We start from the raw sequence: 55,890 nt of genomic DNA on the forward strand, positions 1-55,890 counted from the left end.
AGAGAGGATCCCTGATGAACCGTCTCGCGCGCGCCGGTCTGTTGCTGACCGCCATCGCTGTTCCCGCCCTGCCGCTCGCCGCGCAGCATGCCGGTCATGCAAGCCACAAGCCTGCCCAGGCGGCCGATCCGATCGCCGCCGCAGTCGCTGCGCCAAGCCGCAGCGCCGCCAACACGGCCCGCGATAAATATCGGCACCCCGCGCAAACGCTCGCCTTCTTCGGCGTCGCGCCCGGCCAGACCGTGGTGGAATATAGTCCCAGCGGCGGCTGGTACACGGAGATCCTCGCTCCGCTGCTGCGCGAGAAGGGTACTCTCTATGCGCTCCAGCCTTCGGGCCGTTATCTGGACGGTTACCGCAAATTTCTCGCCGCGAAGCCCGATGTCTATGACAGGGTGAAGCTGGTTGCCTTTCCGGAGCAAGCCGCAATGATCCCGGTGGGCAGCGTCGATACGCTGCTCACTTTCCGCAACGTCCATAATATGGTGATGGCTGGAACGGAAACGGCAACCTTCAAGGCGTTCTACGATCTTCTGAAGCCCGGCGGGACGCTGGGCATCGTCGATCACCGCTTGCCGGAGGACCGGGACGCCGCGCTGGAAAAGAGCAGCGGCTATCTCAAGGTATCGACTATCCGCCGCCTGGCCGAGGCGGCGGGCTTCGAATATGTCGGCGCTTCGGAAATCAACGCCAATCCCAAGGACACGGCCGACTGGCCAAAGGGTGTCTGGACCCTGCCCCCCACCCTAACCAATGGCGATGTGGACAAAGCCAAATATGTAGCGGTCGGCGAAAGCGATCGAATGACGCTGAAATTCCGCAAACCCGGGCGATAGCATATCGGCGGTTGCCTCCTCGCGGCGCATGTCTAAAGCGGGCGCGTGCAACCGCCTGCCCCCACGAGCCCCCCGGAGGAGCTTCCGCCGCCTCCCCCTCTGCGGGAGGAACGACCGCTCACCGGCATCGGACTGCGCCTTGTCGCCATGGCCTTCCTGGCAGCGATGTTCGCGCTGGGCAAAGTCGTCGGCACGCGCGGGGTGCATCTCGGCGAGTTGCTCTTCTACCGTCAGGCGCTGGCCCTGCCGATCATCGTCGCATGGGTCGCGCTGACCGACGGATTGCCCTCAGTACGGACCAACCGGCTTGGCATTCATGTCAGCCGGACAGCACTCGGCCTCACCGGCATGGCGCTCAACTTCGGCTCCTACATGCTGTTGCCATTGACGGAGGCGACCACGATCGGCTTCACCATGCCGATCTTCGCCACGCTGCTGTCCGCGCTGCTGCTAAGGGAGGCGACCGGCCCGCACCGCTGGGCGGCCATCCTGTCGGGCTTTGTAGGCATATTGATCATGATCCGCCCGGATAGCGCCCATTTCCCGCCGCTGGGGCTCGCAGTGGCTCTGTCCGCCGCCGTCATGACCGCCTGCATCAGCCTTTTGCTCCGCGATTTGGGGCGAACGGAAAAGGCGGGCGTCATCGTCTTCTGGTTTACGGCCCTATCCATCCCGCCGCTCGGCCTGCTGATGCTGTTCGTCGGACAGGCGCATGATCCGCTGACCTGGGCGCTGCTCGCCGGCGTCGGCATCACCGGCGGCTGCGCACAGCTTTGCATGACCGGATCGCTACGCTGCGCGCCTGTCTCCGTCGTCCTGCCGATGGACTACAGCACCATCATCTGGTCAACGATGCTGGGCCTCATCATCTGGGGCGAATGGCCGATCGGCACCACCTGGATCGGCGCCATGCTTATCATCGCCAGCGGCCTTTATATCGCTTGGCGGGAGCATGCGCGCGCCCGCCGCTTCGCTTCAGCCTAGCAGTTCCGCGTCCAGGCTGATCTCCGCATTCAACAGCTTGGATACGGGGCAATTGGCCTTCGCCTTCCCGGCCAGTTCCTGGAACTGCGCGTCCGACGCTCCCGGAATTTTCGCCTTCAGCGTCAGCTTGCTCGCGGTAATCGCAAAGCCGCCCTCCTGCTGCTCCAACGTGACCACGGCATTGGTCTCCATCTTCTCCGCCGTCAGCCCGGCCTCGCCCAGAATCAGCGACAGCGCCATGGTGAAGCAAGACGCATGGGCAGCCGCGATCAATTCTTCGGGATTTGTGCCCGGCACGCCTTCGAACCGCATCGCAAAGCCATAGGGATGCGCGTCCAGCGCCCCGCTTTGGGTGGTTATCGCGCCCTTTCCGTCCTTAAGGCCACCGCTCCAAACCGCTGATCCGCTACGATTGATCTTCATATGATCCTCCTGCCTGAAGAAACGGGAACCCCGCCGATCCTGCCCGGTTTCCTCTCTATAGCGCATAACGGTACAGGAGCGTGACAATGAGCGGCCCAGAAGCAGAAAATCCCGGCGACCTGATCGCATCGGATCGGGTGGAAGGCACGGCCGTCTATAATCGCGCAGGCGACAGGCTCGGCCACATTTCCAACTTCATGGGGACAAGCGCAGCGGCCAGGTGCGCTACGCCGTCCTGTCCTTTGGCGGCTTCCTTGGCCTCGGCAACGATCGTTACCCGCTGCCCTGGTCCATACTGAACTATAATAAGGACAAGGGCGGCTACGTGGTGGATTTGGACAGGGAAAAGCTGGACGAAGCTCCCCGCCATCTGTCGGGCGTTCAGCCCGACTATGACGAAGCCTATGGCCGCAGCGTCTTCTCCTATTACGGGCTCATCTATCCTTGGTGAGAGGCGCTGCCCTACCATCTGGCAAGGTCCGCCAGAAGCTGAACCCCTGATGAATCCAATCGCCTAAATTTGAACACATTTGGTCGCTGAACCATTGTCTATTCAAGAACTAGAGTTATGTCTGTTCGAGTAAATTGGACGAGGATCAGGCCATGGATCGATTCGGACATCTGGGTGACGCACGCCTTCCGACCGTGCTGACCATCCCGGGTCTCAATAATAGCGGGCCAGGTCATTGGCAGACCCTATGGGAAGGATCGCGCGGCGATTGCCAGCGGGTCGATCTTGGCAGTTGGGCCAGCCCCAATCGCAATGCCTGGGTCACGCGCCTGGACGCCGCCATCCGGGAAGCGAACGGCCCCATCATCCTTGCCGCCCACAGCCTTGGGTGCCTGGCGGTCGCATGGTGGGGCGCGTTGCAGAGCCAGGCTTATGGCTGGCCGGTGACAGGAGCGCTTCTGGTCGCCCCGCCCGACTGCGACAGGATGGAAACGCCCGAGACGATCGGCGGATTCGGCCCGACGCCGCGCGCGCAACTGCCCTTCCCCTCCTATGTCGTCGCCAGCCGCAACGATCCCTATATCTTCTTCGAACGGGCTCACAGCGTCGCGAAAAATTGGGGAAGCACTTTCGTCGATGCGGGCTTCAGCGGCCATATCAATGCCGAATCGGGCTTGGGCGAATGGGACTTCGGCCAAGCGCTGCTCGACCAGCTGATCGACAATGCCCATGAACAGGCGTCGGTCATGCGCCAGATGCGGCCAGCCATCCCTCTCCAACATAATGAAAGAAGAATGAGCGCAATGCGGTTGATCAGTTGAACTGATGGGGCGCTGCAAGACAAACTTGGGCGCCCTATATATTTGCTTTTTTGTCTATTGAATTAGTTGAGATAAAAGCGGGCACAGAGGTGTTTATGAGTGACCATCGACCGATTGAATTTGCCCGCAATGGCCGCGCAGACGGCCAGCGGCACGATATTTCCGTAAGCATCGACAAGGTTCGCGGGGTGCTTGAAGCGCTGCGTTTCGGGTCGATCACCTTGACCGTGCATGATGCGCGCGTCGTCCAGATCGATGTAACGGAAAAGACTCGCCTCACCGCCTGAACAAAGCGGGGGCAACAAAGGGTCGTGAAATAAGCCGCCGGACAGGCGGTGAATAACAGGCGGCAAGGGGTGGGCCGCTCACTGTCCGTACCATTCCCAGACCATCGGCTTTGACCGGGCGAACCGGAAAAGTCGCGATCAACATTCACCGGACATCCGGAAGGGGAATTCTATGATTGCGCGTTCTCTGTTGCTCGCCACCGTGGCGAGCGCATCCTTTATTGCGTCCAATGCTTATGCAGAGGACGTGCCTCAGCCCGCCACAGATGCTGCCGAACAAGCCAGCAGCCCGCGCGCCGAGGTGATCATCGTCACCGCACGCCGTCGCCAGGAAACCGCGCAGGAAGTGCCCCTGGCGATCTCCGTGATCCGTGGCGACAGCATCGAAGCCACCGGCAACTTCAACGTCGTGAAGCTCCAGCAGCTGGCGCCGACGTTGCAGGTCTATACCACCAATCCGCGCAACACCTCGGTCAACATTCGTGGCCTGGGCGTTCCGTTCGGTTTGACCAGCGACGGATTTGAACAGGGCGTCGGCATCTATGTCGATGACGTTTATAATTCGCGCGTCGCCGCCGCGACCTTCGACTTCCTCGACGTTTCGCAGGTTGAAGTGCTGCGTGGGCCGCAGGGCTCGCTCTACGGCAAGAACACCACGGCCGGCGCGATCAACATCACCACCAACCAGCCGACCTTCGATTTCGAAGGCCGCGCCGAACTGACCGTGGGCAACCTCAACTACAGGCAGGCAAAGGCCGCCATATCCGGGCCGCTGTCGGACACCATCGCTGCCCGCCTCGCAATCGCTTCGACCAGCCGCCGTGGCACGATCTACAATGTGACGACGAACCGCTGGATCAACGAACAGGACAATCTGGGCCTCCGTGGCCAGCTGCTGTTCAAGCCGAACGACGACTTCAGCATCACCTTGTCGGGCGACTATAGCAAGCAGGACCCGGAATGCTGCGGCACCGTGTTCGTTCGTGTCGGCCGCACCCAGCGCCCGCTCAACCGTCAGTATGACGCGCTCGCCGCTGCCCAGAATTATGTCGTTCCCAGCCGCAATCCTTATGACCGGCTGACCGATCTCGACAGCAACCTCAATGCTGGTAACAAGATCGGCGGCGTGTCCGCGCGCATCAAGTGGGACATCGGTCCCGGCACGCTGACTTCCGTCACCGCCTGGCGCTTCTGGGACTGGAAGCCGGAAAATGACCGCGACTTCACCGGTCTGCCGATCGTGTCCAAGTCGCAGAACCCCTCGCAGCAGGACCAGTATAGCCAGGAATTCCGCTACAATTACGAAGGAGACAAGATAGACTTCGTCGTCGGCTTGTTCGGCTTCAAGCAGCGGATCGACACGCAGGGTACGGAGCAGCAGGGCGCAGCGGCGAGCAAGTGGAGCCTGACCCCGTCCACCTCACCCACCAATATCGCCAACAACCCTGCGACGCTGGCCGGTTTGACCGCGAGCAACACGCAGTGGCTCAAGAGCACCAGCGCCGCTCTTTTCGGCCAGGTGAGCTGGCATGTGAACGACGCCCTGACCATCCAGCCGGGCGCGCGGCTCAACTATGACAAGAAGTCCGGCTTCTATCAGCGCGTGGTGACCAACGGACAGGGTCAAGTCATCAGTTGCACCCCGGCTCCGGCCGCAGGCACTGTGCTGGCGGCACAGTGCGGCGTATATCAGCCGCAGGTCAGCGCGCCGTCCGACAGCGCCTGGAACTTCACCTATGACCTGAACGTCAACTACAAGATCGCGCGCGACATCCTCGCCTATGCGACCTATGCCAAGAGCTTCAAGACGCTGGGCATCAACCAGAACGGCTTGCCGCTCAACGCCGACAATACGGTCAACTTCGATGCGGGCACGGTGAAGCCGGAATCGGTCAACCATTATGAAATCGGCCTGAAGACCCAGTTCTGGGATCGCCGGGCGACCTTCAACCTCACCGCTTACCGCACCGACATCAAGAATTTCCAGGCGACGGTGAACGGCGGCCAGTTCGGCACCGTGCGCGGTTATTTGGCAAACGCTGGAAAGGTCCGGTCGCAGGGTATCGAGGCCGACTTCAAGGTCGTCGCCAGCGATCGCTTCACCGCCTATGCCAACGGCGCCTACACCGACGCGAAGTACAAGAAGTTCGTCGATGCGCCCTGCCCGCCTGAACTGTCCGGCGGCACGTTCCAATCGGCTACGGCGACGCCTGACTATTCACAGCCCGGTGTTCCTGGCGCCCTCAGCCCGCGTCAGTGCGACATCTCCGGTCAACGCCTGCCCGGCGTATCGCACTGGGCCTTCTCCTACGGCGCGGAATATAACATTCCGGTCACGCTGCTGGACAAGGAAGGTCAGGCGTATCTGGGCGTCGATGGCAATTATCGTTCGCACTGGAATTCGAACGCCTCGCCGTCGATCTATACGGAGGTGAAGGGCTATGCCCTCACCAACTTCCGCGCCGGCTTCCGTGGCGAAGGCTTTGATGTCTTCGGCTGGGTCCGCAACGCCTTCGACGTCAACTATATCGAAAATCTGCAGGTCGCACCCGGCAACACCGGCTTGATCGCTGGTCAGCCCGGCGACCCACGGACCTGGGGCGGGACGATTAAATTCTCGTTCTGATCCCGTAACGATGTTCACCCCTGCGGGAGCGGCACAGGCCCGCCGCTCCCGTTCTTTTTCAACTCGCTATTTTCTTCATTGAATACCGCTTCGACAAAACTGGACCGGCCCCTGATTTGCGCCCGCGACCCCGCTGGGCTACAGCCAACCCATGTCCACCACCTTCACGCTCGACACTTCCACCAGCCGCGCCAATCCCACCCCCGCGCCGATGAAGCGGCTGACCGTTCCCGCCATTCAGCGCCGCAAGGCGGAAGGCAAAACGGCCGAACCGCTGGTGATGTTGACCGCCTACACCGCCCGGCAGGCGCAGCTTCTCGATCCGCATTGCGACATGCTACTGGTCGGCGATTCGCTCGGTCAGGTCATTTACGGCCTGCCTTCGACGCTCCCCGTCACGCTCGACATGATGATCGCCCATGGCGCGGCCGTGGTGCGCGGCAGCTATCATAGCCTCGTCCTCGTCGATATGCCCTTCGGCAGTTACGAAGCATCCCCTGCCCATGCCTTCGCCAGCGCCAGCCGCGTCATGGCCGAAACCGGCTGCGCCGCCGTCAAACTGGAAGGCGGTCAGGCGATGTCCGAAACCATTGCCTTCCTCACCCAGCGCGGCATCCCGGTGATGGCCCATGTCGGCCTCACGCCCCAGGCCGTAAATGCGCTCGGCGGCTATGGCGCGCGCGGCAAAAGCCAGGAAGAACATGCCAAGATCATGGATGACGCCCGCGCCGTCGCCCAGGCTGGAGCCTTCGCTATAGTGCTGGAAGGCGTCATGGAAGACCTCGCCGTCGCCATCACCGACAGCCTGGACATACCCGTCATCGGCATCGGGGCGTCTGCCCATTGCGATGGCCAGGTGCTGGTCGCCGAAGACATGCTCGGCATGTTCGAACGCACCCCCCGCTTCGTCAAACGCTATGAAAATATCGCCGACACCATCAGCGGCGCGGCCGAGCGTTACGCCACTGAAGTGCGCAATCGCAGCTTTCCCACCGCAGATCAGGTCTATCGGCCCAAAAAGTGATTTGCGCTAAGCTCCGCCGCCGCTATTGATCGCGCCTTCCGCGAGCTTTTTCTGACGCCTATCTGGAGACCCAAGTGGCCCTGACGCCGCAAAACAGCGAAGCCTTCATGCGCGAGGTCGATGAGGCCGTCCGCCAGGATCAGCTGCTGACCTTCTGGCAGCGCTTCGGCCGCTGGATCGTCGCGGCCGTCGTCATTGGCCTCGTGGCGTTCGCCGGCTGGCTCTACTGGCAGCATCATAGCGCCACCCGATCGCAAGCCGTTTCGGAAGAGATGGACAAGGTGATCGCCACGGCAGTGGGCGGCGGAACGCCCGACGCCAAGCAGCTCGACGCCCTTGCCGACGCCAGCCAGCCCGGCTTCCGCGCCTCGGCCCTTTTGGTGAAGGCTGGGACCGCGGCACGCAAGGGCGACAGCAAGGCTGCCATCGCCGCCTACAAGGCGATGGCGCAGGACAGCTCCCTGGATCAGCCCTATCGCGACCTCGCCCTGATCCGCCAGACGACGCTGGAATTTGAAGCGCTACAGCCCCAGCAGGTGGTCGATCGCTTGAAGCCCCTTGCGGTGGAAGGCGCGCCATGGTTCGGCAGCGCGGGCGAAATGGTCGCGATCGCCTATATGAAAATGCGCAAGCCCGATCTCGCCGGCCCGCTGTTCGCGGCTATGGCGAAGGATGCGAGCGTGCCTCAGTCGATCCGTTCACGCGCGCGACAGATGGCGGGACTATTGGGGATTGATGCGGTCGAAACGCCGGCTGAGCCTGGACAGGGATGAAGATAAGCGCATGGGGATGCACAGCATGACGAAATTTGCGGGCACGCGCCGCGCCCTGACCGTGGCTGCGATGGTCGCCCTCTTGGCGGGCTGCGGCATCATCGGCGGCAAGAAGGGCGGGCCCAAGACACCCGTGGTCGGCAACCGCATGTCAATCCTGACCAACGAACAGGGCGTGGAGGTTGATCCAACCTTGGCTGATGTGCCTGTGTCGCTGCCGGAAGCCTACGCCAATGATCAATGGTCGCAGCCGGGCGGCTCCCCGGCGAAGGCTATGGGCCATCTTGCCCTTGGCGCATCGCCCGCAACCAGCTGGACCACGTCGATCGAGGGCAGCACGCCCAGGGCGCGCCTCGCCTCGTCGCCGGTCGTGGCCAACGGCAAGCTCTATGTCATCGATGCCGGCGCTCATGTCTTGGCATTCGACGCCGCCAGCGGCGCCAAGCTGTGGCAGACCTCGCTCCCGGCCGAGGGTAGCGGCCGCTCCCTGTTCGGCGGCGGTGTCAGCATTGTCGATGACAAACTTTATGCGAGCACAGGCGTCGGCGACGTAGCCGCTCTTAACGCCGCGAACGGCTCGATCCTGTGGAAGAAGCGTCCCGGCGGCCCGCTCCGCGGCGCGCCGACGCTCGCCAACGGTCATGTCTATGTCATGGGCCAGGACAATCAGATTTTCGCTCTGAACCAAACCGATGGCGAAGTGCAATGGACCGATAGCGGAACGCTGCAGGTGACCGGCGTGTTCGGCGTCGCGGCTCCCGCCGCCGCGCAGGGCACTGTGATCGCGGGCTACAGCTCGGGCGAACTGACTGCCTATCGCTATGAAAATGGCCGTACCCTGTGGGGCGACGCCCTTTCCCGCACCAGCATTTCGACGGCAGTCGCCAGCCTCACCGACATCGACGCCAATCCGGTGATCGACCGCGGCCGCGTATTCGCCATAGGTCAGGGCGGCCGCATGGCCTCCTATGAATTGGTAAGTGGCCAGCGCCTGTGGGAAATCAACGTCGCAGGCATTTCGACCCCATGGGTCGCGGGCGAATGGGTGTTTGTCGTCACCAGCGACGCCAAGCTGCTCTGCGTCGCCCGCGCGACCGGCAAGATCCGCTGGATCAGCCAACTGCGCCGCTGGGAAAAGGAAAAGAAGAAGGCCAATGCGATCCGCTGGACCGGCCCTGTGCTGGCGGGGGGACGGCTGATCCTTGTATCCACGCATGGCGATCTGAACTATGTCGATCCGGCGACCGGGGCGGTCCAGAGCACGGTCGATATGGATCGGTCCATGTCGCTGTCGCCCGTCGTCGCCAACAACATGCTCTATATTCTGGCTGATGACGGCCGCCTGACGGCGCTTCGTTAACGCCCATAATGATGTTAGATAAGCGTGCTCCCGCGAAGGCAGGAGCCCAGCTCCGCTGTCTGGACTGGGCTTCTGCCGTCGCGGGAGCAGCGGTATTTTAAAGGAAACGGGCCATAATGCTGCCCACTGTTGCCATTGTCGGACGGCCCAATGTGGGCAAGTCCACCCTTTTCAACCGGCTCGTCGGCAAGAAGCTGGCGCTGGTCGATGACCAGCCCGGCGTCACGCGCGACCGGCGCGAGGGGCAGGCGAACCTGCTCGGCGTCGATTTCACGATCATCGACACTGCGGGCTATGAGGATGAGGATCCTCAGACCCTCCCCGGCCGTATGCGCCTTCAGACGCAGGCGGCGGTTGAAAGCGCTGACGTAGCCCTTTTCCTGATGGACGCCCGCGCGGGCGTCACCCCGCTCGACGAGGAGATCGCCCGCTGGCTGCGCGAAGGCGATCTACCGGTGGTGCTGGTCGCCAACAAGGCGGAAGGCAGGCAGGGCAATGATGGCGTCATGGAGGCATTCAGCCTCGGCCTCGGCGAACCTGTTCCCCTTTCGGCGGAACATGGCCAGGGCATGGCCGATCTGTTCCAGGCTCTCCTTCCCTATGTCGATCGCGAGGAAGAGGAAGTAGAGGAAGCGGAGCCGAGCGAGGCCGACCTGGAGGCCGCGCCGCTCAAGCTCGCCATCGTTGGCCGCCCAAACGCGGGCAAATCGACGCTCATCAACCGCCTGCTTGGCGAGAACCGCCTGCTCACCGGCCCCGAAGCCGGGATCACGCGTGACAGCATCGCGGTCGATTGGAAATGGACGAGTCCGGACGGCGAAGAACGGCCGGTCAGGCTGATCGATACGGCCGGCATGCGCAAGCGCGCCAAGGTGCAGGACAAGCTGGAAAAGCTCGCCGTTTCGGACGGTCTGAACGCTGTGAACTTCGCTGAAGTCGTCGTTCTTCTGCTCGACTCCACACGCGGCCTGGAGGCGCAGGACCTGCGCATCGCGGATAAGGTGATCGAGGAAGGGCGCGCACTCGTCGTCGCGCTCAACAAATGGGACACGGTGGAAAACGGATCGGCCCTTTATCAGGGCATCAAGCAGGCGCTCTCGGACGGACTAGCGCAGATACGCGGCGTTCCCATCATGACCGTCTCGGGCGCCACGGGTAAGGGGCTGGACGACCTGATCCGCGTCGCCTTCGAAACCCGCACCTCCTGGTCGCAGCGCGTGTCCACCGGCATCCTCAATCGCTGGTTCGAACGCGCGCTGGAAGCCAATCCACCCCCTGCTCCCGGCGGCAAGCGGATCAAGCTGCGCTACATTACGCAGAACAAGACACGGCCGCCCACCTTCGTGCTGTTTGGCACTCGCCTCGATGAACTGCCGGAAAGCTATCGCCGCTATCTCGTCAACGGCATTCGCAAGGAACTGGGCTTCGGGGCTGTGCCAGTGCGGCTGACCCTGCGCAGCGCGCGCAATCCTTATGCCACCAAGTGAGCCCCTTCATGTCGATGCCAGAGGCATGAAATGTCCCTGGCCCGCCCTGCGCGCCGCCCGCGCAATGCGCGCGGCCGATGCGGTGACGATCGAAGCCGACGATCCCAACGCCGCTTACGAGCTGGAGGCGCTGACCCAGCGACAAGGCTGGAAGTTCCTAGCGATCGCAACACATCGCTTTGAACTGACGCGATAATCTTGAAGCCCGGTCGTTCCTGACCTGGCGGCTTAACCTGCTGTTTACGCTCGGCTTCTATGGTAAGGCCATAACAAGGAGTGTCGCGGCGTGTCATATCAAGAGGCAGAACTGGTCAATCAGGCCGATCTCGCCAAGTCGAGGTCGGAGCTCGGCAGCGCATTTCTGCGAATTCTCGGCTATTTCCGGGAAGATGGCGACAAGGCTATCAGCGCGATCGAAAAGGCGATCCGCGAACGCAGCGCCGTCGCGCTTGTAACGCCTGCTCATACACTGAAGGGTGAATCGGCGCAGTTCGGCGCTCACCGGCTCAGCAGCATGGCCGAACGGATCGAGATGGTCGCGCGGCGCTGCGTGGAAACACGAGAAGGGCCGGATGAACTGATCGAAATCGTCGTCGGCCTGCGCCCCTGCTTTACCGAGACGATGTCCCTGCTTGATCGGGACTCCAATCCGCTGGTCGCGCGCCGCCCTGCCACTTTCGGCCGCCGTGGTGATGCGCCGCAGGGTTTCGGCCGGGCAATCTAACCCTTTCCGATCATCAAGTATTGAAATAAAACGGATCATCGCCCCATATGCAGGCGATGATCCGTTTTTCCGTTCTGGACCTCGTCCCCGTTGTCGAAGGAGGCAGCGTTAGCGACGCACTGGCCAAAGCAGCGAGCTTCGCCGCGCATGCCGAAAGCCTGGGTTTCCATCGCTATTGGGTGGCGGAGCATCACGGCATGCCTGGCATTGCGTCGGCCGCCACGTCTGTCGTGCTGGCGCATATTGGGCACGCGACATCCACCATTCGGATCGGAGCGGGAGGCATCATGCTGCCCAATCACGCGCCGCTGCTGATTGCCGAGCAGTTTGGCACGCTCGCAGCGCTGTTTCCGGGCCGCGTGGACCTGGGGCTGGGACGGGCACCGGGGTCCGACCAGCGTGTGGCTCAGGCGATGCGGCGGACGCTGTCCGGCGCGCCGGACGAGTTTCCGCGCGATGTTATGGAGCTTCAAGCCTATTTCGCCGGTGACCAGCGCCTCGGCTTTCAAGCGACGCCCGGGGCTGGCGAAACGGTGCCGCTTTGGATTCTGGGATCCAGCCTCTACGGCGCGCAACTCGCGGCGGCGCTGGGGCTGCCCTACGCCTTCGCTTCGCATTTCGCGCCCGGCGCCCTCAACGAAGCGATCGCCATCTACCGCCGCGACTTTCGCCCATCGGCGCAGCTTGAGCGCCCCTATGTCATGGCCGGTTTCAATATATTCGCTGCGGATACGATGGACGAAGCTCGGCTTCTGGCCACATCGATGCAGCAGGCATTCGTGCGTCTGCGGACTGGCCAACCGGGCAAGCTGCAACCGCCGGTCCCAGGCTATCTCGAAAGCCTGCCTCCCGGCGCGCAAGCCATGTTGTCCGATGTTCTGAGCGCCACCAGCATCGGCGATCAGGCCAAGGTGGGGCGCGATATAGCCCGCTTCATCGAACACACCGGCGTGGATGAATTGATCATCGGCGGGCAGATATATGATTTTGAAGCCCGCAAACGCAGCCTTGAAATCGCCATGGCCGCAGCCAAAGCGATAGCTGGTTAGACTTCAGGTTCGCTGTAATCGTCCACCGCTCAGCACCTTGGCCATGCCCGGCCATGCGCGGCTCAGCATCGACCCCAGCAGCAGAACCGCAACCAGTACCAGCAGCGGCTGGATCAACAGATAAGCAGGATAAAGCGGCGAACCTAGCTTGCCGAACAACGCCCCAAGCACTGGACCACCCAGCCAGATCAAGATGAGGTGCGAACAGAAGAGCAGAAAGGCGAAGGGCTCGATCCGCAGCAGCATGCCGCGGACAGGACTACCGGCGAGCGCCCATGATAGACGCCAAAAGCAGGCGGCGGCCGCGACTCGAACCGCCAAGTCCAGTACACCGATCTCGATCGCTGCCCCACGGGTTGCCTGCAGCGAGAAGTGCAGTTGTACCGCCATGAGCAGCAGGAATGGCAGCGCCGCAATGGGCAAGCCCAGCGCCGCCACCCGTTCGGCCAGTCCGATGCGCCGCGCCATCATGCCGATCACGAAGAAGAACAGGATCGCAGGCCGCATCAACACCGGCGGCCCCCAACCCATCAACTGCGCCAGCGCCGCAGCGCCCGCAACGCTCACCAGCAGCCAGGCGGGCGAACGGACGAGCAGCGGCGCTGCGCACATGCATAGGAACAGATCGCGCAGGAACGGCATCTGCACGTTGATGTCAGGATTACGGCTGACGATGAACAGTTCCTGGAACAACCAGTCGAACGACACGGGGACCGGAGCGGAAAGGTCGAGCAGCCACGCCGCGCCGGAAACGAGCAGGATCCCCAGCCCATTCCACAGCACCATCGGCAACAGGATCGTCCGCGCCTTGCGCAGGACATGCGCAAACCAGTTCTGCGTCCGCGATGACCCGCCGACCAGCCATCCCGAAATGACGCCGAGCAGCGGTACGGCGCTGCGCCCGAAAATCTCCATCAAAAGCCAGCGCAAATTTTCTTGTGGCGTGCCGCGGGCGACTTCCAAATCATGGCCATTGAGGCCCGTCCACGCATGAACATACACGACGCCCAAAATGCAGATCACGCGGGCGATAGAGATTGCATCCGATCTGCGCGCTGCATTGGCCGTCATGATATGAGACAAGCGAAAATCCTGATGATGCCGCCATCAACGGGCCGATACGGATGGCAAATGATTCGCGCCAGAGCCGGTGCCACTGCGCGCGGCGGATAGTGGCTGCGCCGGGGCAAGCAGGTCAAATTGAAAAGAGACCCGCAGTTGGACGCCCTTCCGATAGCCAATTCTTTACCTCTCACAAGCTAAACCCAGGCGAGGCTCCGGCAATATGTGCCGGCGGCAGGGGATTTAAGAGGGGCGTATGAGCCACATGCCAGGAGCAGCTGAATTCACTCAGGCCCATGCTTATGCGCAGCCCGCTCCAGCGGCCGCCATGGGTGCCGTGTTCCAAATCGCCGGTTCCAGCTCAAAGATACTTATCGACGCCGGCTGCATAGCCGCTCTGGCGCACGAAGCCGATCCGTGCATCGCCATGGCGGGGCAAGTGGGCAGCCAAGTCAAGATGCGCGTCGGCAACAGTTGGCTGATCGCCAGCGTACGGTCCATGGCGCTCGATCGACAGGACAGCGGCATGATCGTCGCCGATGTCGATTTCCTCGGCGAAGGCGATGAGGAAAAGCTCACCGGTCGCATCTATCACTTCCGCCGCGGCGTCACCCGCTATCCGGCGCCTGGCACGGAGATATTCCCCGTCTCCAGCGCCGATATGCAGCAAATCTACGCCGCCGACGACAGACCACACGTGCAGATCGGCACGGTGTACCCCACCGCAGACACGCGCGCAGCGCTTTATGTGGACTCCATGTTGGGCAAGCATTTCGCCCTGCTGGGTTCGACGGGTACTGGTAAATCGACCAGCGCCGCACTCATCCTTCACCGCATCTGCGACCTGTCGCCCGAAGGTCACATCGTGATGATCGACCCCCACGGCGAATATGGCGCAGCTTTCGCCCAAAATGGCGCGGTGTTCGACGTCGGCAATCTCGCCCTGCCCTATTGGCTGATGAATTTCGAAGAGCATTGCGAGGTGTTCGTCACCTCCGAAGGGTCCGACCGGACGGTGGATTGCGACATCCTCGCCAAGTGCCTGCTGGCCGCCCGGCAGAAGAATCGGCTGGCGGAGAGCATCGGTCGCCTGACGGTCGATTCGCCTGTCCCCTATCTTCTGTCGGACCTGACCAACATCCTGCAGAATGAGATGGGCAAGCTCGACAAGGGCACCGGCGCACTCCCCTATATGCGGCTCAAGACCAAGATCGACGAGATCAAGACTGACCCGCGCTACAGCTTCATGTTCTCTGGCATGCTCGTCGCGGACACGATGCAGGAGTTTCTGGCGAAGATCTTTCGCCTGCCCTCCGGTGGGAAGCCGATCTCCATTATCGATGTGTCCGCCATGCCCTCGGACATCACTTCAGTCGTGGTATCGGTGCTGTCGCGGCTGGTGTTCGACTATGCCATCTGGGCTCGCGACGAGGCACAACGGCCCATCCTGCTCGTCTGCGAGGAAGCGCATCGCTACATTCCCAGCACCACCACAGGCGGCGGCCAGGCCGTGCGCCGCATCCTGGAGCGGATCGCCAAGGAAGGCCGTAAATATGGCGTGTCGCTTGGCCTCATCACCCAGCGCCCGTCCGACCTTGCCGAAGGCGTGCTGTCGCAGTGCGGCACGATCATCTCGATGCGCCTCAACAATGATCGCGACCAAGCCTTCGTAAAGGCGGCAATGCCCGAAGGCGCGCGTGGTTTCCTTGATTCCATCCCTGCGCTGCGAAACCGAGAGGCGATCATCTGCGGCGAAGGTGTCGCGGTGCCGATCCGTGTTGCCCTCGACAATCTCGAAGAAGAACGGCGTCCCGCATCGAGCGACCCCAGCTTCACAGAATTATGGCGTCAATCCGGCGGCGAAGCCGACATTCTCGATCGCACCATCACGCGCTGGCGCAGCCAGGGCCGTTAAGGAGTCATCCCGTGGGCGCCAAACGTCCCGCGGGCTCGCTTTCCGCATTGATGCTTTCGCGACACTCTTCCTCATGGACGGGCACCAGCAGCTTCGCTTTGCGCCAGCCACCCTGCCGATAGACCAGCGCAGCGAGCAGCAAAGATGAGCCGGAGCTGATTGGGAAGCTCAGCCATAGCGCGTCCGCACCAAGATGCGGGTAGGCCCAATGGTAGAAGGCGAGCCGAACGCCAAAAAGCGTCGTTATCAAGATCAAAAGCGGCTTAACGACCACGCCGTTCGCGCGCATCACGCCGAACAGAATCATAGTGCAGCCAAACAGCATGAAACTCCAGCTAGCCAGCAGTTGCATATGCCAGGCGGCCTGTATCGCCATTTCATTATCGCCGAGAAAAAGCGATAAAATCGGCGCGTGAAACAACAGGATAACGCCGACCATGGTGCCGGTAATCAGCAACAGGTAACCCATGCCGAAGCCGGTGATCCGCCCGATCCGGTCCCAGCGTTCCGCCCCGACATTCTGTGCGACCATGGCGCTTACCGCGCCGCCCATGGCCATCGAAGGCATTTGCAAATAAGTCCAGATCTGTTGCGCCGCGCCATATGCGGCAGTGACTAAGAAGCCTTCCCGGTTGACCAGCCCAATCATCACCAATCCGGTGGCAGACATGACGATCATCTGCAGGCCCATGGGCAACCCCTTTCCCAATAAGAGACGGATCTGGGTGGGATCTGGCCACAAATAGGCCAACTCCGGCCCGCGCAGGCGCAGAGGCAGGTCCTTGGCGTAGATGTAGAGAATGACTCCGATCATGCTGATGAAGCCTGCCGCCGCCGTGGCCGCCGCGGATCCGCCGATGCCCATTGCCGGTATGGGTCCAAGGCCGAGGATCAGCACTGGATTGAGGACAAGATCAACGCCGACGCTTACGAACATGAAGATCAGGGGCGTGCGCGCATCACCAGTGCCCCGCAGGCCCATCATGATCATGACGCCGATCAGCGTGGCCGGCATCGCGATGAAGATCACGCGCAAATAGGTGAGCGCCAGCCCGAATGCCTCGGGCGGGGTCGCCAACATGCGCAGCATAGCAGGCGCACCGATCCAGCCTCCCCCCGCCACCACTAGGCCCAGCAGCGTACAAAACCCGACAGCCGAACCAAAAGCTCGCCGCGCCGCGTCCATGTCGCCTCGCCCCGCCGCCTGCGCGATCATGACTGTCGATGCCATGCCGAAGCCGAAGACGATGGAGAACATCAGGAACATGGTGATGTTCGCGTTGGCGGTGGCGGCAAGCGCCTGCGCGCCCAGAAAACGGCCGATCCAAATCGCGTTGATCGATCCGTTTAGCGATTGAAGGATGTTGGACGCCAAAGTCGGGATAGCAAAGAGCAGCAGTGTCGATGCGATAGGCCCCTGCGTAAGATCCTTAGCACCGCGCTTTTCAGCCGCCATCATTTCACCCTCCCCTTACGGGGTCACAGTAGCCGATCAGGCGAGCCGGTCCAGCGCCGCCCTCAGCCTTTCCGCCTCAGCGGCTTTTTCCGCATGATCCTCACGCGCCTTCGCCACCGCCTCGGGTTTCGCCCTTTCAACGAAACTCGGATTGGACAGCCGGCCGGACAAGGAGTCGCGCTCCTTCTCCGCACTGGCGAGCGCCTTGGCGAGACGAGCTTGCTCCGCACCGATGTCGATGACGCCCTCCAGCGGCAGGATGAACGTCGCCTCATCGACAACGACCTGCGCCGCTCCACCCTCGACGGCGGCGCCAAAGGACAGGCTTTCAACCCGGCCAAGGCGGGCTAGCGCCGCGCCCTGTCGGTCGATACGGCGGCGGGTCTCCTCCGAAGCATCACGCGCAATGACGCGCAGCTTGGCCCCCGGTGGCACGTTCAGCTCGGTGCGCGCAGTGCGCATCGCGCTGATCAGACGGATGAGCCAATCGATCTCCGCCTGCGCTTGCGCATCGACGGCGTAGAGCGCCTGGGGCCAGCGCGCGACAATCAGCGCGCTCTCCCGCTCGCCGGTGAGATTCCATAACTCCTCGGTAATGAAGGGCATGAAGGGATGCAGCATGACCAATATCTGGTCGAACGCCCAACCCGCGGCAGCACGGGTTTCTTCGTCCATCGAGCCCTTGGTCAACTCGATATACCAGTCGCAGAATTGGTCCCAGACGAAGTGGTAGATGGCGTTGGCCGCCGCGTCGAAGCGCAGTTCGGCCATGGCGGTGTCTATCGCCTGCACGGTCGCAACCGTCTCGGCAATGATCCAGCGATTGACCGGCGCTTCGGCATGAGGCGCTTCGTGCGTTGTCGAAGCCGTGACGCCGTTGGATTGCAGGAAGCGCGCCGCGTTCCACAGCTTGGTCGCGAAGTTGCGATAGCCCTCGACCCGCTTCTCATCCATCTTAACGTCGCGGCCCTGGCTTTCCATGGCGCTCATGAAGAACCGCAGCGCGTCGGCGCCGAACTTGTCGATCAGGCCGAGCGGATCGACGACATTGCCCTTGGACTTGGACATTTTCTGCCCGTCCGCCGCGCGTACCAGCCCATGCAGGTAAAGCTTGCGCCACGGCACATCGCCCATGAACTCCAGCCCCTGCATCGCCATGCGCGCGTCCCAGAAGAACAGGATGTCAAAGCCGGAGATCAGCAGATCGTTTGGATAATGACGCTTGAGCGTTTCGGTCTGCTCAGGCCAGCCAAGCGTACCGAAGGGCCAGAGCGCCGAGGAGAACCAAGTGTCGAGCACATCCGGGTCGCGGGTCAGCTTCTTGTTACCGGCGAGGGCTTGCGCCTCCTCCTCGCTTTCAGCGACGTAGGGATTGCCGTCTTCGTCATACCAAGCGGGAATCTGATGCCCCCACCACAGTTGGCGCGACACGCACCAGGGTTGGATATTCTCCATCCAGTTGAAGAAGGTCTTTTCCCACGTCTTGGGCACGATCTCGATCCGCCCGTCGCGCACGGCCTGCATCGGCGCGATGCTCAGCTTTTCGGCATCGACATACCATTGATCGGTCAGCCATGGTTCAATCACCACCCCCGAACGGTCGCCAAAGGGCGTCTGGATGGTCCGCGGCTCGGCATCGGCCTCGATTTCCTCACCTTCCTTGTTCTTCGTGACATATGGAACAAGCAGGCCCAGCGCCTTCATCTCAGCGACGACCAACTCACGCGCGCCATCGACGCCATCGCGGCGGAAGCGGTGCAGACCCAGGAAACGGTCGGGGATAAGTCCGTCAGCGCTCTGGATAACATTGGCGTCGGCATCGAACATGTTGAGCATGTCGGCCGCCTTGAAGCCCGCCCGTTTGCCCACTTCAAAGTCGTTGAAGTCGTGCCCCGGCGTAATCTTGACCGCGCCCGATCCGAGTTCAGGATCAGCATAATCATCCGCGACCACCTTGAACCGGCGGCCAGTAATCGGCTGAAGGATATCCTTGCCGATGACATCCTTGTAGCGAGGATCTTCGGGATGCACGGCGACCGCCATGTCCGCCAGCATCGTCTCCGGCCGAGTGGTCGCAACGACGATATGATCTGCTCCGTTCGCCAGCTTGACGCCATCGGCCAGCGGATAACGGAAATGCCAGAAGCCGCCTTTTACTTCCTTTGTCTCCACCTCCAGATCCGAGATGGCAGACCGGAAATGCGGGTCCCAATTCACCAAGCGCTTGTCGCGATAGAGCAGCCCCCGTTTGTGCAACTCTACGAAGACCTTCAACACAGCCTTCGAAAAGCCCTCATCCATGGTGAAGCGCTCATTGGCCCAATCCATCGAACAGCCAAGACGCCGCAGCTGGCGTGTGATCGCGCCGCCGCTTTCCGCCTTCCATTTCCAGACCTTGGCGACGAAGTCATCGCGCGAGAAATCGGTGCGCTTCTGTCCGACAGCGTTCAACTGCCGCTCCACCACCATCTGGGTCGCGATGCCCGCATGGTCGGTGCCAACCACCCACAGCGCATCCTTGCCGCGCAACCGCTCGTAACGGATCACGATGTCCTGCAGCGTATTGTCGAGGGCATGCCCAATATGCAGGCTGCCCGTCACGTTCGGCGGCGGGTTGACGATCGTGAAGGGCTCAGCGCCGGGCCGCTCCGGCCGGAACAGGCCCTTGCTTTCCCAATGGGCGTACCAGCGGGATTCGATTTCGGCGGGGTCGAAGGTTTTAGGCAATTCGGTCATGGAAAGGCGCCTTAATGCCCCTTCCCTGACCATTCCAGCGCTTTTACCGCTTCATCCAGCGGTCGAACCAAGCGTCAAAGCAAGTCATGACGATCGGTTTCGGCCCGCGCCCGATCAGCGGGCAGTGATCCGGGCGATTTCCTTGGCGACCATATCTTCGACCAGCGCGGGCAGGCGCGCGTCGAGCCACTCCTTGAGCATCGGCTTCAACATCGCGCGGACTAGCCCGTCCAATGTGTTATCCTCGCCATCTTTGGGTGTCACCAGCATGGAAGACAAGGTGGACAGGGAATGACGCGCCGCGACCTCGCTTTCGACCGAAAGAATGGAGTTATCCTCCACCGCCGCTTCGATCCGGGGTGCACGAGACGTCTTATGGGCAGGCATCGGCTCCTCCGCTCCAACCTCGTCAGTCAGTTCCAGCACTTCTTCCACCGCCGGATCGGTGGTTTCTGCTGCCTGCTTGGGCGCAGCGTCGGACTTGCCGCGGCGCGACACAGGCTGCACGGCCTCCTCGCCTTCCTCCGCAATGATGCGCTTGATGGACGAGAGAATGTCCTCCATCGAGGGTTCCTTGCTCATGTCGCCCATGAATGTCCCTGTTAACCTAAGGTTGTTGCCCCAACCCAGCAGGCACATTGGCATTTTGTACAGGCGTGTCAACGGTTCGCGTTGCTTGGGGCTTGGGCGCGGGGTCGAAATCCCAATCGAACCACTTGCCTTTGACCCGGTCGTAATTAACCATGGGGTTATAAAGCGCGCCCGTTTCCAGGCTTAGGTCGTCCGCTTCCGCGTGCCCCATGGCGGCGAGCAGGCTGAAGCCCGCGACATAGGCATTGCGGCGCGCCGAAACCAACTGAACCTTGGCGTTCAGCGCTTCCTGCTCGGCATTCAATATGTCGATGATGGTGCGGCTGCCGACCGAATTTTCGGCGCGCACGCCTTCCAACGATAAATTGGCGGCTTCCACCGCTTTCTGGTTGGATTCGATGCTTTGCAGAGATGCCTGCCAGCTTGCATAGGCGGAGCGGGTCTGAGCGATGATGCCGCGTTCGACCTCGATTTCCTGTTCGATCGCTTGCGATTCCAGCGCCTGGTTCTGGCGCACCTGCGCGCCGGGACGGCCACCCTGATAGAGCGGCAGACGCAGCGTTGCGCCCGCTACCACCTGCTTGTTGGTCTGCGACGGATCGGGATTGCCCGCCTCATGCAGCGATCCCAGATAATGGGTATAGCTGCCCTGCGCGAAACCGGACAGCGTCGGCAGGACGCCTGCCTTCGCGACCCTCACGTCATACCGCGCCGCCTCCCGCAGCTTGCGCGCGGCGATAATGTCGGGATTGTCGGCAAGCGCCACCTGCACAGCCGTTTCTGGGGACGCAGGCAGGCCGGGCAATGGCGGGGGCGGCTGCAGGTCATCGGGCGCAGCGCCAACCAGAGCGATGTAATTTTCCCGGCTGGTGATGAGGTTGGCCCGGGCCGTCTGCAGGTCCGATCGGGCAAGCGCCAGCCGCGACTCGGACTGGGCAACGTCAGTGCGGGTCAGATCGCCCACCTCGAACCGGTCGCTGGACGCCTGAAGGTTGACCTCCAGCGCATTCACATTGCCCATATTGAAGGAGACGATGGCGCTGTCCCGGATAACGTCCATATAGGCCGCGACGATCTGGGAGAAGATCGACGCTTCTGTCCCGCGCAGATTGGCCTGCCCCGCTTCGACGCGGACCTTTGCCGCCTTGACCCCGTTGCGCACCGCGCCGCCCTGATAGATGGGCACGCTGACGTTGGCGGTCCCCGCCAGCGACCGGTCGGGCGCCAGGAAGGAGCGTGCCGGTTTGACGATCAGTTCCTGAAACTCTGCGGTAGTGCCTACGGCGGGACGGCCATCGGCCTTGCGAAGCGGCACATTTTCATCCGTTGCGCGCTGCTGCGCACGCGTACCGGTGAGGGTGGGATTGGATCGATAGGCTTTGGCGAGCGCACCCTGGAGGGTCTCCGCGCTTGCCATGCCAGCGTTAAGGAGCAGCAAAACCGTGGCGGCGGAGTACCGAAGAAACACCTGCTTCGCTGTCATGACCCCCCCGGCCTGTTAAAAAACAAAACGCTCCGGCGCAGAAAAACCGGGCAGCACCACCATCTCCAGATCGGCAAGGCTTGCAAGGCCCAGCACTCCCGAAATTACGCGCCCGCTGCACAGGCGTGTGACGCCGCGCTCCACCAGACCCGTCACGACCCGCGCGCCATCGGCAAGTTGCTGAACGAGCGCGGCGGGCACTTCCTCCACGGCCCCGTCGATGAACAGCAGGTCATATGGCGCGCCTTCAGGAGCGCCCGCGGCGAGCGCACCGCGCACGACTTCGGCAGCGCCGTCCAGAAGCTGCGGCCCGTCTTCGGCCTCCACCGCCGTCACCTTCGCGCCCAGCGCTGTCAGGAGCGCCGCGCTATATCCTGTCGCAGCCCCGATGAGCAGGACGCGATCGCCCTCCTCAACCCGGCCTTCCTTGAGCAAGCGCCCAGTCGCCAAGGGAGGATTAAGCGCGCGGCCGTTCGAAAGCGGAACCGCGCGGTCGATATAGGCCATCGCCCGGCGCTCGGCGGGTACAAAATCTTCCCGCGGCACCTTTGCCATCGCCGCGATTACGCGCTGGTCATCGACATCGCTGGTACGAAGCTGGCTTTCGACCATGGCGGCCCGCATCGATGAAAAATTCTGCTCGGTCACGACACTTCCTCGATTGGCACAACTGTATTGGGAAGGCAACACAGTGCTGACGTTAACGGACCTCTAAATCACGGGGCTTGCAACGCCAAGCGGCTTTCCGCGCCCATGAGCGAGAATCTTGAAGGGGAGCGCCACCCGCGTGCTTGACTTTGAAACAAAAGCCTCACATTTGCGGCGTCCCACATGCGCAAGGCCCGATGGCGGAGTGGTGACGCAGCGGACTGCAAATCCGTATACGCCGGTTCGATTCCGGCTCGGGCCTCCAAGCGCGCCTTTGATCAGCATTCATGCGATCAGGCGCCAGCCGACCACCGCCAGAATAACCGCCAGCAGCGGCTGAAGCACGCGGTCCGATGCGCGCGTCGCAAGCAGTGAGCCGATGATGATGCCCGGAATTGACCCGAGCAGCAGGTTGAGTAGCAGTCCGGAATTGACGTTCCCGATCCACAAATGCCCCAATCCCGCCACCAGAGTTAGCGGGACGGCATGAACGATATCCGTCGCTACCAGCCTCTGCATGCGCATGCGTATGGGATAGAGCGCCAACAGCAATGTCGCGCCGATCGCCCCAGCACCAACGGAAGTCAGCGTCACCATGCCCCCCAGCAGCGCCCCTGCCGCCACCGTCAGCGCAGGCTGCCAGCGCGTGAAGCTGTCGGCTGTCCCTACGCGCCGCGCCAGCGCCCAGCGGTGGAAACGACCACGGAGCAGCATCGCAACCGCCGTGGCGATCAACACGAACCCAAGGCCCATGGTCACGATGCCGCCCTTGATCTGCTCAACATGCGTCTGCGAAAGAATCAGCAGCATGATCAGGGCGGCAGGCAGGCTACCAAGGCAAAGCCGCTTCACCACCTCATAGTCAGGCCCGCCGTCCGGGCCGCCATGGCGATGATGGATCGTGCCACCCACGGACTTGGTGATGGCCGCAAACCACAAGTCGGTGCCAACCGCCGTCGCGGGCGCGACGCCGAACAACAGGATGAGGATAGGCGCCATCAGTGACCCGCCGCCTACGCCCGTCAGGCCGACCATCAACCCGACGAACAGGCCCGCGATCCCATGCAGCCAATCCATATCATGCCCCCGGCTTCTCGATGCAGGCGACGGCTTACGACCCTGCGCACGGTGCATCCAGCCCTGCCGGAGAGAAATTTTCACCTGCAAAAGAGGCGTATGACCAGATTCGCCGCGCGCGCCGGTCTCGACTTCCCTTCCCGCCCCCGTCTAAAGAGGAGCGATGATGAAGCTGTTCATAGGCAATAAGGCTTATTCGAGTTGGTCGCTGCGCGGTTGGCTCGCTTGCAAGCTGAGCGGTTTGCCGTTCGAGGAAGTCGTGGTTCCGCTCTATGATGAGGTTTGGGAGAAGCGGCGCGAAGGCGATGAGTTCGCGCCGTCCTCGGGTAAGGTGCCGATCCTGTGGGACGGGGACGACACGGTGGTCTGGGACAGCCTGGCGATCATCGAATATCTCAATGAAAAAACGGGTGGCGACAAATTCTGGCCCGCCGACACTGCCGCCCGCGCGATGGCGCGTTCAATGGCGGCGGAAATGCATTCAAGCTTCGCCGCGCTGCGCCGAGAGCACAGCATGAACATCCGTCAGATCTACGCTGCCGTGCCACCCTCCGAAGCGGTTGCCCAGGATATTGCGCGGATTATGCAGCTCTGGGCGCAGGCGCGCGCCCGTTATGGCGGAATCGGCGACTTTCTGTTCGGCGAGTTCAGCGCAGCCGACGTCATGTTCGCGCCGGTCGTGACGCGCTTCATTACCTACCAACTCCCCGTCGCCCGCTTTGCTGACGCCTATATGCAGGCGATCATCGCCCACCCGTGGATGCAGGAATGGATCGGCGGGGCTCAGGCCGAGGAATGGGTCATCGACCGCTTCGAGGCTCCACCGCAAGCGGGGTGAGTTGCTTTACCTCACTCCCCGTCATTCCAGCGAAAGCTGGAATCTGAGAAGACGCCCGACACAGCCTGAGACCTCAGCTTCCGCTGGAGTGATGAATTGTTGGGAGCGGCGTCTTCTCACCTACAACCGACACAAAAATGGGCCGGAGGGACAATGTCCCGCCGGCCCATTTTATTTTTCTGTCGTTCGATCAGCCGACGATTTCGTCCGACTTGAAGAAATAAGCGATTTCGATCGCCGCATTTTCCTCGCTGTCCGAACCATGGACCGAATTGGCTTCGATCGACTCGGCATATTCCTTGCGGATCGTGCCTTCGTCGGCATTGGCGGGGTTGGTAGCGCCCATGATGTCGCGGTTGCGCTTCACGGCGTCTTCGCCTTCCAGAACCTGGACGACGACAGGGCCCGAAATCATGAAGGCGACCAGGTCAGCGAAGAACGGGCGTTCCTTGTGAACGGCGTAGAAGCCTTCGGCCTGCTCGCGGCTCATGCGGATGCGCTTGGATGCGACGACGCGCAGGCCCGCTTCTTCCAGCTTCTTGGTCACGGCGCCGGTCAGATTGCGGCGCGTGGCGTCGGGCTTGATGATCGAAAAGGTGCGGGTCACAGCCATGAGGCTCAAAAGCTCCGGATTGTTGGAATTGGCGCGCCCTTTAGACCGCGCTGTCCCGCACTGCAAGGGGGGGGCGGACAGGTGGAGGCACTTACGGCCCCTGCACCCATTTGCCCTGCTCTTGCCGCCAGAAGCGGGAAGTGACGCCGTCGCGCTTCGAAAGTGAGCGCCAGCTTTCGCGCGCGCCGTCAATGGTGACCGCGTCGAAGAAATAGAAGGCTCGGTCGAAATCCAGCGCTTCCTCACGCCAGAGGCCATCGGCCAGCGCTATATGTCGGGCGCCATTTGCAGGCACGCAATCCTGCGCCAGCAGCACGGGTTGGAGGGATTCCTTCCCCTCCCCCGCACGACCATGGGCGATGAAACTCTCCGGCGGCCCGGCCCATAGTCCCGTGGAAATACGCCCCAGCTGCGCCTCATCCTGCGCCACCACCAATAGCCGCTCCCCTAGCCCCAGGATGCGCGCGGCAATGGCGGGCAGCACCTGATCGACGGAATCGCGGCTCAGCTGGTAGAAATCGACTTGCATCAGCGCTCGAACTTGTCGCTCACGAGCCGGTCGATGAGGCGGACGCCATAGCCGGTCGCGCCCTTGTCCCAGGTCGCGCCGGGCTTGTCGGCCCAGACCATTCCGGCAATGTCGAGATGCGCCCATTTGACGCCTTCATCGACGAAGCGCTTGATGAACTGCGCCGCGGTGATCGATCCGGCGTAGCGCGCGCCCATATTCTTCATGTCGGCGATCGGGCTGTCGATCAGCTTGTTATAGGCGTCGGACAGCGGGAAGCGCCACAATTGGTCCCCGCTCGCCTTGCCTGCGGCGATCAGATCCTCGGCCAGCCCATCGTCATTGGCGAAGATGCCCGCATATTGATCGCCCAACGCGACAATCATAGCGCCGGTCAGCGTTGCAAGATCAATGATAACCTCCGGCGCATAGGTCTTCTGCGCCCAGGTGATGACATCGCACAGCACCAGGCGGCCTTCGGCATCAGTATTGATGACCTCGATCGTCTGACCCGACATGGATGTGACGATGTCGCCCGGCCGCTGCGCGTTGCCGTCGGGCATATTTTCCACCAAGCCGCAGATGCCCACGACGCGCGCCTTCGCCTTGCGGCCCGCAAACGCCTTCACTGCGCCCGCGACCGCACCCGCGCCGCCCATGTCCCACTTCATGTCTTCCATGCCCGCGCCAGGCTTCAGGGAAATGCCGCCCGTATCGAAGGTCACACCCTTCCCGACGAAGACGATGGGCTTGCTTTCCGCTCCGCCGGTGCCGTCCCATTCCATCGCCAGCAGGCGCGGCTCGCGCACCGATCCCTGCGCCACGCCGAGCAGCGCGCCCATACCGAGTTCGGCCATCGCCGCCTTGTCGAGAACGGTGATCTTGACGCCCATCTGTTCAAGATGGCGGCAGCGTTCGACGAAGCTCTCCGGATACAAGATGTTCGCGGGCTCTGACACCAGCTCGCGCGTAAAGGCGACGCCTTCGGCCACGGCGGCCAGCCGCTGCCATTCCGCTTCTGCGCCGTTGGCGACCAGGCTGATCTTGGTGAGCGTCGGCTTCGCCTTTTCCGGCTGCCGGGTACGGTAGGTATCGATCCGCCAAGCGCGCAGCAGAGCACCGAAAGCGAAATGCGCCGCCTTCTCGCCGCTTGCCCCGCCAAAAAATTCTACTGCCGCATGGGTAGCGCCGCTCGTCAGCAGGCGGGCCGTCAGCGCAGCGCCCGCGCGCTCCATATCCGTGTCGGCGCCTGCGCCCGTGCCGACCAGCACCACGCGCAGCACCTTGCCGCCCTCCTCCGCGAAGCTCTCGAAGCTCGCCCCTGCCTCGCCCGTGAATCGCGCCGCCACCGCGCCCGCCGCCAAAGTCGCCGCCGCCGCGACCGGCAGGGCGTCGAAACCGCCCTTGGGCACGGCAAAGACCAGGGTGTCGGCGTCTGGACGCACCGGGCTGAACGCGATTTCCATCGAGGGTCCTTCTTCTTTTCTGATCGTCGAGCGCAAGGAACGCGCCAAGTCAGATAATGTCGCTTGCTCCATCTGGCAAAGCCGTTCGACCGATTTCCGGCAAAAGAAGCGTGACGAAAGATTGCGGCGCAGGCAAAGCAATGCGATAGGCGGGCAACGAAGCGCCCCCGAAGAGGCACGATCCCCTTGCAGATTTTCACCCGTTCCGCGCATCTGAAACATATGCTTGCCGCTGGCGTGGCGCTCGTCTGTATGGGCGCAATGCCCTATGCGGCGGCGCAGGATCTGCAGCAGCCACCGGCCCCTGTCAGCACGCCCGACGCCCCCGTTCCCGCCAGCGACGAGCAGATCGGCTTTGCCGCCGACAGCTTGGAATATGACAGCAACACGGAAATCGTAACGGCCAGCGGCAACGTCCAGTTGCTGCGGCAGGGCAACCGCCTGCGCGCGGACAAGGTGGTCTGGAACCGCACGACCGGACAGGTCGAAGCGCGCGGCAATGTCTCTGCGACCGATCCCGAAGGCAATATCGCCTATGGCGACCGTTTCCAGGTTACCGACACGCTGAAGGACGGCACTGTCGAGAATATGCTGCTGGTGCTGCAGTCCGGCGGTCGGCTGGCGGCGGCCCAGGGCGTGCGCGTGAACGGCGTGTATACGCTCCACAAGGCGGCCTATACCGGCTGCAAGGTGGAGGACAGCCACGGCTGTCCCAAGGAGCCGACCTGGCAGATCAAAGCGGTGAAGGTCGTCTATGATCCGGTCGCCGCTCGGGTCAAATATCGCAACGCCAATATCGAACTGTTCGGCCTGCCGCTGATCCCGCTGCCGGGCTTTTCCCATCCGGTGGGCGATACCGGGGGCTCCGGTTTGCTGGTACCCAATCTCCGGTACGACCGCACCAACGGGCTGGAAGTAGCGCTTCCCTATTATCTGAAGCTCGCCCCCAACCGCGATCTGACGATTACCCCGCACATCTATTCCGAAACGCTGCCGATGCTGGAGGCGAACTTCCGCCATCGTTGGGATCGCGGCGCCTACCAGATCACCGGCTACGCAACCCATGCCAGCCGGTCGGCGGCCAGCAGCACCTTGCCCGGATCGACCACGCCTGCGGGAACGGAAAAAGACTTTCGCGGCTATATCGACGCCAGCGGCGGCATGCAGCTGACGCCGGAATGGAGCATCAACGGATCGATCCGCGTCGCCAGCGACCGCACCTTCCTGCGCCGCTACGACATTAGCCGCGATGACCGGCTGCGGTCGACCCTGGGGGCGCAGCGGATCGGCGAGAACAGCTACTTCTCCATCGCCGGCTGGGCGGTGCAGACGTTGCGCAGCGGCGACCCGCAAGGCCAGACCCCGATCGCCCTTCCCGTCATCGATTATCGTCTCCGTCTGCTCGACCCTTTGCTGGGCGGCCGTATCCAACTGCAAGCCAATAGCCTAGCCATCACCCGCACCGATGGGCAGGATACGCAGCGCGCCTTTGCCGCGTTCGAATGGAACCTGCGCAAGCTGACAGGCATGGGCCAGGAGGTGAACTTCACCACTTATCTGCGCGGCGACGTTTATCACAGCAGCGACAATCTGCTGAACAACATCCCCCGCTATGCTGGTGATCCGGGCTGGAAGGCGCGCGGCATCGCGGCGGCGGCGATGGATGTCCGCTGGCCCTTCATCGGCGAGGCGTTCGGTGGCGTGCAGCGTATCGCCCCGCGCGTTCAGATCGTCGCAGCGCCTCGGCTCGCCAACCTGTCCGTCCCCAATGAGGACGCCCGCGCGATCGATCTGGAGGACAGCAACCTCTTCGCACTCAATCGTTTCGCGGGCTATGACCGGTTCGAGGATTCAAGTCGCATCACCTACGGCCTGGAATATAACCTCTCACTGCCCGGCTTCTCGCTCGACACGGTGGTGGGGCAAAGCTATCGGCTCGACAATCGCGAAAGCATCCTGCCCGACGGCACCGGATTGTCGGACCGCATGTCCGATATCGTCGGCCGTACAACCGTGCGCTACAAGGATTTCGTCAGCCTCATTCACCGCTTCCGTCTCGACAAGGATGGCCTGTCCGTGCGGCGCAATGAGGTTGATGCCACCATCGGCAGTCGCAAAACCTATGCAATGGTGGGCTATCTGCGTCTGAACCGCAACGCCGCGACCGGCTTGGAGGATCTTCAGGACCGCGAGGAACTGCGGCTGGGCGGCCGCGTCCAGTTTGCCCGCTTCTGGTCCGTCTTCGGCTCGACTGTTGTCGATTTGACCGATGGGAAGGAAGATCCGCTGAGCGTTGCCGACGGCTATGAACCCGTCCGTCACCGGCTTGGCGTCGCCTATGAGGATGACTGCCTGACGCTGGGCCTCACCTGGCGGCGCGACTATCTGGCGGCCGGCGACGCGCGAAAGGGCAACAGCTTCCAACTACGGCTGGCTTTTCGGAATATCGGCATATAAGGATCAGCCTTCCCGCCCTTCCGCTCAGGACCGGTTAAGGCGGATCGGCGCATCAGCGCCGGACCGTATTGGAGAGTTTTGCCGACGATGCAGCCTGTCGTTTCCCCGTCTTACCGCCTTGGCCAGTCCTTCCGGACCAGCGTGCGCGCCCTGCTTCTGTCCTCGATCCTGCTCGGGTCCAGCGTCAATCATGTCGCGGCCCAGACCGTCGGCGATGATGACAAGGTCGCGACGCAGCAGCTCAATCTGCCCAAGGACGTGACCATCTTTGGCAAGAGTGATCCTAATGTTCGCAAGGCGACAGCGATCGTCAACGGCCGCATCATCACCGGCACCGATGTCGATCAGCGCCTCGCGCTTATCATCACCGCCAATGGCGGCAAGGTGTCGGCGGAGGAAAAGGAGCGGCTACGCGTCCAGGTGCTGCGCAACCTAATCGACGAAACGCTGCAGATTCAGGAGGCCGCCGCCCACGACATCAAAGTCGACAAGGCGGAGATCGACCAGAGCTATGAGCGCGTCGCGGCGAATTTCCGCCAATCCCCCGCGCAATTCGACCAATATCTGCGTACGCAGGGCAGCGCGCCCGCCAGCATCCGGCGGCAGATCGAAGGCGAACTGGCCTGGAGCCGCCTGCTCCGCCGCAACATCCAACCCTTCGTCAATGTGTCCGCCGACGAAGTGAAGTCGGTCGTCGATCGCATGAACGCTGCCAAGGGTAGCGACGAATATCGCATCGGCGAAATCTACCTGTCGGCCACCCCTGAAAATCAGGCGCAGATTGTCGCCAACGCCCGCAATATCATCGAGCAGATCAAGCAGGGCGGCAGCTTCGCGGCCTACGCACGGCAATTCTCCGAAGCATCGACCGCAGCGGTGGGCGGTGACCTTGGCTGGGTTCGCCCAGGCCAGTTGCCCGATGAGCTGGCCAAGGCGGCGACCGAGATGCAGGTCGGCCAGATTGCTGGCCCCATACCGGTTCCGGGCGGCGTCTCGCTCATCTATGTCATGGACAAGCGCAAAGTGCTGACGGCCGATCCGCGTGACGCGCTGCTCAGCCTCAAGCAGCTGTCGATCAGCTTCCCTGCCGGCACTACGAAGGAACAGGCAAGCAGCCGGGCGGCGGCCTTCGCTGCGCAGACCAAGTCGATTAAGGGATGCGGCCAGGCCAATGAACTGGGCGGCAAGGTCGGCGCTGATGTAGTCGATAATGACAATGTGAAGGTGCGCGACCTTCCCCCTCAGTTGCAGGACATCCTGTTGGGCCTGCAGGTCGGGCAGGCCACGCCGCCATTCGGGTCGATCAATGATGGCGTGCGCGTACTGGTCGTTTGCGGCCGTGACGAGGCGAGCGGAGCAGCCGCGCCCAATGCCGAGCAGATCATGGCGCAGTTGGAGGAAGAGCGGGTCAACAAACGTGCGCGCATCTACCTGCGCGATCTTCGTCGCGATGCCGTCATCGACTATAACTGATCCCGCCTCGGCTCGTCCGGAGCTGGCACCTTTCGCGGTGCCGCTCGGCGACCCGGCGGGAATCGGACCTGAAATCGTCGCGAAAAGTTGGGTTATGCGCGAAGCGCGCGGACTGCCCGTTTTCTTCGCCGTTGGGGATGCGGCATCGCTGCGCCGCGTCTGGCAAGGGCCCGTCGCGCCCATCGCTACGCCTGAAGAAGCGGCAGAGCTTTTCGACACCGCCCTGCCCTGCCTTCAAGTCGCCGATGCTGGCGAGATCGTGCCGGGAACGCCAAGCATCGATGGCGCGCGCACCGCCTTCCAGGCACTGGAAGCTGCCGTGGGCCTGGCGCGGACAGGATCGGCGGCAGGGATCGTGACAGCCCCTGTCGGCAAGGAACAGCTATATGGCGTCGGCTTCACCCACCCCGGCCAGACGGAGTTCGTGGCGGAACGCTGCGGCGTAGCGCCGCATAATGCCGTGATGATGCTCGCCGGCCCGACACTGAAAGTCGTGCCGGTCACCATTCACATTCCGCTTGCCGAGGTGCCGTCCGTTTTGACGATCGACCTCATCCGGGCGCGAGCAATCACCACGGTGAAGGGGCTGCAACGCAATTTCGGCCTGCCCCGCCCGCGCATCGTCGTCGCCGGGCTCAACCCCCACGCAGGAGAAGGCGGGGCGCTGGGCCGCGAGGAAATAGAGATTATCGGGCCCGCGATCGAATCGCTGCGCGAGGAAGGCATGGACATTGTCGGCCCCCTGTCCGCCGATGGACTGTTCCATACCCGCGCGCGCGAAACCTACGATGCGGTGCTGTGCATGTATCATGATCAAGCGCTGATCCCCTTGAAGACGCTGCATTTCGATGAGGGCGTCAACATCACGCTCGGCCTGCCGATCGTCCGCACCTCACCCGATCATGGCACGGCCTTCGGCATTGCCGGGACCGACAGCGCCAATCCCGGCGCGATGATGGCGGCCCTTAAGATGGCGGCGGAAGCAGCCCGGTCGCGGCTTACCTATGGGAACTGAAGCACGGCCGATCTTGCCACCGCTGCGTGAAGTCATCGCCGCGCACGGTCTGCAGGCGAGCAAGGCGTTGGGGCAGAACTTCCTGTTGGACGAGCAACTGCTCGACCGCATCGCCGCCATTCCCGGATCGCTCAAGGATCAGCCCGCCTTCGAAGTCGGTCCCGGCCCCGGCGGCCTGACTCGCGCGATCCTGCGAGCGGGCGCGCGGCTGGTCGCCGTTGAACGGGACAATCGCTGCCTTCCCGCGCTCGCCGAGTTGTCCGATGCCTTTCCAGGGCAGCTGCGCGTCATATCCGGCGACGCCATGCAGGTGGATGCGCGTGCGGAGGCAGGCGAGAAGGCCCATATCATCGCCAATCTGCCCTATAATGTTGGGACGGCGCTGCTGATCGGCTGGCTTTCGGCGGATTGGGAACCGCTAACCTGGTGGTCGTCCCTCACCCTCATGTTCCAGATGGAGGTAGCCGAGCGTATCGTCGCAAAGCCTAACGGCGACCATTATGGCCGCCTGGCCGTCCTGTCCCAATGGCGCAGCGACGCCCGCATCGCGATGAAGGTTCACCGCAGCGCCTTCACCCCGCCGCCCAAGGTCATGTCGGCCGTAGTCCACATAACCCCCAAGCCAGCACCCGAAGCTGTGCAGCTCAAGCATCTCGAACGCCTCACCGCAGCCGCCTTCGGTCAACGCCGTAAGATGCTGCGGCAAAGCCTGAAGGGTCTGCCGGGCGCTCTTGAGGCGCTTGAGACCGTCGGCATCGATCCGCAACGACGCGCGGAAACGGTCAGTGTGGAAGAGTTCGTCGAACTCGCGCGGGTGATCGGGCGGTAGCAGCCCGAATCCTTCCTTTATGCGCACGGATTGGAAACAAGTTCTCCAGCCCTTTCCGCTCCATGGCCTACCCAAAAACAGGCCGGATAATGCAGAAGAACTTAGGGCGTCTCAGTCACCGGAACCTTCGGCACCGCCACGCCTTCCTTCGCGCTCAGCACCGTCGCAGGCGGGCCCTTCTCGATCGCTGCAGCCAGCTTGCCCACGGCAGCGCAGTCCGACTTGCAGGCATTCCGAGCCTGGACAAGATTCTCCTTCGCCTTCGCGATAGCGCCCTTTTCCACCATCGCTTCACCCTGGCCGACCAATGCGCCCACATCGGACGGATCGAGCAGCAGCGCCTCGCGATAGAGGCGTATCGCCTTGCCCTGCAGCCCCTGTGCGCGCGCGACTTCGGCGAGTTCGACATAGGCTGTGCGGTTGCGCGGATCGACCGCCAGAGCCGTCTCCAGCGCATCATTTGCCCCTTCGAAATTGCCGGCCTTGCGCGCGGCCACGCCGGCATGCTGCCATTCGATCGACAGGGGTGAAATCTGCGTGTCGGGCCGCTGTGTCAGCCCGACGCTGGACACGGTGGTCAAAAGGGCGGCCAGGGCGATCGAAGCAGGGGTAAAGCGCATGCACAACTCCAGCCATGTTTCAGGCGTTGATTCTGCCCAACTGTCGTCATTTTGGCTGGGCTTGTCCATCGCCTCTTTCATGCCATGCGCCGCAGCCGCGCGAAATAGAAACCATCCGTCGCATCATGACCCGGCGTCAGCAGCCGTCCACCGCTATGATCGCGGCCCTGCTCGATCCGGATCTGCTCGGCTTCCCATCCATGATGCCGATCAAGGAAGCCGCGCACCTGCCCCGCCCCCTCCCGGTCCGTCAGCGCACAGGTCGCGTAGATCAGCGCACCACCCGGCGCGAGGAGCGGCGCGGCAAAATCCAAAATCCGCGCCTGTTCGTGCACCAGCCGATCAAGCCGGGCAGGCGTCAACCGCCAACGCGCCTCGGGATTGCGCCGCCATGTGCCAGTGCCCGAGCAAGGCGCATCGACCAACACGACATCCGCCCGCCCGTTGAGGCTTTCCAGCGCACCCGCCTCATGCCCCTGATCAAGCAGCAGCGTTTCGATGAACGTCGCCCCCGCCCGCTCTGCACGCGGCGCAAGGCGGGCGAGCCGCGATCGGATCGTGTCAGCCGCAATCAGCGTCCCCTCACCCGCCATCGCCGCGGCGAGCGCCAGCGTCTTGCCGCCTGCACCAGCGCACAGGTCGATGACGGTCATGCCGGGTTCTACTGCGCAAGCGGCGGAGATCAGCTGACTCCCGGCATCCTGCACCTCAATCAACCCCTGCTTCCACGCATCGCTCTGCTCGACAGGCCAGCCTTCAGACAGGCGCAGTCCATCCGGCAGTCCATCGATCGCGACAGCGTCGGGGAACAAGGGCGCAACCTTGTCCGGCGTGGCCTTCAGCCGGTTTACACGCAGATCGACGGGCGCCCGGCCCAGCAGTTCCTGTTGTTCGACCGGATTGGCGAGGAGCGGCGCAAGCCATGCAGGCACGGCTCCGCCAGCAGCCCCCGGCTCCTCCGGCGCAATGGGCGCAGGCCCATGGGGCGATCCATCGAACAAAACAGCGATCTCAGCCCGCTCACGCGCAAGGCCGATCATCGCCGCGCGACCGCTCTCCGGACGCTCCGCCGTGCGGCGCACCGCATCATAGACATGATCGCGCACCGCTCGCCGGTCGCGCGATCCGGCGTAGCGTCGTTCCTTGAAGTAGCGCGCTATCAGCGTGTCTGCCGCCGGCCCGCCATCCCGTGCCGAAGCGATGATGGCGTCCAGCAGCTCGACCGCAGCCTGGACGCGAGCGGATGGCGTCATAGCGCGAAAAGCCCCTCCCCTTCAGAGGAGGGGTTGGGGGTGGGGACGCGCCTCAAGCGCGGCGCCCAGCCTTGATCCCCCGGCCCAACCCGGCCGCTGAAAGGAAGGGGCTTAAGGAAGAGATTAACGCGTCGGATAATTGGGAGCCTCTCGCGTAATCGTCACGTCATGCACATGGCTCTCCGAAAGGCCCGCATTGGTGATCTGGACGAAGCGGGCGCGCTCCTGAAGATCCTTGATCGTGCGGCTGCCGGTATAACCCATCGCCGCCTTCACGCCGCCGACCAGTTGATGAATGACATCCTTCGCCGGTCCCTTAAACGGCACCTGGCCCTCAATGCCTTCGGGCACCAGCTTCATCTGGTCCTTGATATCCGCCTGAAAATAGCGGTCCGCCGAGCCACGCGCCATCGCGCCGACGCTGCCCATGCCGCGATAGCTCTTATAGGCGCGGCCCTGGTAGAGGAAGGTTTCGCCCGGCGCTTCGGCCGTGCCCGCCAGCAGCGATCCGACCATGACGCAGCCAGCACCGGCCGCCAGCGCCTTCGCCACGTCGCCCGAGGTGCGCAGGCCACCGTCCGCGATGACTGGAACGCCCTGCTTCGCGGCTTCATTGGCAGCATCCATGACGGCGGTAAGCTGCGGCACGCCCACGCCTGCCACCACGCGGGTGGTGCAGATAGACCCAGGTCCGATGCCGACCTTTACGCAATCCGCCCCCGCGTCGATCAACGCCTTGGTGGCCTCTGCAGTGGCGACATTGCCCGCCACCACTTGGACATGGTTGGACAGGCGCTTCACCGCCTCGACAGCGACGGCGACCTGCTTGCTGTGACCATGCGCCGTGTCGATGACGATCAGGTCGCATTCGGCGTCGATCAGCGCTTCGCTCCGCTCCAGCCCCTTGTCGCCCACGGTCGTCGCCGCCGCGACGCGCAGGCGGCCGGAGCCGTCCTTCGTCGCCTGCGGATAAGTGACCGCCTTCTCGATATCCTTGACGGTGATCAGGCCGACGCAATGATAATCATCGTCCACCACCAACAGCTTCTCGATACGGCGCTGGTGCAGGAGCCGCCTCGCCTCCTCCTGACCCACGCCCGCCTTGACGGTGGCCAGATTGTCCTTGGTCATCAACTCGCTGACCGGCTGAGCCGGATTTTCGGCGAAGCGTACGTCGCGATGGGTGAGGATTCCGACCAGCTTGCCCGAATCCTCGACCACCGGAATGCCGCTGATCCTGTGGCGGTCCATCAGCATCTGCGCATCTGCCAACGTGGCGCGAGGCGTAATGGTGATCGGGTTCACCACCATGCCGCTTTCGAACCGCTTGACCGCCCGGACCGCCGCTGCCTGCTCCTCGATCGAAAGGTTGCGGTGAAGCACGCCGATGCCGCCGAGTTGCGCCATGACAATCGCCATGTCCGCTTCCGTTACCGTATCCATTGCGGAAGACAGGACCGGAATGTTGAGCTTGATCTGCTTGGTTACAAAAGTGCTGGTGTCCGCCTGGCTGGGCAGCACATCGGATTCGCCGGGCTGCAACAGCACGTCGTCAAAGGTGAGGCCGAGGCGGATATCCATGTGAAAGCCACTTTCTGCTGCGCGTGTCGGCGAGGACCGCTGGGGATTCGTGGCGGCCCATGTAACCATTAACCAGCGAAACGGCCAGACCCTTGGGGGCATTTTGTTGGCAAGGTGCGGATCAGCGAGAAGCTAACGCCTGCAAGCCACCTCCGTTCGTGCTGAGCCTGTCGAAGCCCGCGGCCAAAGGTCGAGACGTCTCTTGCCCTTCCGCAGACTCGGGGCAAAGCGGGGTAGAGCGTAAACTCACTGAAAAAGGGCGGAACCTCTCGGCTCCGCCCTCTGTCTCATCCTATCAGATCCCTGCAGGCGAAGGTTCCCCAAACGGCCCCTTGCGCTTGCGCGTATTGGGAATTGAGGAGCCCGCCGCCGGGATCACCGACGGCTTGATCGTCGTCCCGTCGTCGCGAGTAATTTCGCCCTTATCGAGCAGCGTTTTGATCTCTTCACCGCTCAGCGTCTCATATTCGAGCATCGCATTGGCGAGCAGGTGCAGCTGATCCTCATGACCTTTAAGGATTTCCTGAGCCCGCGTATAACCCTGCTCGACCAGGCCGCGAATTTCCTTGTCGATCAGCTTCGCCGTCTCGTCCGACATGTGGACGCGCTGGCTCTGCGAATAGCCGAGGAAGGTTTCGCCCTGCTGCTCTTCATATTGCAGGGGACCCAGCTTGTCGGACATGCCCCATTGCGTGACCATGTCGCGCGCCAGCTTGGTGGCATATTGGATATCGCCCGAAGCGCCCGAGGATACCTTATCATAACCGAAGATGATCTCTTCGGCGACGCGCCCGCCCATGGCGACGGCCATGTTCGCGTGCATCTTGTCACGGTGATAGCTGTAGCTGTCCCGCTCGGGCAGGCGCATCACCATACCCAGCGCACGGCCGCGCGGGATGATCGTCGCCTTGTGGATTGGGTCGGACGCCGGTTCATGGACCGCAACGATGGCATGGCCCGCCTCATGATAAGCGGTCATCTTTTTCTCATCGTCGGTCATGACCATCGAGCGGCGCTCGCTGCCCATCATGACCTTGTCCTTGGCCGCCTCAAACTCGTCCATGGCGACCAGACGCTTGCCCCGCCGCGCCGCCATCAGCGCCGCTTCGTTGACGAGGTTGGCGAGATCAGCGCCCGAGAAACCCGGCGTGCCGCGCGCGATGGTGCGCGGATTGACGTCGGGCGCCAGCGGCACCTTCTTCATATGCACCGCCAGGATCTTCTCGCGGCCCTCGATGTCAGGGCGCGGCACCACGACCTGGCGGTCGAACCGGCCCGGACGCAACAGCGCGGGGTCCAGCACGTCGGGGCGGTTGGTCGCCGCGACGATGATGATGCCCTCATTCGCCTCGAAACCGTCCATCTCAACCAGAAGCTGGTTCAGCGTCTGCTCGCGCTCGTCATTGCCATTGCCCAGGCCCGCGCCGCGATGCCGGCCGACCGCGTCGATTTCGTCGATGAAGACGATGCAGGGCGCGTTCTTCTTGGCCTGTTCGAACATGTCGCGCACGCGGCTCGCGCCGACGCCGACGAACATTTCGACGAAGTCGGAGCCGGAAATGGTGAAGAAGGGCACGCCCGCCTCCCCCGCGATCGCGCGGGCGAGCAGCGTCTTGCCGGTGCCGGGCGAGCCGACCAGCAGCGCGCCCTTGGGAATCTTGCCGCCCAGACGCGCGAACTTCGTCGGGTCCTTCAGGAACTCGACGATTTCCTGCAGTTCCTCGCGCGCTTCGTCGATGCCGGCGACGTCATCGAACGTAACCTTGCCATGCTTTTCGGTAAGCAGCTTGGCCTTGGACTTGCCAAAGCCCATCGCGCCGCCCGCGCCGCCACCCTTCTGCATCTGGCGCAGCACGAAGAAGGCGATGCCCAGGATCAGCAGGAAAGGAAGCGACTGATAGATAAGGATCATCCAGAAGCTGGGCTGTTCCTCGGTCTGGCCGGAATATTTGACATTATAATCGTCGAGCAGGCCAGTCAGGCCCGGATCATTGACAGGCACGGTGTTAAACCGCTGCCCGCTACTCAGTGTGCCGCTGATCTTGTCGGGAGCGATAGCGACGTCCTTAACCTGCCCTTCCTGCACCTTCGAGCGGAATTCGGAATAGGCAATACCGGTGCCCGCCTGCGAAGCGGTCCGGCTGTCGAACATGGAGACGAAGAGTAACAGGGCGATAATGACCCCCGCCCAAATCATCGCGCTCTTGATCCAGGGATTACCCTGCGGGTCCTTCTCGTCGTTCATCATCACTCTCTTTCACCGGGCAAGATAGGATGCCCCGGCGAAATCGCAAGTTGGGGCGGTCACACCGCCGGTCGTTCACCCGCCAGCGAACTGCGACAAGGCGATATAGGCCAGGATCACCGCGACGCCCGCTGACATGCCGCAAAGCAGATAACCGGCATAAAGAAGCATCGGCGGATGCGGCTTGGCCAGTTTCCGGTTACGTTGCGCTGCCGAAAGGATGATGCTGGCGAGCACACCATAAGTCAGTGCCGCGAATTCGAACATAACTCACTTTCTGTGGATAGAGGGCAGGCTCAATAAGCATGCAGGCTATTAAGGAAAGGTCATTGCGCTGCAACATTTCGACGGGACGAGGGTAACACGCGCCGACCCGTGGAACCTTTCCGTAACGATCTCGAAGGGGGGTGTCAGCGTCGCGGTGGCGCCAAGCTTACGGTCCATTCGCTTCCTCCCCTGAGCAAGGCCGTACCGATGCTAGCCTGTCTTCCCTGCAAAGCAGCGGCGATCGCGCGGTCCAGCGCTTCCCCGCGCGGTGCCTCGGTTCCCACCCTGGCCAGCATCCGTAGCAGCAGCCGCCTGAGAAGTTCACGCGGCAAATCCGTACGATTCAGCGCCCAAGTCGCCCCTTCCCCCCGCACATGCTGCGCCTCCAAGGCACTCACGCTCCAATCCAGCGCCTCTTCGCACTCCGCCAGCGCCGCTGCGCTTCGCACCGCCGACTGCGAGTCGATCCAATCGACCGCAGCAAGGTTTTGGCGAATCACCGCGCGATCAAACCGGGGATCGCTGTTGGAAGGATCGTTCATAAAGGGTAGCTGCCGTAGCCGCGCATAGTCCAACAACTGCGCCCGCCGCACCCCAAGCAAAGGACGCAAGATGTGCCCCTGCCGCGCCCGGATCCCGGCTAACCCATTGACGCCGGCCCCGCGATTCAGCCGCATAAGCATGGTTTCCAACTGATCGTCGGCATGATGCGCGGTGAAGATCCAGTCGATGCCTTGCTCGGCGCGCCATTCCTCCAAAGCTGCATAGCGCTGGCTCCGTGCCCATTGCTGGACATTGCCGGCCAAAGGCTCCGCGGGGTGCAGCACCTCATGTAAGATGCCCTGATCGCGGCACCATTCCGCCACCATCGCCGCTTCGTCCGCAGAAGCGCTCCGCAGCCCATGATCGACCGTTGCCGCCTTCACCCGCCCTGGAAAGACACGAGCGGCGAGGTCCAGCAAAGCCATGCTGTCCGGACCACCGGACACCGCGACACCGAAACGCAACGCATCACCCTCGCCCGCCAGCGCCCGAACGCTCTGCGCCAGCAGGGTCTCCAGACCAGCCTCAACCGATGGCGGCCGGGCCATGCCGCCCTAGCTGCACTTCGCCTTGGCGCGGCCCTTGTCCATCATGCCCCGCTGGCTGGCCGACAAGCTCGCGCCATAGACCTGCTCCAGCTCTGCATAGACCTTGCACGCATCGGCGGGCTTCTTCAGTTGGATCAGCGCTTCGCCGAGCCAGGCAAGGCTGTCGGCCGCGCGGTCGCCTTTGGGCCGCTTCTGATAATTTTCATAGAAGGTGACCGACGCGAGCGCAGGCTTGCCGTCGTCGAGATAGGCGCGGCCAAGCAGGTTCGCCGCGCGGCTTGCGACCGAGGCGGTCCCATATTTGTCAACGGTCGCCTTCAACTGGCTCTGCGCTTCAGGATAGAATTTGGCGTCCCAAAGCCGGTAGCCATAGCTGTAGGCATCAGCGGCCGCATCGCCGGTGGATGGGCGCTCGACCGCCGCGACCGCCGCTTTCCGTGCGTCGCTAGCCGCGCCATTGGTGCCGGGGGTAGGCTTCGGGGCAGCAGCAGCCGGATCGGCGGCTGGCGTACTCGGCCGCACAGGTGGAGGCGCAACGAACTCAGCGCGGCTCTGCTGTTCGGCCTTATATTTGTTGAACGCTTCTTCCAGCTGCCGGATCTTGAAACTGTTTTCTTCGACCTGTCCGGTCATGGAGGCAAGCTGCGATTCCAGCGCTCCGACGCGTGCGGTCAAATCGGCAACGGGCGAGGAAGACGGCGTGCCTGGCGGCGGGGCGGACGTCGCGGGGCGATTGATCTCCGCTTCCAGCGGCGCGCCTGCCGGGAACACCTTGCGCTGCACCGCGCGCATTTCCTTTTCCAGCCGGTCCACGCGCACGTCCAGCGCTACATTCTGCGCCACAGCGGAGGGTGCGAGCGCAACCAGCCCCGGCGCCCCCAGCAACAGGGCGGTTGTCGCAAATAAGGCGTAACGCATGATGATCCCCGACTTGAACATTTCCCCGGACAATGCGGCCACGCATGGCCGCACCTCTCCTCTTTAACCATAAGGCGATAATCGCTGCCGTAAAGCGCGACGTGCGGCGGCTCAAGGCCGTGCGGGATGCCACACTTACTCTGTGGCGGGCGGCGACCCCGGTGCAGGCGCGGCGGCAGGGACGGCAGGGGCAACGCTTCCGGTCACCGGCTGCGCGGGATGCGTTTGCGCCGCGGACGGCGTGGTCGGCGACACAGCGGCGGGCGCTGCGCGAGCCAGTAGCGCCGCTGCGGAGACGGGCACATCGGAAATCGTGCGATCGGGCGCGCCCAGCGGGGCGACCGGCTTGCCGCCGACCGAGACAGTCAGTGCTTGCGGCCGTCCGGTCAGGATCATCGGGTTGCGCGCGTTCGCAGGCAGGGTGAAGCTCTCACCCTTTTTCATGAGGCCGTCTTTCAGACGCTCGCCCGCCTCATCATAGATGCGCAGCCAGACATCGTCATTAGCGGTAAACACCACCGTCTGCACCACCGGCGCAGCAGCACGAACACCTGCGGCGGGCTTGGGCGCAGCGGCAGGCTTGGCCTGGTGGGCGGCGATTTCCTGCCCGGTGGGCGGCGTCAAAAATTGCGTGCGCCAGATTGTGAAGCCCGCCACCAGGATGATGACGATCGCTGCCGCCGTCCATGCCAGCACACGCGAAGGCACCCGCGCCGGATCGGCTGGCTCAAAGCTTTCGTAGCGATTTGCGCCCAGTTGCGATCCATGCACGGCGTTACGAACGTCGGCTGCAATCTCAACCTCGTCCAGACCGACCGCCCGCGCATAGGCACGCGCAAAGCCCACCGCATAGGGAATGCCCGGCAAGGCGGAATAATCGTCACGCTCGATCGCTTCCAGTTGACGCTGTGCGATGCGGGTGCGGGTCGCCACATCCTGCATCGACAGGCCCTGCGCCTCACGCGCGGCGCGCAGTTTCGCGCCGGGGGTGCTGGACTGCACATCCGGCACTGCTGCGCCGGTTTCCAGTTCGGGTTGTTCTGCCATGCTGCTCCGCGATCTTATAAGCCGGTCTTGTCTCATTCCGGCACAGGGATTGTCAACGCCGCCGCGGCGGCTCGCTCCCCATTTCCCCGTTCAATTCAGTTCGATGGCCCGCTCATTGGCCCAACCCGTCAGCGCGCCCCGCACATCGACGACGCCATCGTCGAGTAGCCCCCGCATCAATGCCTGCAATTCGGCTGCGTCGATGGCGCGGATCATCGCCTTGACGGGTCCAACGGACGCGGGCGTGATCGACAACCGCCGCACGCCCAGGCCCACCAGCGCCATCGCCTCCAGCGTCCGTCCGCCCATTTCGCCGCACACGCCGACCGGCACTTGATAGGCCTCGCAAGTCCGCACCACCCGATCGAGGAAGCGCAATATCGCGATGCTCAGCCAATCATAGCGCTCCGCCAGTCTCGGATGCGCCCGGTCGGCGGCAAAAAGGAACTGCGTCAGGTCATTGGTGCCGATCGACAGAAAATCCAGTTTCGGCAGCAGGATATCCAACACCTCGGCCAGTGCAGGCACCTCCAGCATCGCGCCATAACGGACCCCCGAGGGGACCTTCTTGCGCTGGGACAGCAGCCATTCGCGCTGATGCTCGACCAGTGCGCGCGCCTGCTCATATTCCCAGGGTTCCGACACCATCGGAAACATGATGTTGAGTATCTTGCCCGCCGACGCTTCCAGCAGTGCCCGCGCCTGCGCCTTCATCAGGCCATCGCGATCCAGAGCCAGGCGCAACGCACGCCAACCCATCGCCGGATTATCCTCCAGCTCATCATCGTCACGCTGCATATAGGGCAGCGCCTTGTCGCCGCCGATGTCGACGGTGCGGAAGATGACCGGCCGATCCCCCGCCGCGTCCAGCACATCCTTGTAAAGCCGCTGCTGCTTCTCCCGCTGCGGCAGGGTGGCGGAAACGAGGAACTGGAACTCGGTGCGAAACAGCCCGATACCATCCGCGCCCACCAGGTCGAGCGCCTGCGCATCTTCCCGCAAACCCGCATTGACCATCAACTCGATGCGCTGCCCGTCGGCCGTCACCGAAGGCAGGTCGCGCATCGCGGCAAATTCCGCGCGGCGCTTTTGCGTCACATGCAGCTTGTTCTCGAACGCCTCGTCCATGTCGGGCGTCGGGCGGATAAGCAGAGTATTGGATGTCACGTCCATCAGAATGAGGTCGCCCTCATTCACCTGATGGCGGATTTCGCGCACGCGGCCCAGCACAGGCACGCCCATGGCGCGCGCGACGATGGTGACATGGGCCGTCAGCGACCCTTCCTCCAGGATCACGCCCTTCAGCCGCCGGCGATCATATTCCAGCAGTTCGGCAGGCCCCAGGTTGCGAGCGATCAGGATCGCGTCCTGCCGCAGCCCAAGCTGCGCCGCCGTGCCAAGCTGGCCCGACACGATGCGCAGCAGCCGGTTCGCCAGATCCTCCAGATCGTGCATCCGGTCCTGCAACAGAGCATCGTCGATCTGCCGCATCCGCATCCGCGTCCGCTGCTGCACCCGCTCGATCGCGGCTTCTGCGGTCAGGCCGCTGTCGATCGCCTCGTTGATGCGCCGGATCCAGCCTTCGTCATAGGCGAACATCTTGTAGGTTTCGAGAACCTCCTGATGCTCGCCCTCGGTGCCGAACTCGGCCGTGCCGGTCATGCGGTCGATCTGCTCGCGCATCTTGGTGAAGGCGGAAATGACGCGCTGCCGTTCGGCCTCCGTATCCTCCGCGACCGTATGTTCGACATGGACGCGCGGCTGATGGAAGACGGCATGGCCACGCGCCATGCCCATCACCAGCTGCAGGCCGCCCAGCATGATCGTGCCGGTATCCTGCACGCGTGAATCCGCCGGGCCATCGTCGGCCAGCTCGGCATTGGCGATCAGTTCAGACAGGACCATGGCCACCGTCTGCAACGCCTCAATCTCGACCTCTTCATAGCGGCGCGGCTCCACATGCTGCACGCACAAGACGCCGATCGCCCGCTCGCGCCGTACGATCGGCACGCCCGCAAAGCTGTGGAACAGTTCCTCGCCCGTTTCCGGCCGATAGCTATAATCAGGATGCGCCGCCGCCTCGTCCAGGTTCAGCGTCTCCACATTGGTGGCGATCAGGCCGACAAGCCCCTCTCCCATCGCCATGCGGGTGACATGCACGGCTTCCTGCTTCAGGCCGCGGGTCGCGAACAGTTCCAGCACGCCCTCGCGCACCAGATAGATGGAGCATACTTCGCTGGAGAGCGCCTGGCCGATAATATCGACCACCTTGTTCAGCTTCGCCTGCGCGCTCGTTCGCGCGGCCATCACCTCCTGCAAACTGGTCAGGATTTGGCGGGCGGCGGCGGCGGGCGTCGTGGACATATACCAGCGCTAACAGATCACAGGGCTCCTTTCCAAGGGGAAGTCAGGGTTAATCAGAGCCGAAATCCATCAAAATGATCAAAAAACGCCAGGACACATTGTGGAAATGGAGCGGCGCTTCGTCTCCCCCATCGGAAATACATGCGGTTGGATGAAACAAGGGGACAGACGAAATGACCTTGATGTTGGAAAAGGACGCTCGCGAAGACCTGCTCGATCGCGGATATTCGCGCCGTAACCTCGGCAAGATCGCCGCCCTGCTGGGCGCAGGCGCCGCTGTGAATTCGATGCTGCTTCAGCCCGCCTTCGCGCAGCAGCAGGCCGCGCGCGGGATCAAGGGCGCGGTTCGGATCGGATCGAACGAATGTTGGGCAGGCCCCTTCCCCTCGGGCGTGGAAGCCGCCGCGCATGCCGCCTCATTCGGCAACTGGTATGATCCCGACAATTATAAGGGCGACCTCATCTCTACCGTCGCCAAGGTCGAAGGTATTCCGGACTCGCACGTCATGCTGTGGCCAGGGTCCGGCGGCCCGCTGGTGAGCATCGTCGCGGCCTATTGCTCGCCGACCAAGGGACTGGTCACGGCCGACCCAACCTTCGAATCCGCTTGGCGTACTGCCGATTACATGAAAGCGCCAATCGCCAAGGCCGCCCAGCCCGTCGGCAAGGGCAGCGACGTCAAGGCGATGCTCGCCGCCAATCCCAATGCGGGCCTCTATTATGTCTGCACGCCCAACAATCCGACCGGCACGATCACGCCGCTATCCGACATCAAATGGCTGCTCGACAACAAGCCGGCCGATGCGATGCTGCTGGTCGATGAAGCCTACATCCACTTCTCCCAAGCGCCCAGCGCCGTCAGCCTGATGGCCGGGCGCAAGGACATCATCGTCATGCGCACCTTCTCGAAGCTGTTCGGCATGGCGGGCATGCGCCTCGGCCTCACCTTCGCCGATCCTGAGGTGCAGAAGCGTATCATGCTGTTCGGCCCCAGCGCGGGCGGCCTGTCGATCACGGCCATGGCCTGCGGCAATGCCGTCTATACCGAGGCGGGGCTCATCAAGGCACGCCGTGACGAATGCGCCGCCAACCGGGCCGAAACCATCGCCTGGCTCACCAAGAAGGGCATCCCCGTTCAACCTGGTAGCCAAGCCAATATGTTCATGATGGACTGGAAAAAGCCCGCCAAGGACATGCAGACCGCTCTGCTCGGCACCCCGGAAAAGGTTCAGATCGGCCGCGCCTGGCCCATCTGGCCGACCGTATCGCGCGTCACGGTCGGCTCGTCCGACGACATGGCCAAGTTCCGCGCAGCCGTGGAGAAGGTCATCAAGGCATAAGCTCCCAAATCCTCCCCATCTCCGGATGGGGAGGATTCCCCTCCTTCAAGCCGTAGCCGCTGAAGTCTCGCACAATTCCTTGAACTGCGCCGCCATCTGATCCCAGCCCGGATGAAACCCCATCTTCTCATGGCGCTTCATCCCCTCGGCATCCCAATGCCGGGCCGTCGCGGTAAAGCGCGTGCCCTCCCCCTCATCGGCAAAGCTCCACAGATGAGTCATGAACGGCGTCTGCGGCACCCAGCCAGCGGCATAGGAATCGGTCGAAACCACCCGCTCGCCCGGCACCACCTCCAGGATGATGCCTTCCATCGGCCCGGTATCTTCGCCATCGGGACCAAACATGCGCACAGCACTACGGCCACTGGGGCGCAAATCCTCTTCAATGACTTCCGCGCGCCAGGGCTTTGGGCAGAACCACTGGTCCTTCAGGTCCGTCCAGACCTTCCACGCAATCTCGCGCGGGGCGTCGATGTGACAGCTGACCGACAGCTCAAACTCTGCGCCGCTCATCGCGTTTCTCCCTTGAAGGCCGCCTTCATCCTGGCGGTATCCAGCTTCTGCATGGTCATCATCTCCGCCATCATCCGCTGGATGCCGGGTCCATCGCCGGTCTTGTAAAGGTCCATGATGCCCTGCGTCGCCAATTGCCAGGACAGGCCATATTTATCCTTCAGCCAGCCGCACGGCCCCGGCGAACCGCCCTCGGCGGTAAGGGCGTCGAAATAGCGATCGATCTCCGCCTGATCCTTGCAGGCGACGGAGAGCGAAACCGCTTCGGTAAAGCGGAATTCCGGCCCACCGTTCAACGCCTGATAGCTGTCGCCGAACAGGGTGAATTCGACCATCAGCACATCACCGCCTTTAAAGGGGGCCGGAACAGGCGGGTTCTCCGGATAACGGCTGATGAAATCCACCGATCCGCCAAAGACCGATACATAGAAGCGCGCAGCTTCCTCGGCCTGCCCATTATACCACAGGCAGGGTGAAATCCTGGACATGAGTCCTTCTCCTACGTTCAGCCGTTGCGCATGCCGACCAGCGCGAACATCGCGCCTTGCGGATCGCTACCCTGAATGATCCAGGCGCCGCCTGGCACTTCCATCGGCCCGTTCAGCACGGTGCCGCCGCCCGCCTTCACTCTCTCGACCGCCTCATCGATGTCAGGCACGACGAAGTAGAAAAGCCACAGCGGCATGGGCATTTCCGTGGGCCGCGCCATCATGCCGCCCGCCATCTCGTTGAACTCGGTCGCGCCGGACATGGAGAAAAGCTGATAGCTGCCCATCGGCCCCATATCCATCGCCTCGCCCTTCCCCCAGCCGAACTGCGACGTGTAGAAGGCGAGGTCCTTGTCGAAGTCGCCGCTATACAATTCGTGCCAGCCCACATGGCCATTCGCCATGGCCGGGGCAGCCTGCATCTCGCCTGGGCCTTCGCCCTTCAGCAGCATGAAGATCGCGCCGCCCGGATCGCCCATCACCGCAAAGCGCCCCACGCCAGGAATATCTTCCGGCGCGCGCTTCATGCTGCCTCCGGCCTCGGTCAGCCGTTTGGCATCGGCGTCCACATCGGCCGAACCGATATAGCCGCCCCACCAGGGCCGCATGCCATGATCCTTGAGCGGAGCCGGGATCGCCATGATGCCGCCCATCTCTCCCGCGCTGGCGGAAATCACATGATAGGTGTCGCCCTGCAGATCCTCGCCAAATGGCTCCGTGGTCCAGCCGACAACGTCGCTATAAAAGCGGATCGCGCCCTCCGGGTCGCTGGTCATCAGTTCATACCAAAAGAATTTGCCGTTCAGATCGGTCATCGTCCGTCTCCTGTCAGGCCCGCTCGTCGAGCAACACCTCAAAGCCGCCGTAGATAAGCCGCGCGCCGGAAAAGGGCATGGCCTCGCCCTCCTTGGGCTGCATACGAGGATCTTTCATGACCTTCTCCGCGCCTGCATCGCGCGTTTCCTTGTCAGGCCATTCTACCCAGGAGAAGACGACATCCTCATCGTCCTCCGCGATGACGGCGGTGCGGAAGTCGTTGACCTTGCCGGGCTTGATGTCGTTCGCCCAGCATTCGACGACCCTCAGCGCGCCATGTTCAAGGAAGATAGGGGCGGCATAGGCCGCGACCTCCTTGTATCTCTGCTTGTTACCCTTGGGCACGGGGATTACGAAACCGTCCATATAGGCCATCGTCTCTCTCCTCTTGGACCAGATCTAATCGTGCCAGAGTCAGGCGGCCGCCTCCTCGTGCGCCGCCATGGCCGCATCCATGTCCATCCATGACACTTCCCAAATATGGCCATCCAGATCGGCGAAGCTGCGGCCGTACATGAAGCCATAATCCTGTCGCGGATTGGGCTCGGTTCCACCTGCGGCCAACGCCTTTTCCGCGGTGGCATCCACGTCCCCCCGGCTTACCTCGCTTAGCGCCAGCAGGACCTGCGCGGTTTCATGCGCATCGGGAATCTTGCGCGGCGTGAAGCTCGCGAAACGCTCATGCGTCATGATCATCACATGAATCGTGTCGGAAAAACTGACCATCTGCGTACTGTCATCCGCAAACTCATTATTCCTGACCGCGCCCACCGCTTCATAGAAGCCGATCGACGCAGCCAAATCCTTCACCGGCAGATTGATGAAAATCATCTTCGGAGCGTCTGGCATCACATATCTCCTTAGGATTTTGGGCGGGCAGCGCTTCGAACAAAGGTGGCGGAGCGACTCACCGGCTTGATCTTTCTGCACCTCTAACTTATCTTATGCAACATCAAAGTTAGAAAATATAACCAAGGACTCGGGACGTGAAGAAGCGGGCATATCAGGACGGCTGCGCCGTCGCCCATGCGCTCGACCTGATCGGCGATCGGTGGGCGATGCCCATCATGCGGGAATTGATGCTGGGGCCCAAGCGCTTCACTGATTTGCGCGCCAGCCTGCCCGGAATCAGCGCCAATGTGCTGACGCAGAGACTGGAGGAGTTGGAGGCCGCCAGCGTCCTCGTCCGCCGCCGGCTACCACCGCCTGCGGCCAGCCAGATCTATGAACTGACCGACTGGGGCCGCGAGTCGGAAATACTGTTCCAAGTCCTTGGCCGCTGGGCCTGCCGCTCCCCCACGATGCAGCCGGGCATGCCCATGAGCAACGTGTCGGTCGTCCTCTCGATGCGCACCATGATCGATCGCGGCCGCATTGGCGATCTCGACGCCACCATCGGTTTCCGCTTCGGCGAAGAGGAGTTCCGCGCGTTCCTGAAGGATGGCGACTTCACCATCGACCGGGGCCCCGCCGAAGGAGCGGACGCGATCATAAGCGGAGACCAGAACGCCTTGGCAGCGGTGGTCTATGGCGGCCAACAATTTGACGACATGGGTTCCGCTCTACAGGTCGAAGGCGACTGCGCCCTAGCCAAACGCTTTGTGAGCCTCTTCCCCCTGCCCCCCAAGGCCCCATCAACCTACGTTGCCACCTGACGCACCCGCCTCCCCTCGGGCTGAGCCTGTCGCAGCGCCTTTTCTTCGAACGGTTGAGCGGCCCCATTTGGCGGCCATTTGCCCCCAAACGCGCTACTTCGCCGGCTTCGTCAGCGGAAATGTCGGCACAATCACACGGGTCGTCGGCGGCACCAGCGGCGCGCCGCTCCCCTCTTGCGGCCTTGGAATCGGTGCAACGCTGGGCGGCGGCACAAACCCTGCGCCTAGTTCCTTGGGCGGCGTGGGCGGAGGCGGCAGCGGCGTCGGAGACACCACTACGCTCACCGTCCCGCCAAAGCGCGACTGCCATTCGGCCAACCGCCGCAGATAATCGGCATAGGCTTCGTAAAATTCCTGGAACGGCTTCTCTAGGGCAGTCAGCGCTTCGGGCGCATAAGCCAGCAACTGATTGGACGGCATCGCCAGGATCTTCGCGCCCACTTCGATCGCGACCGGACAGAAGCTTTTCGTCACCGGCGGCAGCGAGAAGAAATTATAGACGACCGTATTCAGCAGCTCCCGCGACTGCAGCCCACCGCTTCCATAAGCCGCCGTATAGTTGCGGTCCACGGCCGCATTGGCCTCCCGCAGCACCGCCTGATGCACATGGAGGATCTGATTATATTGCAACCGCGCCGGTTCGTTCACGCCATGACAGGAAAGCGCCGCCACGTTCAGCGCCATCCGCACATGCCAGAGTGCGGTGTTAGCCGTCACGCCGCGATTGGGAGTCAGATATGAGCCGCTGGCATCGACATCAGGAATGCTCATGCCTTCTACCGCGCCCATGGGCGGTAAGGGCTTGATCGTCCGCACAAGCGGCGGCGGCGGCGTGGGTGGAGCCTTTTTAGGTGTCGAACAACCAGCGACCAGCGCCAATGTGGTCAAGCAAGCAAGCTGCCATGAACGGCGATAAGCGGCACGCGACAGCAACTTCAGGTCCCTCTGCGATGAGTATCGGTCAGGAAAACTCATGGCAAAGGCCAGCGTTCCTGGCGATGGATGCGGGACTCAGTTCAGCGGGAAAGGGATTCCGCTCGTCCCATTGAGCAAAGCGTGCACGGAGCGATCAGGCCACCCGCCGTTCCAACGCCACAGCGGCCTCGTCCATCAACTGCGCGATGATCTCGCTGACTGGCTCTTCCTTGGTGACCATGCCGACCGACTGACCCGCCATGAGCGATCCGCCCTCGATGTCGCCGTCGATCACTGCCCGTCGCAGCGCCCCCGCCCAATAATGTTCGATCTGCAACTGCGCCTCACTCATATCCACCGCGCCACTGTCGAGCAGGTTGGCGACCTCACGCTGCTTGGCGGTGAAGGCTTCGGTGCCCGTATTCTTCAGTGCGCGAACCGGAATGACGGGCAGGCGCGGATCGATCTGCACGCTGGCGATGGCATCACGGGCAGACGCGCGGAAGAAGGCCTTCTTGAAATTGGGATGCGCGATGCTCTCTGCCGCGCAGGCAAAGCGGGTGCCGAGCTGTACCCCGGCCGCGCCCATTTCCAGATAGGCCGCGATCGCCTCGCCCCGGCCGATGCCGCCCGCGACGAATACCGGCACTTGGCTCGCCATTTCGGGCAGGATTTCCTGCGCCAGAACGCTGGTCGCGACCGGGCCGATATGGCCGCCCGCTTCCATCCCCTCGACCACCAGAGCATCTACGCCGGAGCGAACCAGCTTCTTCGCCAGGCTCAGCGCCGGGGCGAAGCAGATGAGCTTCGCGCCATTGGCCTTGATCGCCTCAATGCTGCCCTTGGGCGGCAGGCCACCGGCCAGCACGACATGCCCCACACCATGCCGTGCGCACACATCGATCAGCTCAAACAGCTGCGGATGCATGGTGATGAGGTTCACACCAAAAGGCTTGTCCGTCAGCGCATTGGTCGCCGCAATTTCCTTGTCGAGCAACTCGGGCGTCATCGCGCCGCAGGCGATCACCCCGAACCCGCCCGCATTGGAGATGGCCGCGACCAGGTTGCGCTCCGACACCCAGCTCATTGCCCCGCACATGATCGCGACCTCACAGCCGAGAAATTCGGCGCCGCGGGCCATCAGGGAAGCGAGTTTGGCGTTGGTCATAATCATGTCCCTAGAATCACAAAGCCCCTCCCCTTCAGGGGAGGGGTTGGGGTGGGGCATCGCCCCAACCGCTATTCTGTGGGGACAAGCCCCACCCCTGGTCCCTCCCCTGAAGAGGAGGGAAGAAAAGGTCAAGCGACCGGCGCGTCCAGCCCATAGGCTGTGTGCAGCACGCGCACCGCCAGTTCGGTCTCGTCCTCGTCGATCAGCACGCTGACCTTGATCTCGCTCGTCGAGATGGCGAGGATATTGATGCCGCGATCCGCCAGCGACTGGAACATGGTCGAAGCAACGCCCGCATGGCTCTTCATGCCGACGCCGACGACGCTGATCTTCGCGACCTTCGTGTCGGGGATCACGCGGTTGAAGCCGATCGCTTCCTTCTGGCTCTCCAGCACGTCCAGCGCGCGGGCCAGGTCAGCGCCCGGCACGGTGAAGGTCACGTCCGTCTCGCCCTTGTCGCGGCCGACATTCTGGATGATCATGTCGACGTTGATCGCCGCATCGGCCAGCGGACCGAAGATGTGCGCCACCGCGCCCGGACGGTCCGGCACGCGGGTCAGGGTGATCTTCGCCTCATTCTTGTCATGGGCGATGCCGGTGATGAGCTGACGTTCCATCTTGTCTTCCTTGAGCTTGGCTTCCAGTTCCTCTTCGCTGACGATCAGCGTGCCGGGGAGGTCCTGCTGGGTGGGATCATCGAAGGAGGAAAGCACCTGCACGACCACGCCTTCCTTCATGGCGAGGCCGACCGAGCGGGTCTGGAGCACCTTGGCCCCGACCGAAGCCAGTTCCAGCATTTCCTCATAGGTGACGAGGTCGAGCTTGCGCGCCCGCGCCACAATGCGGGGATCGGTCGTATAGACGCCATCGACGTCGGTATAGATGTCGCAGCGATCGGCCTTGAGCGCCGCCGCTACCGCGACCGCCGAAGTGTCAGACCCGCCCCGACCCAAAGTCGAGATACGGCCATCCTCCATCATGCCCTGGAAACCGGGAATCACCGCCACGGTGCCACCGCGCATCGACGACAGCAGGTCGATCGTGTGGATTTCCCCGATGCGCGCCTTGGCATGCGCTTCGTTGGTGCGGATCGGAAGCTGCCAGCCGAGCCAGCTGCGCGCGTCCACACCCATGGCCTTCAGCGTCATGGCAAGCAGGCCGCTCGTCACCTGCTCGCCGGATGCGACGACCACATCATATTCGGCCGGATCGTAAAGCGGCGAGGCTTCCTTGCAGAAACCCACCAGCCGGTCGGTCTCGCCCGCCATGGCGGACACGACGACGGCGACTTCATGGCCCTGTTCCACTACATGTTTGACGCGCGCGGCCACGTTGCGAATTCGCTCCATCCCCGCCATGGAGGTGCCGCCGAATTTCATCACGATGCGCGCCATTTGCCTGTCGAACCTGCCTGCTGATCTGGAAAAAGCTCTGCCCTCGGGGGCAAAAACGGCGCCGCTATAGCAGCAGCGGCGAATATGGCAAGCAAAGGGAACTCGGCCCCGCCGTCGCTCATTCCTTTCCGACGAAGGAATGGAGGACGCCATGGACGGAAGCATCTGGGCGCTGGTGACGATCGGTGGACCGATCCTGCTCGGCATCGTGCTTATCTATGTGATGATGAGCAACAGGCGGCACAGGACGCCGGAGGAACTGGCGCGCACCGAAGCCGCGACGCGCGAATTGCACCGTCAACTCGATGCGGAAGACAAATATCTCGATGGCGAAGGACCGCCGCCGCGCAACAAGTAAATGTCCGTGGCGCGGCGACGCGGAGATTGTTAGTCAGCCCCATGGCAAACACAACTTCCAGCACGATCGACCCACGCGAAGCGGCGCATTTCGGCGCCATGGCCGCGGACTGGTGGGACCCCAATGGCAGCAGCGCCATGCTGCACAAGCTGAACCCCCTTCGCCTGCGCTACGTCCGCGATGCAATCGACCGTCACTGGCTGGCCGACGAAAGCAGCTTTCGGCCACTTGAAGGAAAGCGCGCGCTCGACGTTGGATGCGGCGCCGGTCTGCTGACCGAACCCTTGGCGCGGCTAGGGGCCACGGCGACAGGATTGGACGCGGCAGAAGAAAATATAGCCGTCGCCCGCACCCACGCCGCAGGCCAGGGCTTGTTGATCGATTATCAGGCGACCCCGGTCGAACAGATCGATGCAAGCGGCTTCGATCTGATCACCTCTATGGAGGTGGTCGAACATGTCACCGATCCGGCACAGTTCATAAAGGCGCTCGCGGCCAAGCTCGCGCACGGCGGCTTGCTGATCATGTCCACGCCCAACCGCACGCCATTGTCGCGCCTCGCGATGATCGGCATCGGGGAAAGCATCGGCGGCATTCCAAAGGGAACGCATGATTGGGGTAAATTCCTGACCCCCGAGGAGCTTTCGCGCATGGTCACCGATGCTGGACTGGAGGTCACGGACGTTACGGGTCTTTCCTTCGATCCGCGCAAGGGCTTCGTCCTCTCGTCCAACAAGGCGATCAACTATCTCCTGACCGCCCGTCACCCAGCGGGCTAACCGGCGGCCCTGCATCCTGCTCAGCAAAGCCGGTCACCAACCCCTTGCCTCGCGCGCGTCCACCGCTCATCATCCTCCAATAAGCAAGGAGAGGCATGATCGATGGACGATCCCAAAGGCGTGACCATATGCGGCCGAACCGTGCCCTTCCCCAAATCCATCAGCCCGCAGGCGCGCGCCTTCCTTGCGTCCTTGGTGGGGCCTGACGGTCTGCCCTTGAACGCCATGCCACAGCCAGCGCCCGATGATCTGGAAGGCTGGGCCAAATCCAAGGAAACGGCTGGCAAGTTCATGACGGACCTCTCGTCCGCCTTGTCGCCTCATCTGCGTTCAAGCGTAGAAAGCATCGAAGTGGCGGGCGTCCGCGTCCATCTGGCGACCCCTGCCGACCCTTTTCCAGACGACCGCGTCTATCTCGACATACATGGCGGCGGGCTCGTCCATGGCGAAGGCGAATTTTGCCGGACAGGCGCGCGCCGCGTCGCCGACCAGCATGGCGTTTCCTGCTATGCCGTGGATTACCGCATGCCGCCCGAACATCCCTATCCCGCACCGCTGGACGACTGCGTCGCGGTCTATCGGGAGCTTCTGAACCAATATGCGCCGGAGAATATCATCATCGGCGGCGCTTCGGCGGGCGGCAATCTGGCTGCCGCGGCGGTGCTGCGCGCTCGCGACGAGGGCTTACCCCTACCCGCCGCCGTGATACTGCTGACACCGGAACTGGACCTCACCGAAACCGGCGACAGTTTCGAAACCAATCAGTTGGTGGACGTCATGCTGCCCAGGCCGCTGATGAACGCCAATCTCCTTTACGCCGCCGGGCACGACTTGGCCGACCCCTATCTCTCACCTTTGTTCGGCGACTTTTCAGCAGGCTTCCCGCCCACCTTCCTTCAAGCGGGAACGCGCGACCTGTTCCTGTCCAACGCGGTCAGGATGCACCGCGCACTCCTGCGCGCGCGCGTGCCTGTCGAACTGCACATCTTCGAAGGCATGCCCCATGGTGGCTTCGGCGGCAGCACAGCGGAAGACCTCGAACTGTCGAGCGAGCTACAGCGCTTCGTACGGGCTCATTGGGGAGCAACACCCCAAAGCGGTTGAACCTGTGACGCAACCCGTCAGGAGATGACCGCCTCGGCTCTCGCCACCAGCGCCTTGGCTTCCTCGACATGCATGCTCTCGATCATGCGTCCTTCAAAGCGCTCCGCCCCGCCGGTCGCCGCTTCGATCAGCCGCCGCGCATCCGCCACCGCCTGCGCATCCGGCCCGAACACCTGGTTTGCGACAGGCACCTGACTCGGGTGGATCAGCGTCTTGCCATCGAAGCCGATCGCATGGCCCGCGGCGCACTCCGTTTCGAATCCCGCCTCGTCATCCAGCCGGTTGAACACGCCGTCGAACACCGCGATACGTGCCGCACGGGCGCTCAGGATCACGGACTGCAGCGCGAAGGATAACCCTTCCCGTCCGGCCGATGGCGGAATGCCCAGATCCTGCCGCAGGTCATTGGTGCCCATGAACAGGCCGGCAGCCCCCTCTGCCGAAGCGATCGACGCGGCGGCAATCACCCCTGTGGCGCTCTCGATCATGGCGATGATCGGCTTTTGGCAGACGCTGAAAACGTCCTTCACCTGCTTCAGGTTCTCGACCTTGGGCAGCACGACATAATCAGCGCGCGACCGCTTGATCGCGACCATTTCCGGCCCGTGCCAAGGCGTGCCTTCCACATTGATCCGGACCGCGCACAGCCGCCCGCCGAAACCTTCGCCCGCCGCTTCGATCGCATTGGCCCGCGCCTCTTCCTTCCGGTCATCGGGCACGGCATCTTCCAGGTCGAGGATCACCATGTCGCACGGCAAGGTGCGCGCCTTGGTGATCGCCCGCCTGTTCGATGCGGGCAGGAACAGCAGCGATCGGGCGTGGCGCAGCAACATGGCAAATCTCCTGGATCGGCCGATCGGCCTGGTGACGGTTTGACTTTTCCCGTTAACGATTCCGCGTCATAGTCAAGTTTCTTAGGGGGAGAAAATGATGCTGACGACCTTTGCGCTGACGGTGAC

At 62.9% G+C, this 55,890-nt stretch carries 53 protein-coding genes, 1 tRNA gene and 1 pseudogene (1 of these 55 running past the window's edge); 26 read left to right on the forward strand and 29 right to left on the reverse strand.

The window, feature by feature from the left end:
* The first annotated feature begins 14 nt into the window (after positions 1–14).
* Both ACFO3E_RS03650 and ACFO3E_RS03655 read left to right on the forward strand, forming a co-directional pair.
* Positions 15–836, forward strand: coding sequence for a class I SAM-dependent methyltransferase (locus ACFO3E_RS03650; protein ID WP_066524629.1), 822 nt, complete (start codon positions 15–17; stop codon positions 834–836).
* A 45-nt stretch (positions 837–881) separates the two neighbouring features.
* Positions 882–1,820 (forward strand): DMT family transporter, encoded by a 939-nt coding sequence (locus ACFO3E_RS03655; protein WP_082919540.1) that lies wholly within the window; start codon positions 882–884, stop codon positions 1,818–1,820.
* Here the strand turns inward: ACFO3E_RS03655 and ACFO3E_RS03660 are convergent.
* Positions 1,812–2,243: an OsmC family protein gene (locus ACFO3E_RS03660; RefSeq protein WP_066528633.1), complete on the reverse strand. Its 432-nt coding sequence runs from the start codon at positions 2,241–2,243 to the stop codon at positions 1,812–1,814. The genes ACFO3E_RS03655 and ACFO3E_RS03660 overlap by 9 nt on opposite strands.
* An 86-nt stretch (positions 2,244–2,329) precedes the next feature.
* Between ACFO3E_RS03660 and ACFO3E_RS03665 the strand changes: the two are divergent.
* The 11 genes and pseudogenes from ACFO3E_RS03665 to ACFO3E_RS03715 all read left to right on the forward strand — a co-directional run bounded on the left by ACFO3E_RS03665 (position 2,330) and on the right by ACFO3E_RS03715 (position 12,845).
* Positions 2,330–2,694: pseudogene (locus ACFO3E_RS03665) on the forward strand (PRC-barrel domain-containing protein).
* Positions 2,695–2,846: 152 nt separating this feature from the next.
* Positions 2,847–3,515, forward strand: coding sequence for an RBBP9/YdeN family alpha/beta hydrolase (locus ACFO3E_RS03670; RefSeq protein ID WP_066528637.1), 669 nt, complete (start codon positions 2,847–2,849; stop codon positions 3,513–3,515).
* A 95-nt stretch (positions 3,516–3,610) separates the two neighbouring features.
* Entirely contained in the window at positions 3,611–3,802 is a 192-nt protein-coding gene (locus ACFO3E_RS03675; RefSeq protein ID WP_066524634.1) for a YezD family protein, read from the forward strand.
* Positions 3,803–3,974: 172 nt separating this feature from the next.
* Positions 3,975–6,428 carry a TonB-dependent receptor gene (locus ACFO3E_RS03680; protein ID WP_066524637.1) on the forward strand — a complete coding sequence of 818 codons (2,454 nt, stop codon included), beginning with the start codon at positions 3,975–3,977 and terminating at the stop codon, positions 6,426–6,428.
* Positions 6,429–6,579: 151 nt separating this feature from the next.
* Entirely contained in the window at positions 6,580–7,452 is an 873-nt protein-coding gene (panB, locus tag ACFO3E_RS03685; RefSeq protein WP_380802568.1) for a 3-methyl-2-oxobutanoate hydroxymethyltransferase, read from the forward strand.
* A gap of 74 nt (positions 7,453–7,526) precedes the next feature.
* Positions 7,527–8,225, forward strand: a complete 699-nt coding sequence (locus ACFO3E_RS03690) for a tetratricopeptide repeat protein (RefSeq protein ID WP_066524641.1) — start codon at positions 7,527–7,529, stop codon at positions 8,223–8,225.
* 10 nt (positions 8,226–8,235) lie between these two features.
* Positions 8,236–9,585 carry a PQQ-like beta-propeller repeat protein gene (locus ACFO3E_RS03695; protein WP_066528640.1) on the forward strand — a complete coding sequence of 450 codons (1,350 nt, stop codon included), beginning with the start codon at positions 8,236–8,238 and terminating at the stop codon, positions 9,583–9,585.
* Between the two features lie 116 nt (positions 9,586–9,701).
* Complete coding sequence (der, locus tag ACFO3E_RS03700) at positions 9,702–11,072, forward strand: ribosome biogenesis GTPase Der (RefSeq protein WP_066524642.1); 1,371 nt, start codon at positions 9,702–9,704, stop codon at positions 11,070–11,072.
* A complete protein-coding gene (locus tag ACFO3E_RS03705; protein WP_380802573.1) occupies positions 11,059–11,268 on the forward strand; it encodes a sulfurtransferase TusA family protein in 210 nt (69 codons plus the stop codon). Before der ends, ACFO3E_RS03705 begins: the two co-directional genes overlap by 14 nt.
* Positions 11,269–11,358: 90 nt before the next feature.
* Positions 11,359–11,796, forward strand: coding sequence for an Hpt domain-containing protein (locus ACFO3E_RS03710; RefSeq protein ID WP_066524644.1), 438 nt, complete (start codon positions 11,359–11,361; stop codon positions 11,794–11,796).
* Between the two features lie 56 nt (positions 11,797–11,852).
* Positions 11,853–12,845: an LLM class flavin-dependent oxidoreductase gene (locus ACFO3E_RS03715; RefSeq protein WP_380802575.1), complete on the forward strand. Its 993-nt coding sequence runs from the start codon at positions 11,853–11,855 to the stop codon at positions 12,843–12,845.
* A 3-nt stretch (positions 12,846–12,848) separates the two neighbouring features.
* Here the strand turns inward: ACFO3E_RS03715 and ACFO3E_RS03720 are convergent, their stop codons facing one another.
* A complete protein-coding gene (locus ACFO3E_RS03720; RefSeq protein ID WP_380802577.1) occupies positions 12,849–13,916 on the reverse strand; it encodes an acyltransferase family protein in 1,068 nt (355 codons plus the stop codon).
* A 247-nt stretch (positions 13,917–14,163) separates the two neighbouring features.
* Between ACFO3E_RS03720 and ACFO3E_RS03725 the strand changes: the two genes are divergently transcribed.
* Positions 14,164–15,822: an ATP-binding protein gene (locus ACFO3E_RS03725; protein ID WP_380802579.1), complete on the forward strand. Its 1,659-nt coding sequence runs from the start codon at positions 14,164–14,166 to the stop codon at positions 15,820–15,822.
* A 4-nt stretch (positions 15,823–15,826) separates the two neighbouring features.
* Here ACFO3E_RS03725 and ACFO3E_RS03730 read toward each other — a convergent pair whose 3' ends face one another.
* From ACFO3E_RS03730 to ACFO3E_RS03750, 5 genes are all read right to left on the reverse strand, one after another.
* Positions 15,827–17,281, reverse strand: a complete 1,455-nt coding sequence (locus tag ACFO3E_RS03730; protein WP_380802581.1) for an MATE family efflux transporter — start codon at positions 17,279–17,281, stop codon at positions 15,827–15,829.
* Between the two features lie 33 nt (positions 17,282–17,314).
* Positions 17,315–20,014 (reverse strand): valine--tRNA ligase, encoded by a 2,700-nt coding sequence (locus ACFO3E_RS03735; protein WP_380802583.1) that lies wholly within the window; start codon positions 20,012–20,014, stop codon positions 17,315–17,317.
* A gap of 114 nt (positions 20,015–20,128) precedes the next feature.
* Entirely contained in the window at positions 20,129–20,605 is a 477-nt protein-coding gene (locus ACFO3E_RS03740; RefSeq protein WP_066524650.1) for a DUF2497 domain-containing protein, read from the reverse strand.
* Positions 20,606–20,621: 16 nt separating this feature from the next.
* Positions 20,622–22,088 carry a TolC family outer membrane protein gene (locus ACFO3E_RS03745; RefSeq protein ID WP_380802586.1) on the reverse strand — a complete coding sequence of 489 codons (1,467 nt, stop codon included), beginning with the start codon at positions 22,086–22,088 and terminating at the stop codon, positions 20,622–20,624.
* 15 nt (positions 22,089–22,103) lie between these two features.
* Positions 22,104–22,736, reverse strand: coding sequence for a protein-L-isoaspartate O-methyltransferase family protein (locus ACFO3E_RS03750; RefSeq protein ID WP_380802589.1), 633 nt, complete (start codon positions 22,734–22,736; stop codon positions 22,104–22,106).
* A gap of 191 nt (positions 22,737–22,927) precedes the next feature.
* Here ACFO3E_RS03750 and ACFO3E_RS03755 point away from each other — a divergent pair.
* Positions 22,928–23,001: transfer RNA gene (locus tag ACFO3E_RS03755), tRNA-Cys, on the forward strand.
* Between the two features lie 20 nt (positions 23,002–23,021).
* Here the strand turns inward: ACFO3E_RS03755 and ACFO3E_RS03760 are convergent.
* Complete coding sequence (locus ACFO3E_RS03760; protein WP_380802592.1) at positions 23,022–23,813, reverse strand: sulfite exporter TauE/SafE family protein; 792 nt, start codon at positions 23,811–23,813, stop codon at positions 23,022–23,024.
* 163 nt (positions 23,814–23,976) lie between these two features.
* Between ACFO3E_RS03760 and ACFO3E_RS03765 the strand changes: the two genes are divergently transcribed.
* Positions 23,977–24,651, forward strand: coding sequence for a glutathione S-transferase family protein (locus ACFO3E_RS03765; protein ID WP_082919541.1), 675 nt, complete (start codon positions 23,977–23,979; stop codon positions 24,649–24,651).
* Positions 24,652–24,841: 190 nt separating this feature from the next.
* Here ACFO3E_RS03765 and ndk read toward each other — a convergent pair whose 3' ends face one another.
* From ndk to ACFO3E_RS03780, 3 genes are all read right to left on the reverse strand, one after another.
* Positions 24,842–25,264 (reverse strand): nucleoside-diphosphate kinase, encoded by a 423-nt coding sequence (ndk, locus tag ACFO3E_RS03770; RefSeq protein ID WP_066524658.1) that lies wholly within the window; start codon positions 25,262–25,264, stop codon positions 24,842–24,844.
* A gap of 91 nt (positions 25,265–25,355) precedes the next feature.
* A complete protein-coding gene (locus ACFO3E_RS03775) occupies positions 25,356–25,793 on the reverse strand; it encodes a DNA polymerase III subunit chi (RefSeq protein WP_380802595.1) in 438 nt (145 codons plus the stop codon).
* Positions 25,793–27,238: a leucyl aminopeptidase gene (locus ACFO3E_RS03780; protein ID WP_380802597.1), complete on the reverse strand. Its 1,446-nt coding sequence runs from the start codon at positions 27,236–27,238 to the stop codon at positions 25,793–25,795. The genes ACFO3E_RS03775 and ACFO3E_RS03780 overlap by 1 nt, the downstream gene beginning before the upstream one ends.
* Before the next feature lie 222 nt (positions 27,239–27,460).
* On the opposite strand from ACFO3E_RS03780, the gene ACFO3E_RS03785 reads away from it, so the two are divergent.
* The 4 genes from ACFO3E_RS03785 to rsmA all read left to right on the forward strand — a co-directional run bounded on the left by ACFO3E_RS03785 (position 27,461) and on the right by rsmA (position 33,012).
* A complete protein-coding gene (locus ACFO3E_RS03785) occupies positions 27,461–29,695 on the forward strand; it encodes an LPS-assembly protein LptD (RefSeq protein WP_380802726.1) in 2,235 nt (744 codons plus the stop codon).
* A gap of 87 nt (positions 29,696–29,782) precedes the next feature.
* Entirely contained in the window at positions 29,783–31,168 is a 1,386-nt protein-coding gene (locus ACFO3E_RS03790; RefSeq protein WP_380802600.1) for a peptidylprolyl isomerase, read from the forward strand.
* On the forward strand, positions 31,146–32,183 hold the full coding sequence (gene pdxA / locus ACFO3E_RS03795) for a 4-hydroxythreonine-4-phosphate dehydrogenase PdxA (RefSeq protein WP_380802728.1): 1,038 nt from the start codon (positions 31,146–31,148) through the stop codon (positions 32,181–32,183). The genes ACFO3E_RS03790 and pdxA overlap by 23 nt, the downstream gene beginning before the upstream one ends.
* Positions 32,173–33,012 (forward strand): 16S rRNA (adenine(1518)-N(6)/adenine(1519)-N(6))-dimethyltransferase RsmA, encoded by an 840-nt coding sequence (gene rsmA, locus ACFO3E_RS03800; RefSeq protein ID WP_380802602.1) that lies wholly within the window; start codon positions 32,173–32,175, stop codon positions 33,010–33,012. The genes pdxA and rsmA overlap by 11 nt, the downstream gene beginning before the upstream one ends.
* 101 nt (positions 33,013–33,113) lie before the next feature.
* Here rsmA and ACFO3E_RS03805 read toward each other — a convergent pair whose 3' ends face one another.
* The 9 genes from ACFO3E_RS03805 to ptsP all read right to left on the reverse strand — a co-directional run bounded on the left by ACFO3E_RS03805 (position 33,114) and on the right by ptsP (position 44,398).
* Positions 33,114–33,632 carry a tetratricopeptide repeat protein gene (locus tag ACFO3E_RS03805; protein ID WP_066528649.1) on the reverse strand — a complete coding sequence of 173 codons (519 nt, stop codon included), beginning with the start codon at positions 33,630–33,632 and terminating at the stop codon, positions 33,114–33,116.
* A 77-nt stretch (positions 33,633–33,709) separates the two neighbouring features.
* Positions 33,710–34,885 (reverse strand): RsmB/NOP family class I SAM-dependent RNA methyltransferase, encoded by a 1,176-nt coding sequence (locus ACFO3E_RS03810; RefSeq protein WP_380802605.1) that lies wholly within the window; start codon positions 34,883–34,885, stop codon positions 33,710–33,712.
* 123 nt (positions 34,886–35,008) lie between these two features.
* Entirely contained in the window at positions 35,009–36,466 is a 1,458-nt protein-coding gene (guaB, locus tag ACFO3E_RS03815) for an IMP dehydrogenase (protein WP_066524674.1), read from the reverse strand.
* A 295-nt stretch (positions 36,467–36,761) separates the two neighbouring features.
* The gene (gene ftsH / locus ACFO3E_RS03820) at positions 36,762–38,711 is read right to left on the reverse strand and encodes an ATP-dependent zinc metalloprotease FtsH (RefSeq protein WP_380802731.1); all 1,950 of its coding nucleotides are present in this window, start codon (positions 38,709–38,711) and stop codon (positions 36,762–36,764) included.
* Positions 38,712–38,786: 75 nt separating this feature from the next.
* Positions 38,787–38,978 carry a hypothetical protein gene (locus tag ACFO3E_RS03825; RefSeq protein WP_066524676.1) on the reverse strand — a complete coding sequence of 64 codons (192 nt, stop codon included), beginning with the start codon at positions 38,976–38,978 and terminating at the stop codon, positions 38,787–38,789.
* 143 nt (positions 38,979–39,121) lie between these two features.
* Complete coding sequence (tilS, locus tag ACFO3E_RS03830) at positions 39,122–40,069, reverse strand: tRNA lysidine(34) synthetase TilS (RefSeq protein WP_380802609.1); 948 nt, start codon at positions 40,067–40,069, stop codon at positions 39,122–39,124.
* Between the two features lie 6 nt (positions 40,070–40,075).
* Positions 40,076–40,987, reverse strand: a complete 912-nt coding sequence (locus ACFO3E_RS03835) for a tetratricopeptide repeat protein (protein ID WP_380802733.1) — start codon at positions 40,985–40,987, stop codon at positions 40,076–40,078.
* 135 nt (positions 40,988–41,122) lie between these two features.
* On the reverse strand, positions 41,123–42,034 hold the full coding sequence (locus ACFO3E_RS03840) for a helix-turn-helix domain-containing protein (protein ID WP_380802612.1): 912 nt from the start codon (positions 42,032–42,034) through the stop codon (positions 41,123–41,125).
* A 90-nt stretch (positions 42,035–42,124) separates the two neighbouring features.
* Positions 42,125–44,398, reverse strand: coding sequence for a phosphoenolpyruvate--protein phosphotransferase (gene ptsP, locus ACFO3E_RS03845; RefSeq protein WP_066524682.1), 2,274 nt, complete (start codon positions 44,396–44,398; stop codon positions 42,125–42,127).
* A 173-nt stretch (positions 44,399–44,571) separates the two neighbouring features.
* Here ptsP and ACFO3E_RS03850 point away from each other — a divergent pair, with 173 nt between their 5' ends.
* Entirely contained in the window at positions 44,572–45,738 is a 1,167-nt protein-coding gene (locus tag ACFO3E_RS03850; protein WP_380802614.1) for a pyridoxal phosphate-dependent aminotransferase, read from the forward strand.
* A 45-nt stretch (positions 45,739–45,783) separates the two neighbouring features.
* Here the strand turns inward: ACFO3E_RS03850 and ACFO3E_RS03855 are convergent, their stop codons facing one another.
* From ACFO3E_RS03855 to ACFO3E_RS03875, 5 genes are read right to left on the reverse strand one after another with little or no spacing between them, the layout of a single operon-like run.
* Positions 45,784–46,251 carry an SRPBCC domain-containing protein gene (locus tag ACFO3E_RS03855; protein ID WP_380802616.1) on the reverse strand — a complete coding sequence of 156 codons (468 nt, stop codon included), beginning with the start codon at positions 46,249–46,251 and terminating at the stop codon, positions 45,784–45,786.
* Entirely contained in the window at positions 46,248–46,739 is a 492-nt protein-coding gene (locus ACFO3E_RS03860; RefSeq protein WP_380802619.1) for a VOC family protein, read from the reverse strand. The genes ACFO3E_RS03855 and ACFO3E_RS03860 overlap by 4 nt, the downstream gene beginning before the upstream one ends.
* A gap of 17 nt (positions 46,740–46,756) precedes the next feature.
* Positions 46,757–47,554, reverse strand: a complete 798-nt coding sequence (locus ACFO3E_RS03865) for a VOC family protein (RefSeq protein WP_380802621.1) — start codon at positions 47,552–47,554, stop codon at positions 46,757–46,759.
* A gap of 13 nt (positions 47,555–47,567) precedes the next feature.
* A complete protein-coding gene (locus ACFO3E_RS03870) occupies positions 47,568–47,930 on the reverse strand; it encodes a DUF1428 domain-containing protein (RefSeq protein WP_380802623.1) in 363 nt (120 codons plus the stop codon).
* Positions 47,931–47,969: 39 nt separating this feature from the next.
* Positions 47,970–48,404, reverse strand: a complete 435-nt coding sequence (locus tag ACFO3E_RS03875) for a VOC family protein (protein ID WP_066524690.1) — start codon at positions 48,402–48,404, stop codon at positions 47,970–47,972.
* A 137-nt stretch (positions 48,405–48,541) separates the two neighbouring features.
* Here ACFO3E_RS03875 and ACFO3E_RS03880 point away from each other — a divergent pair, with 137 nt between their 5' ends.
* On the forward strand, positions 48,542–49,210 hold the full coding sequence (locus ACFO3E_RS03880; protein ID WP_380802625.1) for a winged helix-turn-helix transcriptional regulator: 669 nt from the start codon (positions 48,542–48,544) through the stop codon (positions 49,208–49,210).
* 93 nt (positions 49,211–49,303) lie between these two features.
* On the opposite strand, the gene ACFO3E_RS03885 is transcribed toward ACFO3E_RS03880, so the two are convergent.
* The 3 genes from ACFO3E_RS03885 to ACFO3E_RS03895 all read right to left on the reverse strand — a co-directional run bounded on the left by ACFO3E_RS03885 (position 49,304) and on the right by ACFO3E_RS03895 (position 52,690).
* Positions 49,304–50,185 carry a hypothetical protein gene (locus ACFO3E_RS03885; RefSeq protein WP_380802627.1) on the reverse strand — a complete coding sequence of 294 codons (882 nt, stop codon included), beginning with the start codon at positions 50,183–50,185 and terminating at the stop codon, positions 49,304–49,306.
* A gap of 94 nt (positions 50,186–50,279) precedes the next feature.
* Positions 50,280–51,293, reverse strand: coding sequence for an NAD(P)H-dependent flavin oxidoreductase (locus tag ACFO3E_RS03890; protein WP_066528666.1), 1,014 nt, complete (start codon positions 51,291–51,293; stop codon positions 50,280–50,282).
* 131 nt (positions 51,294–51,424) lie between these two features.
* Complete coding sequence (locus ACFO3E_RS03895; protein ID WP_380802629.1) at positions 51,425–52,690, reverse strand: aspartate kinase; 1,266 nt, start codon at positions 52,688–52,690, stop codon at positions 51,425–51,427.
* A 151-nt stretch (positions 52,691–52,841) separates the two neighbouring features.
* Here ACFO3E_RS03895 and ACFO3E_RS03900 point away from each other — a divergent pair, with 151 nt between their 5' ends.
* The 3 genes from ACFO3E_RS03900 (at position 52,842) to ACFO3E_RS03910 (ending at position 54,931) form a co-directional block, all read left to right on the forward strand.
* The gene (locus ACFO3E_RS03900) at positions 52,842–53,048 is read left to right on the forward strand and encodes a hypothetical protein (protein WP_225870572.1); all 207 of its coding nucleotides are present in this window, start codon (positions 52,842–52,844) and stop codon (positions 53,046–53,048) included.
* Positions 53,049–53,089: 41 nt separating this feature from the next.
* Positions 53,090–53,827 (forward strand): bifunctional 2-polyprenyl-6-hydroxyphenol methylase/3-demethylubiquinol 3-O-methyltransferase UbiG, encoded by a 738-nt coding sequence (ubiG, locus tag ACFO3E_RS03905; RefSeq protein ID WP_380802632.1) that lies wholly within the window; start codon positions 53,090–53,092, stop codon positions 53,825–53,827.
* Positions 53,828–53,929: 102 nt separating this feature from the next.
* Positions 53,930–54,931, forward strand: a complete 1,002-nt coding sequence (locus ACFO3E_RS03910) for an alpha/beta hydrolase (RefSeq protein WP_380802633.1) — start codon at positions 53,930–53,932, stop codon at positions 54,929–54,931.
* A gap of 17 nt (positions 54,932–54,948) precedes the next feature.
* Here ACFO3E_RS03910 and ACFO3E_RS03915 read toward each other — a convergent pair whose 3' ends face one another.
* A complete protein-coding gene (locus tag ACFO3E_RS03915; protein ID WP_380802636.1) occupies positions 54,949–55,764 on the reverse strand; it encodes an HpcH/HpaI aldolase/citrate lyase family protein in 816 nt (271 codons plus the stop codon).
* 97 nt (positions 55,765–55,861) lie between these two features.
* Between ACFO3E_RS03915 and ACFO3E_RS03920 the strand changes: the two genes are divergently transcribed.
* On the forward strand, positions 55,862–55,890 hold the beginning of the coding sequence (locus ACFO3E_RS03920) for an SPFH domain-containing protein (protein WP_380802736.1). 943 nt of this gene lie beyond the right edge of the window; only the first 29 of its 972 coding nucleotides appear in the window; its start codon is at positions 55,862–55,864; its stop codon lies beyond the right edge, outside the window.

Origin of the sequence: Sphingobium tyrosinilyticum, from assembly GCF_042654265.1 — a bacterium.
In the GTDB taxonomy this organism is placed as follows: Bacteria; Pseudomonadota; Alphaproteobacteria; order Sphingomonadales; family Sphingomonadaceae; genus Sphingobium; species Sphingobium tyrosinilyticum.

What these genes read in the sequence shown, in the direction of transcription:
- ACFO3E_RS03715 (WP_380802575.1), top strand. Translation starts at nt 11,853, where the DNA reads ATGATCCGTTTTTCCGTTCTGGACCTCGTCCCCGTTGTCGAAGGAGGC.
- ACFO3E_RS03695 (WP_066528640.1), top strand. Translation starts at nt 8,236, where the DNA reads ATGGGGATGCACAGCATGACGAAATTTGCGGGCACGCGCCGCGCCCTG.
- ACFO3E_RS03705 (WP_380802573.1), top strand. Translation starts at nt 11,059, where the DNA reads ATGCCACCAAGTGAGCCCCTTCATGTCGATGCCAGAGGCATGAAATGT.
- tilS (WP_380802609.1), bottom strand. Translation starts at nt 40,069, where the DNA reads ATGGCCCGGCCGCCATCGGTTGAGGCTGGTCTGGAGACCCTGCTGGCG.
- ACFO3E_RS03765 (WP_082919541.1), top strand. Translation starts at nt 23,977, where the DNA reads ATGATGAAGCTGTTCATAGGCAATAAGGCTTATTCGAGTTGGTCGCTG.
- ACFO3E_RS03660 (WP_066528633.1), bottom strand. Translation starts at nt 2,243, where the DNA reads ATGAAGATCAATCGTAGCGGATCAGCGGTTTGGAGCGGTGGCCTTAAG.
- pdxA (WP_380802728.1), top strand. Translation starts at nt 31,146, where the DNA reads ATGCCGTCATCGACTATAACTGATCCCGCCTCGGCTCGTCCGGAGCTG.
- ACFO3E_RS03915 (WP_380802636.1), bottom strand. Translation starts at nt 55,764, where the DNA reads ATGTTGCTGCGCCACGCCCGATCGCTGCTGTTCCTGCCCGCATCGAAC.
- ACFO3E_RS03805 (WP_066528649.1), bottom strand. Translation starts at nt 33,632, where the DNA reads ATGCGCTTTACCCCTGCTTCGATCGCCCTGGCCGCCCTTTTGACCACC.
- ACFO3E_RS03740 (WP_066524650.1), bottom strand. Translation starts at nt 20,605, where the DNA reads ATGGGCGACATGAGCAAGGAACCCTCGATGGAGGACATTCTCTCGTCC.
- ACFO3E_RS03895 (WP_380802629.1), bottom strand. Translation starts at nt 52,690, where the DNA reads ATGGCGCGCATCGTGATGAAATTCGGCGGCACCTCCATGGCGGGGATG.
- ACFO3E_RS03875 (WP_066524690.1), bottom strand. Translation starts at nt 48,404, where the DNA reads ATGCCAGACGCTCCGAAGATGATTTTCATCAATCTGCCGGTGAAGGAT.
- ftsH (WP_380802731.1), bottom strand. Translation starts at nt 38,711, where the DNA reads ATGAACGACGAGAAGGACCCGCAGGGTAATCCCTGGATCAAGAGCGCG.
- ACFO3E_RS03865 (WP_380802621.1), bottom strand. Translation starts at nt 47,554, where the DNA reads ATGACCGATCTGAACGGCAAATTCTTTTGGTATGAACTGATGACCAGC.
- ACFO3E_RS03735 (WP_380802583.1), bottom strand. Translation starts at nt 20,014, where the DNA reads ATGACCGAATTGCCTAAAACCTTCGACCCCGCCGAAATCGAATCCCGC.
- ACFO3E_RS03810 (WP_380802605.1), bottom strand. Translation starts at nt 34,885, where the DNA reads ATGACGCCATCCGCTCGCGTCCAGGCTGCGGTCGAGCTGCTGGACGCC.
- ACFO3E_RS03745 (WP_380802586.1), bottom strand. Translation starts at nt 22,088, where the DNA reads ATGACAGCGAAGCAGGTGTTTCTTCGGTACTCCGCCGCCACGGTTTTG.
- ACFO3E_RS03720 (WP_380802577.1), bottom strand. Translation starts at nt 13,916, where the DNA reads ATGACGGCCAATGCAGCGCGCAGATCGGATGCAATCTCTATCGCCCGC.
- panB (WP_380802568.1), top strand. Translation starts at nt 6,580, where the DNA reads ATGTCCACCACCTTCACGCTCGACACTTCCACCAGCCGCGCCAATCCC.
- ACFO3E_RS03780 (WP_380802597.1), bottom strand. Translation starts at nt 27,238, where the DNA reads ATGGAAATCGCGTTCAGCCCGGTGCGTCCAGACGCCGACACCCTGGTC.
- ACFO3E_RS03900 (WP_225870572.1), top strand. Translation starts at nt 52,842, where the DNA reads ATGGACGGAAGCATCTGGGCGCTGGTGACGATCGGTGGACCGATCCTG.
- ACFO3E_RS03825 (WP_066524676.1), bottom strand. Translation starts at nt 38,978, where the DNA reads ATGTTCGAATTCGCGGCACTGACTTATGGTGTGCTCGCCAGCATCATC.
- ACFO3E_RS03680 (WP_066524637.1), top strand. Translation starts at nt 3,975, where the DNA reads ATGATTGCGCGTTCTCTGTTGCTCGCCACCGTGGCGAGCGCATCCTTT.
- ACFO3E_RS03860 (WP_380802619.1), bottom strand. Translation starts at nt 46,739, where the DNA reads ATGTCCAGGATTTCACCCTGCCTGTGGTATAATGGGCAGGCCGAGGAA.
- ACFO3E_RS03835 (WP_380802733.1), bottom strand. Translation starts at nt 40,987, where the DNA reads ATGCGTTACGCCTTATTTGCGACAACCGCCCTGTTGCTGGGGGCGCCG.
- ACFO3E_RS03775 (WP_380802595.1), bottom strand. Translation starts at nt 25,793, where the DNA reads ATGCAAGTCGATTTCTACCAGCTGAGCCGCGATTCCGTCGATCAGGTG.
- ACFO3E_RS03870 (WP_380802623.1), bottom strand. Translation starts at nt 47,930, where the DNA reads ATGGCCTATATGGACGGTTTCGTAATCCCCGTGCCCAAGGGTAACAAG.
- ptsP (WP_066524682.1), bottom strand. Translation starts at nt 44,398, where the DNA reads ATGTCCACGACGCCCGCCGCCGCCGCCCGCCAAATCCTGACCAGTTTG.
- ubiG (WP_380802632.1), top strand. Translation starts at nt 53,090, where the DNA reads ATGGCAAACACAACTTCCAGCACGATCGACCCACGCGAAGCGGCGCAT.
- guaB (WP_066524674.1), bottom strand. Translation starts at nt 36,466, where the DNA reads ATGGATATCCGCCTCGGCCTCACCTTTGACGACGTGCTGTTGCAGCCC.
- ACFO3E_RS03785 (WP_380802726.1), top strand. Translation starts at nt 27,461, where the DNA reads ATGCTTGCCGCTGGCGTGGCGCTCGTCTGTATGGGCGCAATGCCCTAT.
- ndk (WP_066524658.1), bottom strand. Translation starts at nt 25,264, where the DNA reads ATGGCTGTGACCCGCACCTTTTCGATCATCAAGCCCGACGCCACGCGC.
- ACFO3E_RS03855 (WP_380802616.1), bottom strand. Translation starts at nt 46,251, where the DNA reads ATGAGCGGCGCAGAGTTTGAGCTGTCGGTCAGCTGTCACATCGACGCC.
- der (WP_066524642.1), top strand. Translation starts at nt 9,702, where the DNA reads ATGCTGCCCACTGTTGCCATTGTCGGACGGCCCAATGTGGGCAAGTCC.
- ACFO3E_RS03730 (WP_380802581.1), bottom strand. Translation starts at nt 17,281, where the DNA reads ATGATGGCGGCTGAAAAGCGCGGTGCTAAGGATCTTACGCAGGGGCCT.
- ACFO3E_RS03790 (WP_380802600.1), top strand. Translation starts at nt 29,783, where the DNA reads ATGCAGCCTGTCGTTTCCCCGTCTTACCGCCTTGGCCAGTCCTTCCGG.
- ACFO3E_RS03890 (WP_066528666.1), bottom strand. Translation starts at nt 51,293, where the DNA reads ATGACCAACGCCAAACTCGCTTCCCTGATGGCCCGCGGCGCCGAATTT.
- ACFO3E_RS03850 (WP_380802614.1), top strand. Translation starts at nt 44,572, where the DNA reads ATGACCTTGATGTTGGAAAAGGACGCTCGCGAAGACCTGCTCGATCGC.
- ACFO3E_RS03670 (WP_066528637.1), top strand. Translation starts at nt 2,847, where the DNA reads ATGGATCGATTCGGACATCTGGGTGACGCACGCCTTCCGACCGTGCTG.
- ACFO3E_RS03760 (WP_380802592.1), bottom strand. Translation starts at nt 23,813, where the DNA reads ATGGATTGGCTGCATGGGATCGCGGGCCTGTTCGTCGGGTTGATGGTC.
- ACFO3E_RS03650 (WP_066524629.1), top strand. Translation starts at nt 15, where the DNA reads ATGAACCGTCTCGCGCGCGCCGGTCTGTTGCTGACCGCCATCGCTGTT.
- ACFO3E_RS03725 (WP_380802579.1), top strand. Translation starts at nt 14,164, where the DNA reads ATGAGCCACATGCCAGGAGCAGCTGAATTCACTCAGGCCCATGCTTAT.
- ACFO3E_RS03675 (WP_066524634.1), top strand. Translation starts at nt 3,611, where the DNA reads ATGAGTGACCATCGACCGATTGAATTTGCCCGCAATGGCCGCGCAGAC.
- ACFO3E_RS03840 (WP_380802612.1), bottom strand. Translation starts at nt 42,034, where the DNA reads ATGGCAGAACAACCCGAACTGGAAACCGGCGCAGCAGTGCCGGATGTG.
- rsmA (WP_380802602.1), top strand. Translation starts at nt 32,173, where the DNA reads ATGGGAACTGAAGCACGGCCGATCTTGCCACCGCTGCGTGAAGTCATC.
- ACFO3E_RS03910 (WP_380802633.1), top strand. Translation starts at nt 53,930, where the DNA reads ATGGACGATCCCAAAGGCGTGACCATATGCGGCCGAACCGTGCCCTTC.
- ACFO3E_RS03885 (WP_380802627.1), bottom strand. Translation starts at nt 50,185, where the DNA reads ATGAGTTTTCCTGACCGATACTCATCGCAGAGGGACCTGAAGTTGCTG.